The 53,411-nt window shown below is 69.1% G+C and carries 63 protein-coding genes and 1 tRNA gene (1 of these 64 only partly in view); 23 read left to right on the top strand and 41 right to left on the bottom strand.

The window, feature by feature from the left end; translation table 11 throughout:
- Positions 1 to 14 precede the first annotated feature (14 nt).
- Positions 15 to 389 (top strand): VOC family protein, encoded by a 375-nt coding sequence (locus tag ACIBGM_RS12800; protein ID WP_360519173.1) that lies wholly within the window; start codon positions 15 to 17, stop codon positions 387 to 389.
- Between the two features lie 87 nt (positions 390 to 476).
- Here the strand turns inward: ACIBGM_RS12800 and ACIBGM_RS12795 are convergent, their stop codons facing one another.
- Positions 477 to 878 carry a VOC family protein gene (locus ACIBGM_RS12795; protein WP_360519176.1) on the bottom strand — a complete coding sequence of 134 codons (402 nt, stop codon included), beginning with the start codon at positions 876 to 878 and terminating at the stop codon, positions 477 to 479.
- Between the two features lie 43 nt (positions 879 to 921).
- A complete protein-coding gene (locus tag ACIBGM_RS12790) occupies positions 922 to 1,362 on the bottom strand; it encodes a VOC family protein (protein WP_360519179.1) in 441 nt (146 codons plus the stop codon).
- 111 nt (positions 1,363 to 1,473) lie between these two features.
- On the opposite strand from ACIBGM_RS12790, the gene ACIBGM_RS12785 reads away from it, so the two are divergent.
- The gene (locus ACIBGM_RS12785; protein ID WP_360519182.1) at positions 1,474 to 2,124 is read left to right on the top strand and encodes a hypothetical protein; all 651 of its coding nucleotides are present in this window, start codon (positions 1,474 to 1,476) and stop codon (positions 2,122 to 2,124) included.
- Between the two features lie 7 nt (positions 2,125 to 2,131).
- On the opposite strand, the gene ACIBGM_RS12780 is transcribed toward ACIBGM_RS12785, so the two are convergent.
- The 4 genes from ACIBGM_RS12780 to ACIBGM_RS12765 are packed head-to-tail and all read right to left on the bottom strand — an operon-like array spanning position 2,132 to position 4,978.
- Positions 2,132 to 2,536: a hypothetical protein gene (locus ACIBGM_RS12780; RefSeq protein ID WP_360519185.1), complete on the bottom strand. Its 405-nt coding sequence runs from the start codon at positions 2,534 to 2,536 to the stop codon at positions 2,132 to 2,134.
- Positions 2,537 to 2,585: 49 nt separating this feature from the next.
- Positions 2,586 to 3,470 (bottom strand): class I SAM-dependent methyltransferase, encoded by an 885-nt coding sequence (locus tag ACIBGM_RS12775; protein ID WP_360519188.1) that lies wholly within the window; start codon positions 3,468 to 3,470, stop codon positions 2,586 to 2,588.
- 12 nt (positions 3,471 to 3,482) lie between these two features.
- Positions 3,483 to 4,157, bottom strand: a complete 675-nt coding sequence (locus ACIBGM_RS12770) for a response regulator transcription factor (protein WP_360519191.1) — start codon at positions 4,155 to 4,157, stop codon at positions 3,483 to 3,485.
- Positions 4,154 to 4,978, bottom strand: coding sequence for a histidine kinase (locus ACIBGM_RS12765; RefSeq protein ID WP_360519194.1), 825 nt, complete (start codon positions 4,976 to 4,978; stop codon positions 4,154 to 4,156). The genes ACIBGM_RS12770 and ACIBGM_RS12765 overlap by 4 nt, the downstream gene beginning before the upstream one ends.
- A gap of 136 nt (positions 4,979 to 5,114) precedes the next feature.
- On the opposite strand from ACIBGM_RS12765, the gene ACIBGM_RS12760 reads away from it, so the two are divergent.
- The 3 genes from ACIBGM_RS12760 to ACIBGM_RS12750 are packed head-to-tail and all read left to right on the top strand — an operon-like array spanning position 5,115 to position 8,950.
- The gene (locus ACIBGM_RS12760) at positions 5,115 to 5,822 is read left to right on the top strand and encodes an ABC transporter ATP-binding protein (RefSeq protein WP_360519197.1); all 708 of its coding nucleotides are present in this window, start codon (positions 5,115 to 5,117) and stop codon (positions 5,820 to 5,822) included.
- Entirely contained in the window at positions 5,819 to 8,155 is a 2,337-nt protein-coding gene (locus ACIBGM_RS12755) for an FtsX-like permease family protein (protein WP_360519199.1), read from the top strand. Before ACIBGM_RS12760 ends, ACIBGM_RS12755 begins: the two co-directional genes overlap by 4 nt.
- A gap of 42 nt (positions 8,156 to 8,197) precedes the next feature.
- Positions 8,198 to 8,950, top strand: coding sequence for a class I SAM-dependent methyltransferase (locus ACIBGM_RS12750; RefSeq protein WP_360519201.1), 753 nt, complete (start codon positions 8,198 to 8,200; stop codon positions 8,948 to 8,950).
- On the opposite strand, the gene ACIBGM_RS12745 is transcribed toward ACIBGM_RS12750, so the two are convergent.
- The 4 genes from ACIBGM_RS12745 to ACIBGM_RS12730 all read right to left on the bottom strand — a co-directional run bounded on the left by ACIBGM_RS12745 (position 8,923) and on the right by ACIBGM_RS12730 (position 12,659).
- A complete protein-coding gene (locus tag ACIBGM_RS12745; protein ID WP_360519204.1) occupies positions 8,923 to 9,717 on the bottom strand; it encodes a class I SAM-dependent methyltransferase in 795 nt (264 codons plus the stop codon). The genes ACIBGM_RS12750 and ACIBGM_RS12745 overlap by 28 nt on opposite strands.
- Positions 9,718 to 9,786: 69 nt before the next feature.
- The gene (locus tag ACIBGM_RS12740; RefSeq protein WP_396385499.1) at positions 9,787 to 11,292 is read right to left on the bottom strand and encodes a LuxR C-terminal-related transcriptional regulator; all 1,506 of its coding nucleotides are present in this window, start codon (positions 11,290 to 11,292) and stop codon (positions 9,787 to 9,789) included.
- 24 nt (positions 11,293 to 11,316) lie between these two features.
- Positions 11,317 to 12,102, bottom strand: a complete 786-nt coding sequence (locus tag ACIBGM_RS12735; protein ID WP_396385831.1) for a nitroreductase/quinone reductase family protein — start codon at positions 12,100 to 12,102, stop codon at positions 11,317 to 11,319.
- Positions 12,103 to 12,482: 380 nt separating this feature from the next.
- Complete coding sequence (locus ACIBGM_RS12730; RefSeq protein ID WP_396385498.1) at positions 12,483 to 12,659, bottom strand: hypothetical protein; 177 nt, start codon at positions 12,657 to 12,659, stop codon at positions 12,483 to 12,485.
- A 36-nt stretch (positions 12,660 to 12,695) separates the two neighbouring features.
- On the opposite strand from ACIBGM_RS12730, the gene ACIBGM_RS12725 reads away from it, so the two are divergent.
- The gene (locus ACIBGM_RS12725; RefSeq protein ID WP_360519210.1) at positions 12,696 to 12,827 is read left to right on the top strand and encodes a hypothetical protein; all 132 of its coding nucleotides are present in this window, start codon (positions 12,696 to 12,698) and stop codon (positions 12,825 to 12,827) included.
- Positions 12,828 to 13,165: 338 nt separating this feature from the next.
- On the opposite strand, the gene ACIBGM_RS12720 is transcribed toward ACIBGM_RS12725, so the two are convergent.
- The 6 genes from ACIBGM_RS12720 to ACIBGM_RS12695 form a co-directional block, all read right to left on the bottom strand.
- A complete protein-coding gene (locus tag ACIBGM_RS12720) occupies positions 13,166 to 13,744 on the bottom strand; it encodes a hypothetical protein (RefSeq protein ID WP_396385496.1) in 579 nt (192 codons plus the stop codon).
- Positions 13,745 to 13,764: 20 nt separating this feature from the next.
- Positions 13,765 to 14,574, bottom strand: coding sequence for an endonuclease/exonuclease/phosphatase family protein (locus ACIBGM_RS12715; RefSeq protein ID WP_360519216.1), 810 nt, complete (start codon positions 14,572 to 14,574; stop codon positions 13,765 to 13,767).
- Between the two features lie 364 nt (positions 14,575 to 14,938).
- Complete coding sequence (locus ACIBGM_RS12710) at positions 14,939 to 15,844, bottom strand: carbohydrate ABC transporter permease (RefSeq protein ID WP_360519219.1); 906 nt, start codon at positions 15,842 to 15,844, stop codon at positions 14,939 to 14,941.
- On the bottom strand, positions 15,837 to 16,775 hold the full coding sequence (locus ACIBGM_RS12705) for a sugar ABC transporter permease (RefSeq protein ID WP_360519222.1): 939 nt from the start codon (positions 16,773 to 16,775) through the stop codon (positions 15,837 to 15,839). Before ACIBGM_RS12705 ends, ACIBGM_RS12710 begins: the two co-directional genes overlap by 8 nt.
- The gene (locus tag ACIBGM_RS12700) at positions 16,772 to 18,046 is read right to left on the bottom strand and encodes an extracellular solute-binding protein (protein WP_396385494.1); all 1,275 of its coding nucleotides are present in this window, start codon (positions 18,044 to 18,046) and stop codon (positions 16,772 to 16,774) included. The genes ACIBGM_RS12705 and ACIBGM_RS12700 overlap by 4 nt, the downstream gene beginning before the upstream one ends.
- 106 nt (positions 18,047 to 18,152) lie before the next feature.
- A complete protein-coding gene (locus tag ACIBGM_RS12695; RefSeq protein ID WP_396385493.1) occupies positions 18,153 to 19,238 on the bottom strand; it encodes a substrate-binding domain-containing protein in 1,086 nt (361 codons plus the stop codon).
- A gap of 104 nt (positions 19,239 to 19,342) precedes the next feature.
- Here ACIBGM_RS12695 and ACIBGM_RS12690 point away from each other — a divergent pair, with 104 nt between their 5' ends.
- Positions 19,343 to 19,957: a DUF624 domain-containing protein gene (locus tag ACIBGM_RS12690; RefSeq protein WP_360519231.1), complete on the top strand. Its 615-nt coding sequence runs from the start codon at positions 19,343 to 19,345 to the stop codon at positions 19,955 to 19,957.
- A 59-nt stretch (positions 19,958 to 20,016) separates the two neighbouring features.
- Entirely contained in the window at positions 20,017 to 21,501 is a 1,485-nt protein-coding gene (locus ACIBGM_RS12685; RefSeq protein ID WP_396385491.1) for a DHA2 family efflux MFS transporter permease subunit, read from the top strand.
- A 78-nt stretch (positions 21,502 to 21,579) separates the two neighbouring features.
- Here the strand turns inward: ACIBGM_RS12685 and ACIBGM_RS12680 are convergent, their stop codons facing one another.
- Positions 21,580 to 22,143 carry a hypothetical protein gene (locus ACIBGM_RS12680; RefSeq protein ID WP_360519237.1) on the bottom strand — a complete coding sequence of 188 codons (564 nt, stop codon included), beginning with the start codon at positions 22,141 to 22,143 and terminating at the stop codon, positions 21,580 to 21,582.
- Positions 22,144 to 22,323: 180 nt separating this feature from the next.
- Here ACIBGM_RS12680 and ACIBGM_RS12675 point away from each other — a divergent pair, with 180 nt between their 5' ends.
- On the top strand, positions 22,324 to 24,768 hold the full coding sequence (locus ACIBGM_RS12675) for a Tex family protein (RefSeq protein WP_396385489.1): 2,445 nt from the start codon (positions 22,324 to 22,326) through the stop codon (positions 24,766 to 24,768).
- 63 nt (positions 24,769 to 24,831) lie between these two features.
- Positions 24,832 to 25,374: a dihydrofolate reductase family protein gene (locus ACIBGM_RS12670; RefSeq protein ID WP_396385488.1), complete on the top strand. Its 543-nt coding sequence runs from the start codon at positions 24,832 to 24,834 to the stop codon at positions 25,372 to 25,374.
- Here ACIBGM_RS12670 and ACIBGM_RS12665 read toward each other — a convergent pair.
- Together ACIBGM_RS12665 and ACIBGM_RS12660 are read right to left on the bottom strand one after the other, a co-directional pair.
- On the bottom strand, positions 25,353 to 25,562 hold the full coding sequence (locus ACIBGM_RS12665; protein WP_396385487.1) for a heavy-metal-associated domain-containing protein: 210 nt from the start codon (positions 25,560 to 25,562) through the stop codon (positions 25,353 to 25,355). The genes ACIBGM_RS12670 and ACIBGM_RS12665 overlap by 22 nt on opposite strands.
- The gene (locus tag ACIBGM_RS12660; RefSeq protein ID WP_396385486.1) at positions 25,559 to 25,939 is read right to left on the bottom strand and encodes a nuclear transport factor 2 family protein; all 381 of its coding nucleotides are present in this window, start codon (positions 25,937 to 25,939) and stop codon (positions 25,559 to 25,561) included. The genes ACIBGM_RS12665 and ACIBGM_RS12660 overlap by 4 nt, the downstream gene beginning before the upstream one ends.
- Before the next feature lie 37 nt (positions 25,940 to 25,976).
- On the opposite strand from ACIBGM_RS12660, the gene ACIBGM_RS12655 reads away from it, so the two are divergent.
- Positions 25,977 to 26,552, top strand: coding sequence for a TetR/AcrR family transcriptional regulator (locus tag ACIBGM_RS12655; RefSeq protein WP_396385484.1), 576 nt, complete (start codon positions 25,977 to 25,979; stop codon positions 26,550 to 26,552).
- A gap of 13 nt (positions 26,553 to 26,565) precedes the next feature.
- Here ACIBGM_RS12655 and ACIBGM_RS12650 read toward each other — a convergent pair whose 3' ends face one another.
- Positions 26,566 to 27,342, bottom strand: coding sequence for a GNAT family N-acetyltransferase (locus ACIBGM_RS12650; protein WP_396385483.1), 777 nt, complete (start codon positions 27,340 to 27,342; stop codon positions 26,566 to 26,568).
- A gap of 41 nt (positions 27,343 to 27,383) precedes the next feature.
- Positions 27,384 to 27,803 (bottom strand): helix-turn-helix transcriptional regulator, encoded by a 420-nt coding sequence (locus tag ACIBGM_RS12645; protein ID WP_360519258.1) that lies wholly within the window; start codon positions 27,801 to 27,803, stop codon positions 27,384 to 27,386.
- A 66-nt stretch (positions 27,804 to 27,869) separates the two neighbouring features.
- On the opposite strand from ACIBGM_RS12645, the gene ACIBGM_RS12640 reads away from it, so the two are divergent.
- Positions 27,870 to 29,066, top strand: coding sequence for an MFS transporter (locus ACIBGM_RS12640; protein WP_396385482.1), 1,197 nt, complete (start codon positions 27,870 to 27,872; stop codon positions 29,064 to 29,066).
- Here ACIBGM_RS12640 and ACIBGM_RS12635 read toward each other — a convergent pair.
- Entirely contained in the window at positions 29,035 to 29,451 is a 417-nt protein-coding gene (locus ACIBGM_RS12635) for a helix-turn-helix domain-containing protein (protein WP_360519264.1), read from the bottom strand. The two genes, ACIBGM_RS12640 and ACIBGM_RS12635, sit on opposite strands and share 32 nt — an antisense overlap.
- Positions 29,452 to 29,518: 67 nt before the next feature.
- Between ACIBGM_RS12635 and ACIBGM_RS12630 the strand changes: the two genes are divergently transcribed.
- The 3 genes from ACIBGM_RS12630 to ACIBGM_RS12620 all read left to right on the top strand — a co-directional run bounded on the left by ACIBGM_RS12630 (position 29,519) and on the right by ACIBGM_RS12620 (position 31,681).
- Positions 29,519 to 30,895 (top strand): MFS transporter, encoded by a 1,377-nt coding sequence (locus ACIBGM_RS12630; RefSeq protein ID WP_396385481.1) that lies wholly within the window; start codon positions 29,519 to 29,521, stop codon positions 30,893 to 30,895.
- Between the two features lie 280 nt (positions 30,896 to 31,175).
- Positions 31,176 to 31,370 (top strand): hypothetical protein, encoded by a 195-nt coding sequence (locus ACIBGM_RS12625; RefSeq protein ID WP_360519270.1) that lies wholly within the window; start codon positions 31,176 to 31,178, stop codon positions 31,368 to 31,370.
- On the top strand, positions 31,367 to 31,681 hold the full coding sequence (locus ACIBGM_RS12620) for a hypothetical protein (protein WP_360519273.1): 315 nt from the start codon (positions 31,367 to 31,369) through the stop codon (positions 31,679 to 31,681). The genes ACIBGM_RS12625 and ACIBGM_RS12620 overlap by 4 nt, the downstream gene beginning before the upstream one ends.
- A 156-nt stretch (positions 31,682 to 31,837) precedes the next feature.
- Here ACIBGM_RS12620 and ACIBGM_RS12615 read toward each other — a convergent pair whose 3' ends face one another.
- From ACIBGM_RS12615 to ACIBGM_RS12605, 3 genes are all read right to left on the bottom strand, one after another.
- The gene (locus ACIBGM_RS12615) at positions 31,838 to 32,590 is read right to left on the bottom strand and encodes a hypothetical protein (RefSeq protein ID WP_396385480.1); all 753 of its coding nucleotides are present in this window, start codon (positions 32,588 to 32,590) and stop codon (positions 31,838 to 31,840) included.
- On the bottom strand, positions 32,583 to 32,708 hold the full coding sequence (locus tag ACIBGM_RS12610; protein ID WP_396385479.1) for a hypothetical protein: 126 nt from the start codon (positions 32,706 to 32,708) through the stop codon (positions 32,583 to 32,585). The genes ACIBGM_RS12615 and ACIBGM_RS12610 overlap by 8 nt, the downstream gene beginning before the upstream one ends.
- Positions 32,709 to 33,028: 320 nt before the next feature.
- On the bottom strand, positions 33,029 to 33,817 hold the full coding sequence (locus ACIBGM_RS12605) for a methyltransferase domain-containing protein (protein WP_396385478.1): 789 nt from the start codon (positions 33,815 to 33,817) through the stop codon (positions 33,029 to 33,031).
- A gap of 201 nt (positions 33,818 to 34,018) precedes the next feature.
- Here ACIBGM_RS12605 and ACIBGM_RS12600 point away from each other — a divergent pair, with 201 nt between their 5' ends.
- Positions 34,019 to 34,750, top strand: coding sequence for an aminoglycoside phosphotransferase family protein (locus ACIBGM_RS12600; protein WP_396385477.1), 732 nt, complete (start codon positions 34,019 to 34,021; stop codon positions 34,748 to 34,750).
- 2 nt (positions 34,751 to 34,752) lie between these two features.
- Here the strand turns inward: ACIBGM_RS12600 and ACIBGM_RS12595 are convergent, their stop codons facing one another.
- Positions 34,753 to 35,109, bottom strand: coding sequence for a nuclear transport factor 2 family protein (locus ACIBGM_RS12595; protein WP_360519287.1), 357 nt, complete (start codon positions 35,107 to 35,109; stop codon positions 34,753 to 34,755).
- 117 nt (positions 35,110 to 35,226) lie between these two features.
- On the opposite strand from ACIBGM_RS12595, the gene ACIBGM_RS12590 reads away from it, so the two are divergent.
- Positions 35,227 to 36,021 (top strand): helix-turn-helix domain-containing protein, encoded by a 795-nt coding sequence (locus tag ACIBGM_RS12590; protein WP_396385475.1) that lies wholly within the window; start codon positions 35,227 to 35,229, stop codon positions 36,019 to 36,021.
- A complete protein-coding gene (locus ACIBGM_RS12585) occupies positions 36,018 to 36,524 on the top strand; it encodes a DinB family protein (protein ID WP_396385474.1) in 507 nt (168 codons plus the stop codon). Before ACIBGM_RS12590 ends, ACIBGM_RS12585 begins: the two co-directional genes overlap by 4 nt.
- A gap of 42 nt (positions 36,525 to 36,566) precedes the next feature.
- On the opposite strand, the gene ACIBGM_RS12580 is transcribed toward ACIBGM_RS12585, so the two are convergent.
- On the bottom strand, positions 36,567 to 37,568 hold the full coding sequence (locus ACIBGM_RS12580) for a hypothetical protein (protein WP_396385472.1): 1,002 nt from the start codon (positions 37,566 to 37,568) through the stop codon (positions 36,567 to 36,569).
- Entirely contained in the window at positions 37,568 to 38,083 is a 516-nt protein-coding gene (locus ACIBGM_RS12575) for a SigE family RNA polymerase sigma factor (protein WP_396385470.1), read from the bottom strand. The genes ACIBGM_RS12580 and ACIBGM_RS12575 overlap by 1 nt, the downstream gene beginning before the upstream one ends.
- 176 nt (positions 38,084 to 38,259) lie before the next feature.
- On the opposite strand from ACIBGM_RS12575, the gene ACIBGM_RS12570 reads away from it, so the two are divergent.
- The gene (locus ACIBGM_RS12570; RefSeq protein ID WP_396385469.1) at positions 38,260 to 39,459 is read left to right on the top strand and encodes a hypothetical protein; all 1,200 of its coding nucleotides are present in this window, start codon (positions 38,260 to 38,262) and stop codon (positions 39,457 to 39,459) included.
- Between the two features lie 93 nt (positions 39,460 to 39,552).
- Here the strand turns inward: ACIBGM_RS12570 and ACIBGM_RS12565 are convergent, their stop codons facing one another.
- The 6 genes from ACIBGM_RS12565 to ACIBGM_RS12540 form a co-directional block, all read right to left on the bottom strand.
- Positions 39,553 to 40,437 carry a hypothetical protein gene (locus ACIBGM_RS12565; RefSeq protein ID WP_396385467.1) on the bottom strand — a complete coding sequence of 295 codons (885 nt, stop codon included), beginning with the start codon at positions 40,435 to 40,437 and terminating at the stop codon, positions 39,553 to 39,555.
- A 64-nt stretch (positions 40,438 to 40,501) separates the two neighbouring features.
- Complete coding sequence (locus ACIBGM_RS12560) at positions 40,502 to 41,422, bottom strand: hypothetical protein (RefSeq protein ID WP_396385466.1); 921 nt, start codon at positions 41,420 to 41,422, stop codon at positions 40,502 to 40,504.
- Positions 41,419 to 41,952, bottom strand: a complete 534-nt coding sequence (locus tag ACIBGM_RS12555; protein ID WP_360519311.1) for a SigE family RNA polymerase sigma factor — start codon at positions 41,950 to 41,952, stop codon at positions 41,419 to 41,421. The genes ACIBGM_RS12560 and ACIBGM_RS12555 overlap by 4 nt, the downstream gene beginning before the upstream one ends.
- A 63-nt stretch (positions 41,953 to 42,015) precedes the next feature.
- A complete protein-coding gene (locus ACIBGM_RS12550; RefSeq protein ID WP_396385464.1) occupies positions 42,016 to 43,398 on the bottom strand; it encodes a diguanylate cyclase in 1,383 nt (460 codons plus the stop codon).
- Positions 43,399 to 43,561: 163 nt separating this feature from the next.
- Positions 43,562 to 45,109, bottom strand: a complete 1,548-nt coding sequence (locus tag ACIBGM_RS12545) for a helicase HerA-like domain-containing protein (RefSeq protein ID WP_396385462.1) — start codon at positions 45,107 to 45,109, stop codon at positions 43,562 to 43,564.
- A 170-nt stretch (positions 45,110 to 45,279) separates the two neighbouring features.
- Positions 45,280 to 45,984: a peptidoglycan-binding protein gene (locus tag ACIBGM_RS12540; protein ID WP_396385460.1), complete on the bottom strand. Its 705-nt coding sequence runs from the start codon at positions 45,982 to 45,984 to the stop codon at positions 45,280 to 45,282.
- Positions 45,985 to 46,143: 159 nt separating this feature from the next.
- Here ACIBGM_RS12540 and ACIBGM_RS12535 point away from each other — a divergent pair, with 159 nt between their 5' ends.
- Together ACIBGM_RS12535 and ACIBGM_RS12530 are read left to right on the top strand one after the other, a co-directional pair.
- A complete protein-coding gene (locus tag ACIBGM_RS12535) occupies positions 46,144 to 46,437 on the top strand; it encodes a type II toxin-antitoxin system VapB family antitoxin (protein ID WP_132149481.1) in 294 nt (97 codons plus the stop codon).
- Positions 46,438 to 46,466: 29 nt separating this feature from the next.
- Positions 46,467 to 47,030: a LytR C-terminal domain-containing protein gene (locus tag ACIBGM_RS12530; RefSeq protein WP_360519323.1), complete on the top strand. Its 564-nt coding sequence runs from the start codon at positions 46,467 to 46,469 to the stop codon at positions 47,028 to 47,030.
- Here ACIBGM_RS12530 and ACIBGM_RS12525 read toward each other — a convergent pair whose 3' ends face one another.
- From ACIBGM_RS12525 to ACIBGM_RS12505, 5 genes are all read right to left on the bottom strand, one after another.
- Entirely contained in the window at positions 47,031 to 48,542 is a 1,512-nt protein-coding gene (locus ACIBGM_RS12525) for a potassium/proton antiporter (RefSeq protein ID WP_360519326.1), read from the bottom strand. It lies immediately after the preceding gene.
- 197 nt (positions 48,543 to 48,739) lie between these two features.
- Positions 48,740 to 48,830 (bottom strand) — tRNA-Ser (locus tag ACIBGM_RS12520).
- Between the two features lie 13 nt (positions 48,831 to 48,843).
- A complete protein-coding gene (locus ACIBGM_RS12515; protein WP_360519329.1) occupies positions 48,844 to 49,272 on the bottom strand; it encodes a nucleoside deaminase in 429 nt (142 codons plus the stop codon).
- Between the two features lie 31 nt (positions 49,273 to 49,303).
- Positions 49,304 to 49,801, bottom strand: coding sequence for a tRNA adenosine deaminase-associated protein (locus tag ACIBGM_RS12510; protein ID WP_360519332.1), 498 nt, complete (start codon positions 49,799 to 49,801; stop codon positions 49,304 to 49,306).
- A gap of 108 nt (positions 49,802 to 49,909) precedes the next feature.
- A complete protein-coding gene (locus ACIBGM_RS12505; RefSeq protein ID WP_360519335.1) occupies positions 49,910 to 50,080 on the bottom strand; it encodes a hypothetical protein in 171 nt (56 codons plus the stop codon).
- 103 nt (positions 50,081 to 50,183) lie between these two features.
- On the opposite strand from ACIBGM_RS12505, the gene upp reads away from it, so the two are divergent.
- Complete coding sequence (upp, locus tag ACIBGM_RS12500) at positions 50,184 to 50,825, top strand: uracil phosphoribosyltransferase (protein ID WP_360519338.1); 642 nt, start codon at positions 50,184 to 50,186, stop codon at positions 50,823 to 50,825.
- A gap of 135 nt (positions 50,826 to 50,960) precedes the next feature.
- Here upp and ACIBGM_RS12495 read toward each other — a convergent pair whose 3' ends face one another.
- The gene (locus tag ACIBGM_RS12495) at positions 50,961 to 51,938 is read right to left on the bottom strand and encodes a hypothetical protein (RefSeq protein ID WP_396385458.1); all 978 of its coding nucleotides are present in this window, start codon (positions 51,936 to 51,938) and stop codon (positions 50,961 to 50,963) included.
- A 196-nt stretch (positions 51,939 to 52,134) separates the two neighbouring features.
- Here ACIBGM_RS12495 and ACIBGM_RS12490 point away from each other — a divergent pair, with 196 nt between their 5' ends.
- The gene (locus tag ACIBGM_RS12490; protein ID WP_360519344.1) at positions 52,135 to 52,563 is read left to right on the top strand and encodes a nuclear transport factor 2 family protein; all 429 of its coding nucleotides are present in this window, start codon (positions 52,135 to 52,137) and stop codon (positions 52,561 to 52,563) included.
- A 7-nt stretch (positions 52,564 to 52,570) separates the two neighbouring features.
- On the opposite strand, the gene ACIBGM_RS12485 is transcribed toward ACIBGM_RS12490, so the two are convergent.
- Positions 52,571 to 53,411 carry the 3' portion of a 1,4-dihydroxy-2-naphthoyl-CoA synthase gene (locus ACIBGM_RS12485; protein WP_396385457.1) on the bottom strand. Its footprint extends 62 nt past the window's final position, so only the last 841 of its 903 coding nucleotides appear in the window; its start codon lies off the right edge, out of view; its stop codon occupies positions 52,571 to 52,573.

Below are 53,411 nucleotides of genomic sequence, written 5' to 3'. Positions count from 1 at the left end.
CGAGACTGTTCACCATGGCCGCTGACCAACTGTTCACCCGCCTGGCACCCGTCCTGAACGTCTCCGATCTCTCCGCCGAGCGCGCCTTCTACGAGAAGCTCGGTTTGCCGGTGATCTATGAGGGCGAGGAGTATCCCGACTTCATAGCCTTCGGGACGGACACGATCCACTTCGGCATCCAGCAGGCAACCGCCGAGAACGACCCACCGAGCGTCCTCACCTGGCAAATCGCCGTTTCCGACGTCGACGCGGCGGCTGAGCGGTGCCAGGCGGCAGGCCTGGAGTTCGAACTCGAACACAACAATCCAGCCCCCGGCTGGACCTACCGCCGTCTCCTCCTCCATACCCCCAGCGGCTACCGCCTCGCCCTCGAAGGCGAATCCGAGTAGGTGTCCGGGACCAGAGCGCAGGCCACGCCGTCATCTGGCGACTCATCGCCGAACCTGTAGGTCATTTCCCAGCGGTTCGGTGATGGGTCAGCGGCACAGGCAGAAGGGGTTGCCGTGTGGGTCGAGCATGACCCGGACGTGCTCCTGCGGCTGGTCCTCGGCGAGACTCGCGCCTGCCTGGAGGGCCCACGCGACCGCCTCATCGAGGTCGTCCACGCCTATGTCGAGGTGCATCGTCGCGTTCTGACCACCGGGCTTGCTCGGCCAGGTCGGCCGCTCGTGCTCCTGATCAGACTCGATGTTGATGCCGAGCAGCGTCCTGTCTGTCTCGCCCTCGGGCGGGTGAAGCTGGACCCAACCGCCCTTCGGCCCTTCGTCGACGATCCGCCAGCCAAGCAGCTGCTCATAAAACCTGGCCAGCTCCCGGGCGTGTGGAGCCGGTGCTGCCGTGATCGTGACGGCCCCAATCCGCATTCGCGGTCGTGTCATGCGGAGACCGTACCCCCGTTGTCTGTGCAGTGCCCGCTAGGCGTCAGGTGAGCTGTTCAGCGAGGCCGAGGATGATGCCGGCGGGGCCGCGAAGGTAGCAGAGGCGGTAGGTCTCGCTGAACTTGACGATCTCGCCGAGAAGTTCGGCGCCGTGAGTGCGGAGCCGGGCGACGGCATCCTCGATGTTGTCGACGGCGAACATGACGCGGTGCATGCCGAGGGTGTTGTGCGGCGGGTTGGGCGGGTTCGGGACGATCGCGGCAGGGATCAGGTACTGCGACAGCTCCAGGCGGCTGTGGCCGTCCGGAGTTCGCAGCATTGCGATCTCGCAGCGGACTTCGTCGATGCCGACTGTGCGGTCCGCCGCGGGGCCCTCGACCTGCGCACGGCCCTCCAGCTCCATGCCGAGCTCCACGAAGAACGCAACCGCAGCATCCATGTCGTCGACGACGATGCCGACGTTGTCCATCCGGTGCAGCGCCATGGTGATTCCCCTTCGTCACGCGACCCGTCGTGGCCGCTGGTGCACAGGGGACGGAGCCAAACCCACATTCTCGACACGCGGCGCGAGACTATTCGGGGTGAGGGGGTCGCGATGGGTGATGTGCTGAGTGTGCTGGCGGGGCAGGAGTTCGAGTGGGGGAAGCACGAGGCGTTGCGGCTGGATGCGCGGTATCGGAGGCGGCATCTTCCGTTGTTGAGGGATGGGGTGCGAGGGCCGCTTGGCCCGGATGTCGGGCCGGGAGAGTTCTGGCCGCCGGTGCGTTCGGTGGTCGTGCCGTTGCCTGATCCGCGGCCGGAGGCATTCTTGGCGGCGCTGGCTGATTCTCGCCTGTCCAACCTCGTCTGGTGGCGCGGGCTCGAGCTGAGGGCGGATCGGGTGCATGCGACCTTGGTGCATGGAAGCGACGAGCCGCGGGTGCTCGACGGACCGATCGATCTCGTTGTGCGCGGGCCGTGGATCGGGCAGTTCAACACCGGGCGGATCTACCTTCCGGTCGAGCCGGCGGATGAGCGGGCCGTACGAGCGCTTGACGTGGAGCGTCCGCTGCTGGCGGGCTATCTGCAGCTGACGTCGGACGTGACCGGCGCCGAGTACGCCGAGCTTCGCGACCTGGTAGCGGTGTTCCAGCCGGCACGGACAAAGGTGCGGGTCGATCGATTCCTGGTGCTGGAGACGATGGACGACCTCGCGCTGAGGTCCCGGGTCGTGAACCTGCAGCTGGAGCAGGGCCGCGAGGAGTAAGGATCCCTCAATGCAGGGTTCGGACTGTGGTTCGGCCGTGGATCATGAGGAGGTGGCCGTCGGGACGGAGTTGGAGGACGGTGCCGGGACGGCGGGAGTCGATGAGGTAGGTCTCGTGGCCGTCCTGGTTTCGGGTGGTGAATCGGCCGTTGGCGTCGATCGCGGCCGACGAGTTCGGCCAGCCGGTGATGTTCGTGCTCCACAGGACGGTCTTGCTGTTCTGGAGCAGGACGAGGTTGCCGTCCGGGCGCATCTCCACGGTGTACACCCGGTTCGTGGCGTACAGGGTCACGTCGGCGCTGAGCTCACTGCCCCGCATCAGGGTGCCGATCGCCCGGGTGGCCGGTCCGGCCGCCGCGGTCCGGCTACGAGGGCCATCGGCAACAACGATCACGGCTCCCGCAACCGCCACCACGGCGAGCGCAGGCGCCAGCCACCTCCAAGTCGACGTCCCATGCCCTCTAGACGCGCGGGCTACCCCCGGTTGCTGCGTCAGTGGCCAGGACCCGCATCGAACCGCTCGTCACGCGGACCTGCCGCCCGCGGAGGAAGCCCAGGTTCTCGACACGCGGGATCAACCGGGACACAGGATCGAGGAGCTCACGCAGACGGCCGGCGACGAACGGAACAGCGTAGTACTGGTAGGCGGGGTCGACCGCGAGGGTAGAGAAGCCGGTGCGACGCAGCAGTTCGGTGATCGTGACCGGGTCGTAGTAGCTGACGTGCTCGGGGATCTTGAACGAGACCCACCGCGGCCCGGAGACCCGGGCCAGCAGGCTCTTGATGTTCGGCGTGACGAGCACGATCACGCCGCCCGGATTCAACAGCCGTGCCGCTGACGACAGGAAGGCGCCCGGATCCGTGACGTGCTCGATCAGGTGCGAGCCGAAGATGACGTCATACTTCTGCTCCTGGATCTCCGCGACCTCGTCGAGCATCCCGCAGAACACCCGGCCGGGAAATCGCTCGGCCGCCCACTTGATCGCGGTCGGCGAGAGGTCGACGCCGTAGACGTCGTACCCGGCGTCGGCAGCGCACTGGAGGAAGTAGCCGTACCCGCAGCCCACTTCGAGCACCCGGCCCGACGGCACGAACTCCGCGATCCGCCGGACGTCCGCACGGAACGTCGCCAGGTACTCGCGCTCCTGGCTCTCGTACTCCGAGTACCCCGAGCCGCCGTCCCCGTCGAAGTACGACGATCCCTCGTAGAGCGCACGCAGTGTCTCGGGCGTGGGAGTCGGCACGAGCTGCACGAGCCCGCAGGCCGCGCACTCCTTGATCTCGTAGCCCTCCTTGGCTCCACGAGGTCGGAACGGCCCTGTCGCAGAGCAGAGGATGCATGTCATGGACACACCCTGCTAGCGATCGCCCGGAGATACCAGCCCTGTCTCGTAAGCAAGTACGACTGCCTGCGCGCGATCACGCAGCGACAGCTTCGCGAAGATGCGGGCGACATGGGTCTTCACCGTCGCTTCGCTGAGCGTCAGCTCGGTCGCGAGCTCCGCGTTGGACAGGCCGTGCCCCATCAGTGTGAGCACCTCGAGCTCGCGCGGCGTGAGGACTGCAAGATCCCTGTGTACGGCGGGCTGCTGCACCGGCCCCTGGTCGCCGGTCGCGAACCGCTCCACCAGCCGCCGTGTGATCGACGGCGCGAGCAACGCGTCCCCGGTGTTGACCAGGCGGACCGCTGCCGCCAGGTGCTCCGGCGTCACGTCCTTCAGAAGGAACCCGCTGGCGCCTGCGGCCAAGGCGGCGTACACGTAGCGATCCAGGTCGAACGTCGTGAGCATCAGCACCCGGCAGTCCGGCGACTCGGCCAGGATGCGCCGGGTGGCTTCCAGACCGTCCATCGTCGGCATCCGGATGTCCATGAGTACGACGTCGGGCCGCAGCCGCCGTACCGACTCGACGGCCTCGTGTCCGTCGGCGGCCTCACCGACCACCTCGATCCCGCGCGCAGTCAGGATCATCCGGAACCCGATCCGCACCAAAGCTTGATCGTCTGCGATCACCACGCGCGGCTCGACCGTCACGGCCGCTCCAACGGAATCTTCGCGCGCACCCGGAACCCGCCGCCGAGTCTCCTCCGTGCGTCGAGGTCCCCGCCGTACACGGCCACTCGCTGCCGCAGGCCCAACAGTCCGCGACCCTCCCCTTCCGACCGCGGTGCACGACCGCCGGACAGCACGCTGGGCCCGGTGTTGAGTACCTCGACCCGCAGCGCGTGGTCGGTGTACCGCACCGTCACCTCCGCCTTCACCCCGTCACCGTGCTTGAGCGCGTTGGTCAGCGCCTCCTGGATGATCCGGTACGCCGTGACGTCGACGCCGGCGGGCAGCGGCCGGGGCTCACCCGAGATGCGCACCTCGACCGGCAGCCCGGCAAATGCGATCCGATCTATCAACGGACTCAGCCGACTCAGGCTCGGCTGCGGCGACAACTCGTCTGCCGAGGCCGACGCTGCCGACGAGCCCGACGAGCCCGAGGCCGTGCCGTCCGCCGACGGCGCGAGCAGGCCGAGCAGATGCCGGAGCTCGGTCATCGTGTCCCGGCCGGCCGCCTCCACCGCGAGGAGTGCCGCCTCGGCCTCGGCCGGTTCGCCCAGCACGTGCCGGGCGGCGCCGGCCTGGATCACCATCACGCTCACGTTGTGGCTGACGATGTCGTGCAGGTCCTGGGCGATCCTGGCCCGCTCTGCGTCGACCGCGCTCTGGGCCGCGCTCTCGCGTTCGCGTTCGAGTAGCCAGCCGCGTTCCTCGAGCGCCCGGGCGTGCGCCCGCCGGGCCCGGACGAGCGCGACCGCGAGCGCGACCGCCGCCAGGCAGGCGATGACGAGCAACCAGGTCGTGATCACAGGACCACTGTCCCAAGGGCCCGGTGAATCCGCATCATCCGCAGGTGGCACGCCGTACATCCCCAGGATGACGGGGCCCGCACGTTACGCCCGCAGGCTGACGTACGGCGCCCGCCGGCAGCCCTAGCGTGAAGGCATGACGGATGCAGAAGGCAACGAACAGGCGGTCGTGCGGCTCACCGAGGTCCGCAAGGAGTACGGCGAGTCCGTCGCACTGGACGGGGTGTCGCTGGAGATTCGCGCCGGTGAGGCGGTCGCGGTGATGGGACCGTCCGGCAGCGGCAAGTCCACGCTGCTCAGCATGGTGGCCGGGCTGGACCGGCCGACCTCCGGATCCGTCGTGGTACACGGCGAGGACCTGGGCGCGCTGGACGAGAAGGGCCTGGCGCTGTACCGGCGCCGGCGGATCGGGATGATCTTCCAGTTCTTCAACCTGCTCGACGACCTGTCGGCGCTGGACAACGTCGCACTGGCCGCGCAGCTCACCGGCACCTCCGCGACGCACGCCCGCAAACGCGCACTCGAGCTCTTCGAGGAGCTCGGCATCGCCGCACGACGCAACACCTACCCGGCCCAGCTCAGCGGCGGCGAGCGCCAGCGGGTCGCGGTCGCCAGGGCGCTGATGAACCGCCCTGCCGTGCTGCTCGCCGACGAACCCACCGGCGCGCTGGACACCAGGGCCGGCGAACAGGTGATGGACCTCCTGCTCGACCTCAACCAGATCGGCCAGACCCTGCTGCTCGTCACCCACGACCAGCAACTCGCCACCCGCTGCGCGAGCCGGCTGATCGAGGTCGTCGACGGACAGGTCGCCCGCGAACGCAGTCTGGAGCCGACGCTGTGAGCGCCGTGTGGCCGGTCTCCCGGGCCGCGGTACGGCGCCGCCGGCTGCAGACGGTCGTGATCGGAGTGGTTGTCGGATTGTCGACAACCATGATCGTGGTCGCCTTGGGGCTGCTCGCCGCCTCCACTGGACCCTTCGAACAGGCATACGCGCGGCAAAGCGGCGCGCACCTGGTGGCGTCGTACGACCGGAGCAAGGTCTCCGACACGCAGCTGACCGAGGCCGCGGGCAAGGCCGAGGCGACAGCGGGACCGTTCGGCCTCGCCGACCTGGAGCTGAACATGGGTGGACCCCCGATGCCGCTCGTGGTCGTCGGTCGCGCGGACCCCGGTGGCGCGGTCGACCGGCTCAACGTGTGGGAGGGGCGCTGGCCGGACAAGCCCGGTGAGATCGTGCTCAACCGGAACCCGATCGAGACCAGCAACCAACGCGGTGCGGCGAAGGTCGGGACCGAGCTCACGACCGGCAGCACCAAGCTGACCGTTGTCGGGTTCGCCTACAGTGTCAGCAAGTCGGGCGACGCCTGGGTCACGCCCGAGCAGATGACTGCGCTGAAGCCGACCATCACGCAGATGCTCTACCGCTTCTCCCCGGCTTCGACCAACGCGGACGTCACCGCCGGTCAGGCCGCGGTGACCGCGGGCCTTCCGTCCGCCGCGCTGCTCGGCACGCAGTCCTATCTCGCGCTCAAGGCCACCGCTGCCGGTGAGCCGAACACGTTCGTCCCGTTCCTGCTGGTGTTCGGGTGGATCGGCCTGATCGTCGCCGTACTGATCGTCGCGAACGTGGTCAGTGGCGCGGTGGTGGCCGGCTTCCGGCACATCGGCGTACTCAAGGCGCTGGGATTCACGCCGACGCAGGTGATGACGGTCTATCTCGCGATGATCTCCATCCCGGCGATCGTCGGCTGCGCGCTGGGCACTTTGCTCGGCAATGTGCTCGCGACCTCCTTGCTGACCAGGGCTTTCGAGAACTACGGCGCCGAGGGGCTTGGCGTCCCGCTCTGGGTCGACGTGGCGGCGTTGCTCGGCGTACCGCTGCTGGTCGCTCTGTCTGCGCTCGTGCCCTCGCTGCGGGCTCGTGGGTTGTCGGCCGCTGAGGCGATCAGCGCGGGAAGTGCGCCGCGGGCCGGGCGAGGTCTGCGGGCCCAGCGCTGGCTGAGCGGGACTCGGTTGCCGCGAGCAATCAGTCTGGGACTCGGCCTGCCGTTCGCCCGTCCTGCGCGTACGGCGTTGACGCTGGCGGCCGTCGTACTCGGCGTCACGAGCGTGACGTTGGCGGTCGGCCTCGGTACGTCGTTGACGAACTACCAGACCGCGGCGAGCCGCGCCGGCGCCGTCGACGTGACGATGTTCGCCGGAATCGAGGAGGGCAACGGTGCTGGGCCTGCTCCGGGGAGCACCGCGCCGCAGCGGCAGCTGGCCAAGCTGAGTGACCCGGCGGACGAGGCGTTGCTGCGATCGACGTCCGGCGCTGCGTACGTGACGGCCAGTCGGGACCTGCCGATGCGGCTCGCCGGGACGAACCAGGAGCTCCGGGTCGCCTTCTACCGTGGCGATTTCACGCAGATCGGCTTCCGGCTGCTGGAGGGAAAGTGGTTCGACGGGCCGGGCCAGGTGGTCGTGTCCGAGCGGTTCCTCAAGCAGCGCGGGCTGTCGGTCGGTGACACGATCACGCTGGAGTCGAAAGGGAAGCGCGCCCAGGTTCAGATCGTCGGCAAGGCGCTGTACAACTCGGGCGACGAGGTGCTGTCCAACTGGCAGACGCTTGCGCTGATCGCACCGGACCTGCGGGCGAACATCTACGAGATCCAACTCGATCCCGGCACCGACATCGACGCCTACGTGAAGGCCGTCCAGGCGGGCGACCCCGGGCTGGAAGAGGTCCCCGGTCAGGATCCGGGCACGTTCGTCGCGGTGGTCCTTGCCACCGTCATCCTGCTCACGCTGATGCTCGGCACCGTGGCCGCGCTCGGCGTCTTCAATACCGTCGTACTCAACACCCGCGAACGCCGCCGCGACCTCGGCATGCTCAAGTCCATCGGCATGACTCCCGGCCAGGTCACCGTCATGGTGGTCACCTCGATGGCCGCATTGGGCGCCCTCGGCGGAGTCCTGGGCATCCCCCTCGGCATCCTCGCCCACCGCCTGGTCGTCCCCGCCATGGCCAACGGCGCCCAGGTCGCCATCCCCGACTTCATGCTCGACGTCTACCCCCTCCCCCTCCTCGCCCTCTTCGTCCTCTCCGGCATCCTCCTGGCAGCCCTAGGCGCCTACCTCCCAGCCCGAACCGCCGCCCACACCACCATCGCCAAGGTCCTCCACAACGAGTAGATCCAGCTGACCGGCGGCCTCGTTGTGGGGGAGACTCGGCGGGTGGATGAGGCTGTGCGGGGTAATCGGGTGGCTTGGGAGACGGCGTCTCAGAAGCACATTCGGGAGTACGACGAACTGCTCGAGGAGGCGCTGAGTGGGCCGCGGCTGTTCGAGCGGGAAGCTGAGCTGCTGCAGCCGTTGCTCGATCGCCGGCCGACGGTTGTGCACTTTCAGAGTGGGCATGGGCTCGACGACGTGGCCTTGGTGAACGCGGGGGCCGATCGGGTCGTCGGAGTGGATTACAGCTCGGTGGCTGCAGGGGCGGCTCAGCGGCGGGCGGTCGAACTGGGGGTGAGTTGCCGGTACGTCGTCGCCGAAGTCCCCGGCGTACCGGTGCAGGACGGTTGCGCGGATCTCGTCTACACCGGCAAGGGTGCGCTGATCTGGATGCGCGACATCGACGCGTGGGCACAGGACGTGGCGCGAGTACTGCGACCAGGCGGCCACCTGTTCGTCTACGAGGCGCACCCGGCCGTGCCGTTGTGGACGTGGGACGAGGACGAGCCGCGGATCCGCCCGGACCGCAGCTACTTCGCCGAGTCGCACATCAACGACACGTTCCCCGCCAACGGCGCACGCGAATGGCAGTGGAACCTCGGCCACATCGTCACGGCCGTCACTGCTGCCGGCCTCCGCCTCGAAACCCTCGAGGAGTACGCCGAACCCTTCTGGCGACCCGCGGACGGACATGCCGCCGCTGCCTGGGCCGGCCGCCTCCCGAACGCCTACGCGCTGCTGGCCAGCCGCCCCTGAATCACCAGGTACTCCGCGGGCAGCACGGAGTCATAAGAGGCGAACAGCTCCACGAGATCGTCTCGAAGCTCCGGCCACCGATCACCCAACGCCGCCCGTGCCATCACGACCGGCCCGAACTTCGTCGCGTAGAACTCAGCCGCCGCTGCAGGCGAGGAATGCCGGATCACAGCCACCTCGCGGGCGAACCGTAGCGAGATTCCGGTGCCCTCGAACAGCTCGCGCACGTGGTCCTCATCGCCCCAGCCGAGCGGCGGATCGACGTACGACGGATCCGGCGGGAAGTATCCGCCGACGACCCGGAAGAAGTCACCGATCGCGCCGGACGCGGTCCACGTGCACACCCCCATCCGCCCGTCCGGCCGTAGTACCCGGGCGATCTCGTCGGCGACCACCTCGTGCCTTGGCGCCAACATGCAGCCGAAGGTGGACAGCACCACATCGAAGCTCCGAGCCGGGTAAGGCAGCTCCTCCGCATCGCCCTCGACCCACGAGATGTCCAGACCAGATGCCCGTTCCCGAGCCGTCGCGAGCATCGCCGGAGTCAGGTCGAGCCCGGTCACCCGCGCCCCGGCACGAGCCGCCGGGATCGTCGCATTCCCTGTCCCACAAGCGACATCGAGCACATCCTCGCCGGACTGCACGTCCACGGCCTGCACCAGCCGCTCACCGACGACGTACAGACCCTCCTGACGCATCATCGCGTCGTAGTCCCCGGTCGCCCAGGTCGTCCGCACCGATTCCTTGTACTCCGCCAACTGCTGCATGGCACCCAGGATCGGCGCACCACGACCCCACCGCGTCGCCCGGAGCAGCCAACTCCGGACATGGCCTGCTCAGGCCATCAACCCCAGCTGGGTAGCGCGAGAGACGGCCGCCGCCCGGGTCGAGCAGCCCAACCGCGCATAGATGTTGGCCACATGCCGATGCACCGTGTGCTCGCTGATCACCAGCCGAGCCGCGATCTCCCGGTCGCCCAGCCCGGCCGCCACCAGACGCAGTACCGCTACCTGCCGCGTGGTGAGCGTCCCACCGCGGGGCACTCGAGCCAGCTCCGCCCGAGCGCGATCGACGTCGTACGGCGCCAGGTACAACTCGCACGCGTCCTCGAAGCAAACATTCGCCGCCTCGTGCTCGCCAAGAGCGGCCGCATACAGGCCTTCCAGAAAGCGCGCCGCCGCCCGCAGCGGCCGCGTCCCCACCGTCAGCGCGATCCTGCGGAACTCCTCGAGATGCACGCCGGCCGCCTCGACCTCCCCCAGCGCAGTCTCCGCCCGGACGAGCAACTCGAGCGGCCACGCGCGATCCACAGACCCCTCAGCCGGCAGTTGCCGCAGTACTCGCTCCAGCACGACCCGCGCGGCCTCCGGATCGCCGCGGTCCAGACTCAGCTCGGCCAGTCCGCGCTTCGCCAACGGATGCCACGGCACGTCGTTGAACAGAGACTCGGCCTCCATCAGCCGCCCCTGCCGCCTGCGCAGCTCACCGAGTCGTACGACCGCCTCAGCCCGCCAGTACGGTCGGTTCGCCGTCAGATCCTGCTGCGCTCCGGCCAGCTCCTCCTCTGCCTCGCTCTCGCGCCCGTACCAACCGAGGATCGCGGCGTAGTGCGCCCGGCAGACCCCGTGGACGAACCGCGCCTCCATCCGCCGGCTGAACTCCTCCACCTGCCGGCACCACTGCGCGCCGCGCTCGTAGTCGCGAACCTCCTCACACACCTGCATCAACCGGCAGCACGTCCAGGCAGCCGGCGCGAGGTTCTCGTACTCGCCACCAAGGGCAGCAGCCGTCGCCTCGTCGAGGCACCGCATCCCCTGCTCGACGGCACCCTCGGTCACCAGCGCAACGCCTTCGGTCGCGAGGCTGAACATCTCCAGATCCACAGCCCGATGCCGTCGCCCGATCTCCTCAGCCTGCACGGCGAGCTGCCGCGCCCGACCGGTCTCCTGCCGGCCGAGCGCGGCGTTTGCATCGAACACCGTGAGCCAGCCGCGCTCCGGACAGTCCAAGTCGCCGAGCAACCGCGCGGCCCGGTTGAACCAGCCCTCAGCCACCGCCCCGGCACCGTGGAACTCGTTCTGGTCGTCACCGAGCCACAAGGCCATCCGAGCCGCGCCCCGTACGTCATCGGCCTTCCGGTACAGCCGATACGCCTGCTCACGCGCCTGCAGACAAGCAGCCACGTCCTCCAACCACCAGTTGGCCCAGCTCAGCCCTTCGTACGCCTCAGCAGTAGCCGCAGCCTCGATCGCGCGCCCGAACTGCAGCCGAGCGTCCGGCCAGGCGCCCCGCGACAGGGCGGCCCGGCCGGCCTCGACGGCGTCGTCGTACACGCGTCCCACGCTGCCATGGAACCAATCGGCGCACTACAGGTAAGCCAGCAGCGTGGCCTCCTCATGGTCCAGGTGGGCGTTCAGAGCATCGATCAGCCGATCCACTTGCGAGACGAGGTCAGGCGATGGATCGGACAGCTGCTTCTCCAGCTCCTCCAGGAGTACGGCGATCCGGTCGTGCTCGGACTGCAGTACGGCGATGGTGTCGGCCAGCTCGGGATGCTGGTCGGCCAGAGCCGGGAACAGGCCAAGGGACTCGCCGGTGTGATGGTTGTGCAGCCCCTGGCAGACGGTCAGGCAGTTGATCCGGAGCTGGGCGCCGAGGCCGGCTGTGCCCGAGGTGGCGACCTCCTTGCGGATCAACTCGAGCTCGCGGCGGAACACCGTGTGGATGCTCTTCAAGAAGTCGGCCACGGAGCCCGTGAAGCTGGGCGGTCCGGGCGGCTGGACCAGTGCTACGACCGGGATGGTCCGGGTCGTTCGCTCCTGGTACTCACCCCACCCGGCGTCGGCCTCGACGAGCCGGGCGAACACCTCGTCGCGCTCGGCGTCGCGCAGTACGACGGCCGTCGCCGGGTAGGTGAACAGGCCGGTCTCGACGGTGACCTCGGGGTTGGCGACCACGTTGTGGTACCAGTCCGGATGCCTGGGTCCGCCGCCGGCCGAGCCGACGACGAGGACGCGGTCCCCGTCCGGGTAGTACCCGAGGATCGCGGTGTGTTGCTTGCCCGAGCGAGCGCCAGTGGTCGTCAGCAGCAGGTACCTGCCGTCGCCGATCTGGCCGGCGTTCGCGCGGAAGCTCTCGATGATTTCGTTCAGGATTCGCTTCTCTCTCGATGGTTTCGGGCATGCGGAAATGACCTTGTCAGCAAGGAGAAACGAGGGCGGGCCGCGAGCGGCCGCACCGGCGCTCAGAAGGCAGCCGGGAACCCGACTCGTGAATGGCCCCGAAGGACCGACCCGGCAGTCACGCCCTGAATCCTAACCGCAGACCGGGCTCTTCACGAGGCGCGGCGGGCATAGGCGTCGACGTACTCCTGCTGCGAGTGGCCTCCGCCACGGCCTGGCCACCTTCCGCACCCACTCGAGCCCTCGACCTCCTCGGAACAGAAGACGTCCCCTCGTGCAGGAGATCATCCGCGCCCACCTTCGCCAGATCACGCTATGTAACGAACACCCGTCCCAGGACGATGGAACGGTCAGCAGCCCAGTTCTGAGGGGGGCAGGGGGCCGCGATTCGCCGCGTCGACGCCGTGGTGGAAGTCCGGGCTGACCATCGGTGGCGCCGCGTTCGTCGTCGGCGCCGCGGTCGGTGCGGTCACCGTCAACGGTGGCACCACCTCGTCGTCGGTTGCCAGTTCGACCCCGACCGTCACGGTCAGCGTTCCGACGGAGACTGCTACTGGGCTCGATTGAAGAACACCAGTGGAGACTTCGAGGCGATTCTTGCCAACGGCAACGGAGCCAACCAGGTCGTCACGATCAAGAAGTCGGACAAGGCGTTCGAGAGCGCACGATGTGCGCCGTGGACCAAAGTGCGCTGACCGTCAGCTAGTTCCGCGTCAAGCAATGTTGTGGTCGTAACTGTACGAGGCGAGATCGAGCTGTCCTGCCGCCTGTACGGGTTGGCCGGGCTGGTGGGGAGTCCTACGCCCCTGAAGCGACCAGCAGGACTCCCCGGTCGTGTGGAGGGGCCCATCGGACAGGTAGTGCACCTGCGGGACGCCGTACACTCCGATGCGCTCACGCTCAACCGCACTGCCCGCGCAGTGACACCACCTGTCCGTCTGTCCACCAACCCATCGCGGCGCCACCCGAGGCCGCTGCCCCCTCACCGGCTGACCCCGCCAGCGCTTGGCAACGCCGCGGCGACAGCCTCGACCTATCTGGATGCGGCACTAGCGCGCAGAGCGTCGTACACGTCTCGGACGTAGTAGGTATCTGCGAGGGCGTCGTGGATGGTGTAGTCGGCTTGGTCGACTCCGACGGCGGCGGACATGGCGGCGACGTCGGCGGTTGGTTCGGCGTTGGTGCGGGCGATGAGTTGGCTGATGATGCAGACGAGGCGGAAGTCCCAGGGGACGTCGGCGGCCTCGGCAGCGACCAGGCCGTTGCGGTGCATGAGGTGGAGGACGTCGGTCGCGTCCATCCAGGGTGCTGCGCCGACCCAGAGCGGCTGGTCGGCAGTGAGGTCGACCATGAGCTCGGCGGCCTCGCGGCCGGAGCAGACGTTCTCGGCGGAGTCGTTCAGGGAAGGATGGCGGCGGAAGCGGCTGACCTCCAGGGCCTGCTCGGTCGAGGTCGACAGGTCGAGCTCGTCGAGGCGGATGAACCGGTTGTACGCCGTCTCGCGCCCGTCGTCCTCGCGGCGGATGACGGCCAACTGCCAGATCTGTCGCCCGCCGGGCAGCCAGGGCTCGCGCACACTCGTGGTTTCCAGGTCGACGAAGACGATCGGCATGCCGACGAGTATTCCGGCGATCAGATCAGTTCGTAGTTCAGATCGGTGAGTACGCCGAAGTGGTCGCTGAGCCAGGTGTTGTCGACGGGGGCGTCACCGACGAGTTCGGTGTGCTGGATGTGGGCGCGGGCGTCTGGGTGGGCGTGAGTGGAGCCGACGAAGATGTAGTCGATGCGGCGGCGGTGGCGGGGCTGGCCGATCAGGTGGTCGATCTCCTCGGCGGCCAGCGGGTTCGCGACGGTCCAGGTGAAGCCGAGGCCTTGGCCGGCGACGGCCCAGGCGTCGTGGTAGTGCGTGCTGCGCCCGCGGAGGGCCTGCAGGCCGGCCAGGAAGCGGATGCCGGCCGACTTCGGTGTCGCGTTCAGGTCGCCGGCGATGATCGAGGGCAACCGGAACCGATGCAGCTCGTCGACCTCGACCGCCGCGATCAACTGCTGCTCCCGGGCCGCTGCCTGATCGAGCCGCCACGGCGTCGACGGGTGGATGAACAGCAACTCACCCAACTCGGGTACGTCGACCGCCGCCGCCAGCGTCCACCAATGGTCGTCCGATCCCGCTTCCGGGCGGTGCTCCGCCACGTCGACGACGCGATGCGGCCACCGGGACGCGAACACCGAACCGTGCCGCCAACGGGACACCAGCACCTCGGACTGGTGCGTCGTGTGGGTCAGCCCGGTGCCCTCGATCAACTGACCGAGTTGGGGATCGCAGACCTCCTGCAGCGCCACCAGGTCCGGCTCGAGCCGCCGGAGCTCGGCGTTGATCAGCTCGGTACGGCGGGGGTCGCCGGCGTCGTGCTGGACGTTCAGGGTAAGCACGCGGATCCGCATGCTCTCTTTAGTTCCCCAGCGAGGGTCCGCCTACCCACCGTCGCCCGACGGCCGCGAAACGTAGTACGAAAGCGGCATTTCGCAGGAACGCGCAGAAATCCTCCGGAAAGTCAGCCAGAAATCCGGACGAATGATGTAACGACGGCCACACTGTGCCGATAAAAGGGTGAGCGACCCGGCGGGGGGAACCGAGTGGGAAGCTCCGGTGTTTCTTCGGGACCACCGCGTGTTGTGGGGGGCCTCGCAGGTGCTCACCCGGGGCGGGGTGAGCACCTGTACGAGGTTTCTGCCCTCCACCGCCCCGAGCGGGGGCGGTTGCTACCTCTCTCTCCCCGCCCCGAGCGAAGCGAGGGGCGGTTGCTTTTCAGCCCTTGATGCCGACGTTGGCCATTCCTTCGATGAACCGCTTCTGCGCGAACACGAACAGCACGATCATCGGCAGCGCGGCCAGCGCCGTACCCGCCATCAGGTAGGGCCACTGGATGTCGTCCGGGTTCTGCGCGAAGATCGCCAGCCCGAGCTGCAGCGGCCGCATCGAGTCCGATGTGGTGATCATCAACGGCCACAGGAACCCGTTCCAGGCCGCCTCGATCTGGAACACGCAGATGGTGATCAGGGCCGGCTTGATCAGCGGCGTCATGATCCGCCAGAAGATGCCGAACTCACCGAGCCCGTCGACCCGGGCCGCCTGCGCCAGCTCGTCCGGCAGCGAGACGAAGAACTGCCGGGCCAGGAAGGTGAACAGCGGCGCGGCGCCGAGCGGGATGATCAGGCCCCACCAGGAGTTCAGCCAGCCGATCCCGCCCTGGCCGAGGATGTTGTTGCCGCCGAACAGCGGGATCGACTTCACGATCAGGAACAGCGGCACCAGGATGATCTGGAACGGCACCAGCAGCAGCACGATGAAGTAGTTCAGCAACGCCTTCGAGCCGCGCAGCGGCAACTTGGCCAGCGCGTACCCGGCCGTCGTGCAGACCGCCAGCGTGAACAGCGTCTCACCGACCGCGATGAACAGGCTGTTGCGGAAGTATCGCAGGAACGGCGCGGTCTCCATCGCCTCGGTGAAGTTGCGCCAGCGCAGCTCGTTCGGCAGCCAGGAGAAGTCCATGATCTCCTGGTTGCTCTTCAGCGCGGTCAGCACCATCCAGACGAACGGCGTGATCATCAGGATCGAGCCGACCGTCAGTACGACGTACAACAGGATCCGGCCGACCCGGATCGACGACGGCTTCGGCGCGGCCGCGGGGCCGGCCACAGTCACGCTAGTCATTGGAATCCGCCTTCTGGAGCAGGCGCCCGACGCCGATGAACGCGGCGATCACGATCATCATGATCACCGTCTCGGCGGACGCGTAGCCGAGTTTCAGGTCCGTGAACGCGTTCTGGTAGATGTCCAGCACCAGCACCCGGGTCTCGGTGCCGGGGCCGCCCTGGGTCATCACGTAGACCAGGTCGAACACCTGGAAGGTGCCGACGATCGACGTGATCAGGACGAAGAACTGCACCGGGCCGAGCGCCGGCCAGGTCACGTTGGCGAACTTCTGCCAGCGGCCGGCGCCGTCGATCTCGGCCGACTCCAGCAGGTCCCGGGAGACGCCCTGCAACGCGGCCAGGTAGATGATGATCTTCGTGCCCAGGCCCTGCCAGACACCGATCACCATCAGCGACGGCAGCGCGGTCGCCGGGTCGGACAGCCACTGGGTGGGCGCGAAGCCGAACAGGCTGAGGAAGCCGTTCGCCAGGCCGGAGCCCGGGTTGTAGATCCACAACCAGACTGTGGCGATCGCGACCGTCGCGGTCACCGTCGGGATGTAGAACGCGGTCCGGAAGAAGCCGAGCGCCTTGATCTTCTGGTTCAGCCCGACCGCGACCGCGAGCGCGATCGCCATCGAGACCGGGATCACCACCAGCGCGTACAGCACGGTGTTCCACAGCGACGCCTGGAAGTCGACGTCGCGGAACAGGTCGGCGTAGTTGCCGAACCCGACCCAGGCCCAGGAGTCACCGAAGCTGTAGTCGGTGAGGCTGAGCACCAGGACGGCGATCACCGGGATCACGATGAAGACCCCGGAGTGCAGCAGCGCCGGGGACAGCAGGATCCAGCCGGCCCGGGCCTGGCCGCGGATCAGCGTCCGGCTGTCCTTGGCGGGTGCCACCTTCCGCGGAGTGCTGACCGCGGGACGTTCCAGAGTTGTACTCATCTGCTCTGCCCTGCCAGGTTGGCCAGCACCTTGGCGGGATCCTTCTGACCGAGGACCGCCTGGGTGAGCTGGATGTCGAAGTTGCCACGCATCTCGAGCCAGTTGGACGGCACCTCGTTCTCGTTGACCGCGTAGACGAGGCCGTCGGCGACGAACTGGCTCAACGGGTTCGACCTCGCCTGCGGCGAGTTGCTGGCGTCCTTGTAGGCCGGGATCTTGCGGTTCAGCTTGGCCAGCGCGTCCAGCGTGGTCGGCTTGGTCAGCGACTGGATGAAGGTCCAGGCCGCGTCCTTGTGCCGGCTGCGGGACCCGATCGACGCCAGGTCGCCACCGACGTACTCGATCTCCTTGCCGCTGTTGAAGCGGAAGAACTTGAGGTCGTCGCAGTTCTTCTTGCCGATGCCCTTCTCGGAGCAGTCGACCGCGCCGGTGACGATGCCCATCGCGGCCTTGCCGCTGAACACGAGCGCCGTCTGCGACGCGCTGCGCTCGCCGTACGGCTGGACGTTGTTGATCATCGACTTGATCCACAGCAGCGTGTCCAGGCCCTGCTGGTTGTCGAAGTTCGGCTCGCCGCCGACGTAGAGCGGTGTGCCGGTCGAGGCCAGGAAGGTGGTGAACGACTGCCGGAAACCGGTCGGCGAGGCGAGGTCGAACCCGCTGCGGGTGATCGCCCCGTTCGCGTCCCGCTTGGTCAGCTTCTCGGCCGCCACCTTGATGTCGGCCAGCGAGGTCGGCGGCTTGTCCGGGTCGAGGCCGGCCTCCCGGAACGCGCTCTTGCGCAGCGCGACCGCGCGGGCGTCGGCGAGCAGCGGGTAGGCGTACAGCTTGTTGTCGTACGTCGCCGCCGGGATCAGCGCGGCGACACTCTTCTCCCGGATCACGTCCGGCGTGACGCCGTACTTCCCCAGGTCGGCGAAGATCCGCTTCGAGGCGAACGGCTGGACCCAGCCGACACCGGTGACGATCACGTCGTACGGGATACCGGCCGCGATCGAGGTGGACAGCTTCTCGTTCAGGTTCGTGTACGTCGCGAAGTCCGGCTCGACCTTCATGTTCGGATAGGTCTTGCGGAAGTCGTCGACGACCTTCTGGAACTCCTCCCGGCCCTGCGTACTGGGCGGGAAGGACGGGATCAGTACCCGTAACGTCCCGGTGGCCTCGGCCGGCGGGACGCCGTCCGTGCTCTTGTCGATCACCCCGTTGCCACAACTGCTGACCAGCACGCTGAGCGCGGCCGCCAGCACGGTCAGTCCCACACCACGTCTCACAGGGGAGCTCCTTCGCTGCCGAACCCTGGGTTTTGCCCAAGTGCAGCGAAAGTATGGGAAAGGGCTTTCCTCGTCAATACCTGGACGCTCGAATGATCACTATCGATCAGTTCCGGAACAAAGCGATGCCCGGTTCCACGCTGCGCGCCGCCCCGCAGGAGGTCCGGATGTTGAGGTCGGGCAGCAGGCTGAGATGCTGCACCGGGCCTGGACCGGCCTGGAGCTTGCGCAACAGCAGCTCGCAGGCCATCTCACCGAGGGCGAACTTCGGCGGGCAGACAGCAGTCAGCGGTACGACGGCCAGCGCAGCCGTCACGTCGTTGTACGCGATGACGGCCAGGTCCTCGGGCACCCGCAGACCACGCTCCATCGCCCGCTCGACCAGCCGCGCACCGTGCTCGTCGGAGTGCACCAGCACCGCCCGGCTGCCGAACGACTCGCACTCGGCGAGGAACGCGTCGAGCTGAGCCACCGCGGCCGGATCCTCCCCATGCGCCGGCAGGTCCACCGGGGACAGGAACAGCTCGACGTCCAGCGTGGACGCGGCTGCCTCGATTCCACGCCGGAGCCAGTGCGCCGTCACCGTCGCCTGCAAGTTGATCGCGACCCGCCGGTGCCCGAGTCCGACGAAGTGCCGCAGGGCGAGCATGGCGCCGTACGCGTGGTCGGTGCGGACGTGGTCGTACTCGCGCGCCACCTGCGGGAACCCGAACGCCCGCTCCATCAGCACCACCGGCACGTCGATCTCGTCCAGCCGGGAGCCGAGCCGGTCCGCGTCGCCGTCGCCGAGCGCGGTGCTGATCAGCAACCCGGCCACCCCGACCCCGAGCACCCGGTCGATCCGTTCGCGCTCCTTGTCGGCGTCGTACCCGGAGACTCCGAGCACCAGGCGGGCGCCGTACCGGTCGGCCATCGCCTCGGCGCCACGGATCACGTCGGAGTAGTACGACGCCGCGCTCGGTACGACGATGCCGATCGTCAACTGGCTGCCGTGCCCGGCCCGGCCCTCCGGGCTGGCGCCGATCGCGCCACCGTGCACGCGGCGGAGCAGGCCGGCGGAGTCCAGCTCCGCGAGGTCCCGGCGTACTGTGATCGCGGAGACGCCGAGCTCGGCGGCCAGCTCGGCCACCCGGAGCCGGCCGTGCCGCCGCAGGCTCCGCAGGATCAGCTCGTGGCGCTCCGGTGCAAGCATGCAGTCCCCTTGCTGTGTCCCAGTGATCCCGCGCAGTGATCTGGCGCGTGATTGAACGTGATCATACGATCAACGCAGCCCGCGCGGAACGAGGAGGCAAATCAGTGGAAGGTGCCGGCCGGACCAACGCCGTCCTGGCGAAGCTGACGATGATCGGCGACCTGCTCCTGCTGCAGCTGGTCTTCCTGGTCCTGAGCGTCGGCATCGTCACGCTGTTCCCGGCGGCGTTCGCGATGCAGCGGGTGGTCCCGGACGCGATCAGCCAGGACCGCCCGGCGCTGATGAGGCGGTTCTTCCAGCAGTTCCGCTGGGCGTTCAGGCGGTTCTGGCTGCTCGGGCTGGGGCTGTACTTCGGCGGGATCGCGCTCGCCTTCGGCCTGGCGTTCTGGGCCTACAGCGACGGCGCGATGCGGATCTTCGCGCTGGCCGTGCTGATCCCGCTGACCGGGATGATCGCCGGCCTGTACCTGAGCGCGCTCGCCGTCCTGCCCGAAGCCGGTGACGAGACGACCACGAAGAGCCTGTTCCGGTCCGCGAACCTGTTCCTGCTCCGCCGGTCGCTGCCGGTCGCCGGCGGGGTGGTCGCGCTGTTCACCTGGTTCGCGCTGGTGTCGCAGGTCGTGACCCTGTTCGTGGTCGGATCCGGCCTGGTCCCGGCGCTGATCGCGTACTGGATGTCGAGGCCGTCCAGAAAAACTTCGGAGGACGTGTCAATCTGAGCGGTCCTGGTCCGACGTAAGGGTGTAAGGCCCCCTTCGGACCAAGGAGAGAAACCGGAATGTACGCGACGACCGAAACCCTGGCGACGACGCCGGCCGCGCAGGGCGGCCGCTCGCGCTGGCTGGCCCTCTACACGCTGTGCGCGGGCATGTTGATGATCGTGCTCGACGTCACCGTGGTGAACGTGGCCCTGCCGGCCATCCAGGACGACCTCGGCTTCACCAGCTCCTCCCTCGCGTGGGTGGTGAACGCCTACCTGATCGCCTTCGGCGGCCTGCTGCTGCTGGCCGGCCGGCTCGGCGACCTCCTCGGCCGCCGGAACGTCTTCGTCGGCGGACTGATCGTCTTCACCGCCGCCTCGGTGCTGTGCGGGCTCGCGCAGAGCCAGGAGGTGCTGGTGATCGCCCGCTTCGTCCAGGGTGTCGGCGGCGCGCTGACCTCCGCGGTGATCCTGGGCATGATCGTGACCCTGTTCCCCGAGCCGCGCGAGCAGGCCAAGGCGATCGGCGTCTACGCCTTCGTCGCGTCGGCCGGCGGTTCGATCGGCCTGCTTGCGGGCGGTGTCCTGACCCAGGCGATCAACTGGCACTGGATCTTCTTCGTCAACCTGCCGATCGGCGCGCTGACCGCCGTCCTGGCCGTCCGCCTGATCGACAAGGACAGGGGGCTGGGGCTCGGCCGCGGCACCGACGTGCCGGGCGCCGTACTGATCACCGCGGCGCTGATGGTCGGCGTCTTCACCATCGTCAAGCCGGCCGCCGAAGAGGGCTGGACCGCACCGCGGACGCTGGTGCTCGGCCTGGTCACCGTCGTCCTGCTGGCTGCCTTCATCGTCCGTGAGGCCACCGCCGCCAACCCGCTGGTGCCGCTGCGGATCTTCCGCTCCCGCAACCTGACCGGCGCGAACCTGGTCCAGGCGCTGACCGGCTCCGGGATGTTCGGCATCTTCTTCCTCGGCTCGCTCTACCTGCAGCGAGTGCTCGGGTACGACGCTCTGGAGATCGGACTGGCGTTCCTGCCGACGACCGTGGTGATGGGCCTGCTGTCGGTGCGGTACTCGGACAAGCTGGTGATGCGGTTCGGTCCGCGCCGCCCGCTGATCGCCGGACTGGTGCTGATCGTGGCCGGGCTGGTCCTGTTCACCCAGGCGCCGGTCGGTGGCAACTACTTCGTCCACGTGCTGCCCGTCCTGGTTCTGCTGGGCCTCGGCGCCGGCGTCTGCTTCCCGGCGCTGATGGGGCTGTCGATGGCAGACGTGAAGCCCCAGGACGCGGGGCTGGCCTCCGGGCTGATCGGCACCACCGCCCAGGTCGGCGCTGCCCTGGGCCTGGCGGTCCTGGCCACGCTGTCCGCCACCCGCACCGCCGGACTGGAGGCCGCGGGCAAGGCTTCGCTGGACGCGCTGACCTCCGGCTACCACCTGTCCTTCGCGATCGCAGCGGTCATCGTGGCCGCGGCAGTGGTGATCGCCTGCACCCTGATGCGCCCGGCAAAGCAGCCGGTTGAGGTCGCTCCCGAGGAAGTTGCTCTGGAAGCAGCCTGACGAAGTACGGCGACCTCCCCACACCGCGGGTGTGGGGAGGTCGTCACCAACTCCCCCGCACCGAATTGTCTTTGTCTTTTATTTGCGGTGTCTTGCGTGCGTCTCCGCGTACCACTGCCACCAGGCCAGGCCGCGGCGGCGGGCGCCGATGGTCAGCAACAGCATGGCGAGCAGGAGAAGGGCCAACCCGCCACCGGCCAGGCCGAGACCCAGCCGGTAGGTGTTCTTGTCGGCGACCCACTTCTCCGCGTCGACGAGGGCCAGCGCCTTCGCAGGTTCGGACTGGCGGTAGACGATGTGCAGCGGCGAGGCGTAGCGAGTACCGGCCGCAGGAGTCTGCACACCTTCCGCCATCCCCTGGCGATCGTCCTCGATGTGGTCGAGCGTAGTCCGGATCCGGTCCACGCCACCGGCCGTGAAGTCGACGCGCACCTCGCTGATCGCCGGCCGGCCCGCGCCACCGGTGACCTCGACCTGGACCGAGTCGGCCACCGTCTCGATCCCGTTGTCGAGCAGCTCACGGCTGAGCCGCTGCCGGGACGAGACGTCGACCAGCACCAGGACGCCGAGCACGATCAGGACGACCGCGGGCAGCGCGATCCACGTCGGCCACCGACCCCGGGACTCGTTCTCCCGGCTCATCGGCGTACCGCCGCATCGAACTGCGCCATGTGTTCCTCCCAGGCCGTGGCGTGATCATTGCACGGAAGATGTCCACAGGCTGGGGTATCGGGTTTCGGAGTGGGGGGTGGGATGGGGAAGGATATGGGCCACGCGGGTGCGGGTCGCCCGGGCAGGTTGTCGGTAGAGGGGAATCGGACAGTGGTGGTGCAGTCGGTCGAGCAGCGGATCGCCAGCGAGCTGGAGGTCGGCGAGAACCAGGTGCGGGCAGCGGTGGCGCTGCTCGACGAGGGGTCGACGGTTCCGTTCATCGCGCGGTACCGCAAAGAGGTCACCGGGATGCTCGACGACGCGCAACTGCGCACGCTCGAGGAACGCCTGCGGTACCTTCGCGAGCTGGAGGAACGCCGGCAGACGGTGCTCGAGTCGATCGAGAGCCAGGGCAAGCTGGACGACGCGCTGAAGGAGCAGATCCTTGCCGCCGACACCAAGTCGCGGCTCGAGGACATCTACCTTCCGTTCAAGCCCAAACGCCGTACCAAGGCGATGATCGCCCGCGAGGCCGGGCTCGAGCCGCTCGCCGACGGGCTGCTCGCCGACCCGGACGTCGAGCCGTTCGCGGCCGCCGCGGTGTTCGTCAACACCGAGGCCGGCGTGGCCGACCCGCAGGCGGCGCTGGACGGCGCGCGGGCGATCCTGGTCGAGCGCTTCGCGGAGAACGCCGACCTGATCGGCGAGCTGCGCGAGCGGCTGTGGACGCAGGGCCGGCTCGCCTCGGCGGTCCGGGAGGGCAAGGAGACCGACGGCGCGAAGTTCTCGGACTACTTCGACTTCGACGAGCCGTTCACCAAGATGCCGTCGCACCGGATCCTGGCCATGTTCCGCGGCGAGAAGGAGGACGTGCTCACGCTGACCGTCGAGCCGCTCCCGGCCGGCGTCGAGCCCGACGGCCCGACCGAGTACGAGACGACCATCGCCCGCACCCACGGCATCGAGAACCAGGGCCGCGCCGCGGACAAGTGGCTGGTCGAGACGGTCCGCTGGGCCTGGCGGACGAAGATCCTGGTGCACCTGGGCATCGACCTGCGGATGCGGCTGCGGCAGGTCGCCGAGGACGAGGCGATCCGGGTGTTCGCGGCCAACCTGCGCGACCTGCTGCTGGCCGCCCCGGCCGGCACCCGGGCGACGATGGGCCTGGACCCGGGCTTCCGGACCGGCGTGAAGGTCGCCGTGGTCGACGCCACCGGCAAGGTGGTCAACACCGGCGTCATCTACCCGCACGTCCCGCAGAACCAGTGGGACAAGTCGATCGCCACCCTGGCCGCGCTGGCCGCCGCGCACAACGTCGAGCTGATTGCCATCGGCAACGGGACGGCATCGCGCGAGACCGACAAGCTGGCCGCCGAGCTGATCGCCAAGCACCCTGAGCTCAAGCTGACCAAGGCAGTCGTCTCCGAGGCCGGCGCCTCGGTGTACTCGGCGTCCGCGTTCGCCTCCCAGGAGCTGCCCGGGATGGACGTGTCGCTGCGCGGCGCGGTCTCGATCGCCCGCCGGTTGCAGGACCCGCTGGCCGAGCTGGTGAAGATCGACCCGAAGTCGATCGGTGTCGGCCAGTACCAGCACGACCTCGCCGAGAACGCCTTGTCCCGCTCGCTCGACGCCGTCGTCGAGGACTGTGTGAACGCGGTCGGCGTCGACCTGAACACGGCGTCCGCGCCGCTGCTGACCCGGGTCTCCGGGATCACCCAGGGGCTGGCCGACAACATCGTCCAGCACCGCGACGTCAACGGCCCGTTCAAGTCCCGCACGGCGCTGAAGGAGGTGGCGCGGCTCGGACCGAAGGCGTTCGAGCAGGCGGCCGGCTTCCTCCGGATCCCCGACGGCGACGACCCGCTGGACGCCTCCAGCGTGCACCCGGAGGCCTACCCGGTGGTCCGCCGGATCCTGGACGCGACCGGCTCCGACGTGAAGGCGCTGATCGGGTCCGCGGAGCTGAAGCGGCTCAAGGCGGCGGACTTCGTCGACGACATGTTCGGCCTGCCGACGGTGACCGACATCCTGGCCGAACTGGAGAAGCCGGGCCGGGACCCGCGGCCCGCGTTCAAGACCGCGGTGTTCGCCGAGGGTGTGGACAAGATCGCCGACCTGAAGCCGGGGATGCGGCTGGAGGGCCAGGTCACCAACGTCGCCGCGTTCGGGGCGTTCATCGACATCGGTGTGCACCAGGACGGGCTGGCGCACGTGTCGGCGCTGTCGAAGAACTTCGTCAAGGATCCGCGCGAGGTCGTCAAGCCCGGTGACATCGTCAAGGTGAAGGTGCTCGAGGTCGACATCCCGCGGAAACGGATCTCGCTGACCCTGCGGCTCGACGACGAGCCCGGCGCCGGCGGGGGTCGCCCGGGTGACCGTGGCGCGCGCGGCGGCAACCAAGGCGGCCAGGGCAACCAGGGCGGTCGAGGCCAGGGCGGTCGCGGGCCTGGCGGTCAAGGCGGTCGCGGTCAGGGTGGCCGGGGTTCCGGTGGTCAGGGCCGCGGCGGGCGTGGGCAGGGCGGTCAAGGTGGCCGCGGCGGCTCGCAGCAGGAGACGCCGATGGACGAGACCTCGCTCGCCGACGCCTTCCGGAAGGCGGGCTTCACCGTCCGTTGACGTCGACGGGTGGCGGTCGGTTCCGACGTACCAGCTGAAACTCGCTGTCAAGGAGGAGTGCTGATGCGGGATCTGGTCGTCACTCAGAACATCACCGTGGACGGTGTCGTCGAGGCGGGTGACTGGTTCGACCCAGGCGGCGGCGGGCAGGACCTGCTCGACGTGTTGAACGAGCAGGCCTCACGGGCGGACGGGTTCCTGACCGGGCGGCTGACGTTCGAGTCGATGCGCGAGTTCTGGCCGCAGCAGACCGACGACACGACCGGGGTCACGGCGTACCTGAACCAGGTGCACAAGTACGTCGTCTCGACCACGCTGCAGGATCCCGGCTGGGAGCCGACCACGATCCTGCGCGACCTGGACCACGTACGGCGGATCAAGGCCGAGCCGGGGCGGGACATCGTCTGCACCGGCAGCATCAGCCTCGCGCACGCACTCATCGCCGCCGACCTCGTCGACGAGTACCGACTGTTCGTCTACCCGACCGTGCTCGCCACCGGCCGGCGCCTCTTCCCCGACGGCACGCCACAGTCCCTGCAGCTGACAGACATGCAGTCCTTCGATTCGGGCATCGTCCTGCTGATCTACCGGCTCGCCAACTCGTAGCCGGCTGCCTCGACCGCCGCCCGGACGGCAGCCGGCTCCAGCACGTGTTCGCTGACCACCGTGACCAGTTCGGTGGGCAGGTCGACGCTCACCGACTCGACCCCGGGCAGCGTCTCGAGCTCCTCGGTCACGAAGCGAACGCAGTGCCCGCAGCTCATGCCGAGCACACGGAACTGCTGGGTGCTCATCGCTCGCTCACGTCCCGCGTCGCCTGCGTCGTACGGCGGATCCGCCCGTCCGGCGCCACCTCGCCGAAGAGGTACACCTCGGTCGAGATCGTCCGTCCCCGCCGCAGCTCCGCGTGCACCGTGAAGCGCGCGGCCAACTGGTCACCCGATCGCAGCGCCTCATGCACGTCGTACTTCCAGGCCACGAGGTTCTTCTGCACCGGTCGCAGGTGATCGATCAGCCGCTGCCGATCCAACGTCACGCCGTCGGCGACCTGCTCGACCTCCGGTGTGTAGTACCGATCCACGATCGCCCCGGCGTCGCCGCCCGCGACGATCTCCCGGGTGAACGAGTCGAAGAAGTCGGCGACGTAGTCCCGTGCACTTAAATCTGACATGCTGTCAAAGCTAACTCCGTCCACTAACCTTGACAAGGTGTCAAAGGAAGAGCCGGTACGGCGACGACGGCGCAGAGCGGACGCGGATCGGAGCCGGGACGCAGTGCTGGCCGCCGCGATCACGCTGCTGGACGAGCGGATCGACGCCAGCATGGAGAGCGTCGCAGCGGCAGCGGGGGTCACGCGGCAGACGGTGTACGCGCACTTCCCGTCCCGCGACGTACTGCTGAGCGCAGTCGTCGACGAGCTCACCCGCGAGACCATCGCGGCGATCGACGCGCTCGACCTCGACCACGGACCGGCGCTGGACGGCGTGCTGGCGTTGCTAGACGTGGGCTGGCGTGGATTCGAGCAGCACCCGCTGCTCCTGCATCTGCCGCTGTCACTCGAACAGGACGAACGCCACGAACCAGTGTCCGACCGACTCGAACAACTGATCCGCCGCGGTCAACGCACCAACGAAATCACCCGCGACCTACCGGTCACCTGGCTGATCCCAGCCCTAATAGCCCTCGGCCACACAGCAGGCGATGCAGCAGGCGCCAACCGCCTGCCGCCGAGGAAGGCCGCAGCGGCCCTCCGCACCAGCGTCACCCGCTTGCTGGCTCCGTAAGACCGCGCGGCGATCAGCGGAGGTCGGTGAGGTGGCCTCCGGGGTCGCCTAGGTGGACGGCGGTGGCCTTGGGGGCGTAGCCGAGGCGGCGGTAGATGCGGTCGGCGCCGTCGTCGCCGGGGGTCAGCCAGGCGAGGGTGGCGCCGGCGAGGGTGAAGGCGTGGTGGGTGGCGTAGGCCGTGGCGATTGCGCCGAGACCGCGGCGGCGGTGGGTGTGGATGGTGCCGACGCCGGCGACCTCGGTGACGGCGTCCGCGACTGCGGTCCAGGAGGCACTCGCGGCGGCCACACCGTCGACGCGGACGAGAACCGTACCGCCGTCGGCCGGATCGCCATGCCGACCAAACTCGGCGCCGGGCATGTCGTACGCGTCGGCGGACACTGCGTTCGCCTCGGCATGAGCCTCGTCGGTCGTGGTCACCTCGACTGTGACGCCGTCCGCGAGCTCCGGAAGCTGCAGGTCGGCCGGCTCGACCACGAGCAGCGGCGGACGGGAGACGACTGTCATCCCTTGCGCCTCGAGGGCCTCGGCCAGGCCCGGGTTGGCCTCGTCGACGAGCTCGGCACTGAGCCAGCGCCCTTCGGCCGCGAACGCCTGGCGGACGGTCGCAATCGCCCACGGAACCTCGTCCGGGTCGAACGGTTTGCCGGGTTCGGCCGCGAGCATCGAGGACAGGTACCAGGCGTCACTCTCGTGCAACAGCCCCACCAAAGGCCCGGCCACCACCTGACGCTTCGACCTCGACAATCCGGCCAGCTGAGCCGCGGCGATCCGCGCACCGATCTCCATACTCCGGACCATACGGTGCGCGCACCGCACGACTCGACTGGTTATCCCCGATCGGCGAGCAGCAGCAGGTCCAGCAGACGGTCGAGATCGGCGCCTGAGGGCGAGCGACCGAGTACGACGGCCAGCGAGTCGAGCGTCCCGATCAGACCGGCCCGGACCGCGGCACGCGGGCGGGACTGAGCTGCCGCGACGGCGGCGATCACCCGAGCAGCTCGGGGGGACGCGCCCACGAGGTCCAGGCCGATCGAGGACGGCGGCGCCGGTTCGTCAGGACCGATGCGCACCTCCAGGTGGGCGCCGAGGGCAGTGGCGAGCCGGTCGAGAGCAGAGACGGTCGGGTTGCCGCGCCCGTTCTCGAGGTTGGCGATGTAGGGCACGGACAGACCGGCGTCGACGGCGACCGACGCGATCGTGCGGCCGGCGGCCTTGCGGCGCTCACGCAGTACTTCACCCAGTTCCACGCCGACACTCTATTTCCACAGAACACTCTTGCCAAGATCTATCTCGTCAGGATAGCTTCCCGAATCGTGAGGAACCGCGACTTCCGCCGGCTGTGGATCGGCAACGGCATCTCCGGGATCGGCTCCTGGCTGCTGATCGTCGCGATCCCGTTCCACGTCTACGACCTGACCGGATCGCCGGTGGCGACCGGGCTGGCGCTCGGCTTGGAGGCGCTCCCGGCCCTGCTCATCGGGCCGTGGGCCGGCGTCCTGCTCGACCGGTGCGACCTGGTCCGGGCGATGTGGATCGCCGACCTGGTCAGCGCGGCCGCCGTCGGGCTGATCCTGCTCGCCGACACCGACCGGATCTGGCCGATCTACCTCGCCATCCTGATCGAGAGTACGGCGACCACCGTCTTCCGGCCGGCCTCCCGGGCCCTGCTCCCCGCAGTCGTTGGCACCGGCAACGAACTGGCGGCGGCGAACTCCCTGAACGCCTTCACCGGCAGCGCGATCCGGCTCGCCGCACCACCGCTCGGCGCCCTCCTGCTCGCCGGTCCGGGGATCGAGTTCGTCCTCGCCGTCGACATCGTCAGCTACTTGTTGTCCGCGGCAATCATCGCGACCGTCCGCACCCGCCGGCACGCGACCACCGAGCGTTTCGACAGCCCGCTCGCCGGCTTCCGGTATGTCGCCGGACACCGCGCACTGCGTGGGGTCCTACTCGGCCAAACGGTCTTCCTGACCGCGAACGCCGGCCTGACCGCCCTGCTCGTTCCCTTCACCGTCGACCGCCTGCACGCCCCCGGCTACGTGCTCGGCTACCTGATCTCCGGCCTCGGCGCGGGTTACCTGATCGGCGCCGCACTCAGCACGAAAGCCCTTACCTGGTTGAAGATTCGCGACCTGCTCGTCGTCACCCAGCTCGCCAACGCAGTCGGCTACTTCGCCCTCTTCAACTCGCCCAGCGTCCCGTGGGCGATCGCAGCCGCGGCCCTCATCGGACTCCCCGGCAGCATCTTGCTGATCACGGCCGAGACCGCCATCCAGCGCACCGCGCCGGCCGGCATGTTGGGCCGCGTCGGAGCGCTCTTCTTCGCCGCCGACTCCCTCGCCCTCCTCGTCGGCGCGCTCGCCGCCCCCGCGTTGACGTTGGCCCTCGGGCTACCCCTGACGCTCAACGTGCTCGCTGGGTTCGCCGTCCTCGCGGGGGCTCTGACGTTGGTCGCCGTACCTGGTCATCCGGCGAACTTCACACGGACGCCGCTGCCGCGTCGTACCTAGCCCGGGCGGCGGCGATCTCGGACTGGTGCGTCTCGGTCCAGGTGACCAGGGACTGGATGGTGGCGTGCAGGGTGACGCCGAGCGGGGTGAGCTCGTAGTCGACCCGCGGCGGCACGACCGGGTGCACGGTCCGGCTGACCAGTCCGTCGCGCTCGAGTTGGCGAAGCGTCACCGTGAGCATCCGCTGGCTGATCCCGTCGATCGTCTTCTTCAGCTCGGTGAACCGCATCGACTCGTTGTCCAGCAGCGCGATCACCAGCAGGGACCACTTGTCGCCGATCCGGTCCAGGATCTGCCGGACGTCGCAGTCCTCCCGGGTGTCCCACTGGAACGCCTCTTCGTTGCAGCAGGAGTAACTCGGTTCCTTTGAAGTGCCTTCTTCCACAACTCCAGATGGTTCCTGATGATGGGGTCAGTTACAAGAGGTAACCGTCATCTCGAAGGAGTCTTTCGTGTCGTCAACCGTCACCCAGGAGCGGCTCACCGGCCGCGCCTGGGCCGTTCTCTTCGTGCTCTGCGGCGCGATCTTCCTGGAAGGCATCGACGTCTCGATGATGGGCGTCGCACTGCCGTCCATCCGGGCCGAGCTCGGCCTGGCCACCGGTGAGCTGCAGTGGATCGTCAGCGCCTACGCGCTCAGCTACGGCGGCTTCGTGCTGCTCGGCGGCCGGGCCGCGGACCTGCTCGGCCGGCGCCGGATGTTCGTCGGCTGGCTGGTCGTGTTCCTGCTGTTCAGCGGCCTCGGCGGGTTCGCCACCGAGGGCTGGGTGCTGATCCTGGCCCGCTTCGCCACCGGCGTCGCCGCCGCCTTCATGACCCCGGCCGGCCTGTCCATCATCACCACGACCTACCCCGAGGGACCGCAGCGCACCAAGGCCCTGCTCGTGTACGCCGGTACCGCTGCCGGCGGATTCTCGTTGGGCATGGTCACCGGCGGACTGCTCACCGCGATCGACTGGCGCTGGGTGTTCTTCGCGCCGGTGATCGTCTCGGCGGCGATCCTGGCCGGCGCGATCGCGCTGCTCCCGCGGGACGCCCCGAACACCCAGCCCCGCCAGAGCTTCGACATCCCGGGGGCCCTCACGCTGACCGGCGCCATGCTGCTGGTGGTGGCGACCGTCGTACGGGCGCCGGACGTGTCGTCGGCGCAGACCCTGGCGACCGGCATCAGCGGCGTGGCCCTGCTGGCCGCCTTCGTGGCGATCGAGAAGCGGTGCGCCTCACCGCTGATCCGGCTCGGGCTGCTGCGGAACACGTCGCTGATCCGGGCCAACCTCGGCGCGATCATGCTGGTCGGATCGTTCGTCGGGTTCCAGTTCGTGGCTGTGTTGTACCTGCAGGAGCTGCTGCACTGGTCCGAGCTGGAGACCGGGCTGGCGATGATGGTGATCGGCATCGACTCGGTGCTCGCGCCGACGCTGACGCCCTGGCTGGTGAATCGCTTCGGCAACGGGCGGGTGGTGTTCGGCGGGTTCATCCTCGCCGCGATCGCCTACACGGCGTTCCTGCCCATGGGGTCGAGCTTTGCGGCCATGCTGCCGGCGTTCCTGCTGCTCGGGCTCGCGTTCGCGCTCGCCTATGGCCCGTTGACGATCGCGGCGACCGAGCGGGTGTCGGAGGACGAGCAGGGGCTGGCGAGCGGCGTGCTGACGACGTCGTTCCAGTTCGGGTCGGCGCTCGGGCTGGCCGTCGTGGCCGCCGTACTGACCGCTGCGGACGAGCTCACGGTCGACGGCTTCCGCAACGGGCTGATCGTTCCACTGGCGGCCGCCGTGCTCGGAATCGCGATTTCGATACCGGCGCGTAAGCAGGTGAGCGCAAACAGTTAGCAGGACGTCATATATTTCGGTCCCGGTCGAAAAAGCAGCGCTGCCGAATCGTTATTGGCAAATTCCTGCAAACATTCTTGACAGGACATTTTCAGTGGTCCAGTCCAGTCCGCTGCACCCGCTCTGACCAGCAGGTTCGTAGGGTTTCCCTACTCTGCGTTAGGTGTCTGTAAAGGTCCCTTCGGAACTGTTCCGGAGGGACCTGCGGGTGTTGTGTTCTTTTCTCAGCGCCGGACAAAGCCGTCCGGGGCGCCGACCGAGACTGCCAAAGGGACCGCTGATGACCGAGACGCTCGAGACCCCCGCCTCGCACCGCCGCGTGCGGGTCTGGTTCGGCGCTCACCCGATCGCGGACCACACCGCCACAGCGGACCAGGCAGCGCAGTACGAGGAAGCCATGCGGCGGCGGTTCGCCTCCCTCCGGGTGACGAGCGAGCCCGTGCTGGTGGACAGCACCGCGGAGCCGGGACGATGACCACCCGGCCGACGGTGCTCGGGTACGTCAGGGCCGACGCGCTCAGTTGCGCGGAGGAGCTGGCCGCGGCGACGGACTCACTCGCCGCCTTCGCCAGCGCCGAGGGCTTCACCCTCGGCACCGTGTACACCGAGCGCGACGCGGCCGAGTCCGCAGCCTTCCACGCACTGCTCGAGGAGGTGAAGCGGACCGAGGTCCGCGCCGTCGTCGTACCGACGATGAACCACCTCGGCTCGGTCGGCACCCCGGCGGCGATGCGGCAGCACCTCGAGTTCCACCAGGCACATGTCTGGGCGGTCGACACGAGATAACTCCACACAGGCAAGCGGAGCTGACGTCTTGACCCCTGCATCGGCGTCGGTTCCGCTCTCCACCTCCACAGCTGCACCGGGGATGCCCGGGCGGTAGTGGACCAAACAAGGCCCCACCGGCTGCTACCGGTGGGGCCTTGCCGTTGGATGCGGAGGTCAGGCGACGATCTTGTAGCCGTAGCGCGTCATCACCGCGGCGACGGCGGAGTTGAAGACCCCGGTGACCTCGAGCTCGAAGTGCAGCTGCACCTTGCGGATCACCCGCTGGAAGTGCAGGTGCCACGGCACGCCCTTCGGCGGCACCGTCTCCGCCTTCGTGATCGCGCCCACCTTCGGGTGCGCGGCCCAGGCGATCACCCGGGCCCGGTCCGCGCCCCACTCGCCGGTCATCACGTCGTGGGTCCGCGCATGCGCCATCGCGCCGAGCGAGATGGTCGAGTCGGGCACCGGCTGGGCCGGCGGGTGCGCCTTCAGGTACAGCTCCCAGGTCATCCCGTAGTACCCGGCCGGGCCGTCGTCCTTGCCCCGGTCGGCCAGCCCGTTGCGCTTGCGCCGGTACTCCGCGACCTGGTGCGCCGCGCCCCGGGACAGGTCCTTGTCGCCGACCGCGATCGCGTGCACGTGGTACGGCCAGTTGCCCTGCGCCGGCGTCCGCAGCCAGGCCGCGAACCCGACCTGCCGCAGCGCCTTCACGACCGCCTGCCGCTGCGCCGTGCTCTTCGAGGCGACGTCGATGTCGACCGCGCCGCCGCCGTGATGGGTGCCGGCCGACGCGGTCACGCCGCCGGCGTTGTACGACCCCTGCAGGATCGCGAACTTCGACCTGTACAGCTTCTCCGCGGCCTCGACCATCGCCGCGGTCCGCTTGTTCAGCTGCTTGCCACGCCAGACGATCCTTGCTTCAGGCATCCGCCGACTCCTCGGCCGGGAACGCTGCGAGAATCAGCTCCGCGTCCTCCGCGGCGCCGAGCGCCTCCAAGTCGTCCAGGTCGTCGTCGGTCAACTCGTCGTCGAACAGGTTCGACATGCCTCATCCTTCCCCCGGTCACGTCCCGTGGCCTCCCCCGGTCACGGAATCGCCGTACAGCGTAGGGCGGCACGGGGTCGGGGGAAACGTTCTGCCGGGCAGCGAAGGTTCGATGAATGTGAAGATCTCGGGCGGATCTGCGCGCCGGTATGTATGATTCGCCCCCATTGGGGTACCTGTAGGTGGTCCCGCGGTTCGGTCAGTGCCATTCGGGCATGGGTGGTGTTCACCGAGCCGCGAGTTCTCCCTCTGAGGGGCGGGAGAACGACCGGCCCCGGCGGGCGTATCCCCAGGGTGCGCCCGCCGAGTTCGGACCTCTTTCAGAGTGCGGACGCGACGAACAGGTAGCGGTTCAGGCTGAAGAAGTAGCCGGGGCCGAGCGTCCGGAGGTCATCGGCCCACGCGCGTGCCTCGTCCGCGCCGACCCCGGCCCGTCCGGACACGAACTCGGCGATGATGTCGATCAGGCCCGCGCTCAGCGAGTGCGCGTCGTACCCGACGTTCAGCATCGGCACCACCTGCAGGTGGGTGAGCGTGAAACCGCTCTTCTCGAGTACGTCGCCCAGCGTGCGGGGCAGATGCGGATCGACCAGGTGCTCCTCGAACGCGGTCAGCACGCGCTGCATCCGGGCGTCGTCACTCGACCGCCACACCACCGAGTCCCAGTCGGTGTCCAGCAGTACGACGCGACCGGCCGGCCGGAGCACCCGTCGTACCTCCTCCAGCGCGCCGGCGACGTCGTCGACGTACTCGAAGACCTGGGTGGAGACGACCACGTCGAAGCTCTCCGCCGGGTGCGGGATGCTCGTCGCCGACCCCGGCTCGAGCTCGATCCGCGGCCCACCCGGAACCTCGGCGCGCGTCTGCGCGATCGCCAGCATGCTGTCGCTGATGTCGATCCCGCAGATCCGCCCGTCCGGCCCGACCTCCGGCGCCATCTCGGCCGCGAGCAACCCCGGCCCGACCCCCACGTCCAGCACCCGATCCCCCGGCCGCAACGCCAACGCCGCCCGAACCACCCGCCGCTGCTCCACCACGTCCGGCGCGGTGTACACCACCTCCATCTGCCGCGAAATCCCCGTGTCGAACTGCAACCCATCTCCGCCCATGCCCCACATCATCGTCCGCCGACCGCCGGGCGGACAGGGCTGATTGAGGGGCAGACCGATCTGCCCCGGGCTAGCTTGGGGCAGATGATCGAGCTGCCTGAGGGGTTTTTGGGGATGCCGCGGTGGTGGCGGGAGGGGGCGGAGTGGCTGGGTGGGTTGCCGGGGGCGGTGGAGCGGCAGTGTGCGGCTTGGGGAGTGGCGGTGAGTGGGGAGGTTGCGTACGGGTCCAACGCGATCGTGGTGCCGGTCGGGGCAGATCGGGTACTGCGGATGTCGCCGCCGGGGCGTGAGGTCGAGGAGCTGGCGCAGGCGCTGGCATGGTGGGACGGGCGGGGCATGGTCCTGATGTACGACGTCGACGTCGAGGCCGGCGCGATGCTGCTGGAGCGGTTGTCGACGCCGTTGGCGACCAGGCCGGTGGACGAGGCGGTCGCCGTACTCGGGCAACTGATGCGACGGCTGGCGGTGCCGGCGCCCGAGCACGCGCTTCACACCACCGACGTGGTGACCAGGCGGGCGGCGGAGTTGGAGGCCGAGTGGGAACGGCACGACCGGCCGTTCGACGCCGGCATCCTGCGCGAGGCGCTCGCCGTTGCGCCGCAGCTCGCCGAGACCGCATCGGACCTCGCGGTCAACGGCGACCTGCACTCCGACCAGGTGCTCGCCGGGACGCGCGAGGACTGGCTGACGGTCGACCCGGTCCTGATGCGCGGCGACCTCGCGTACGACCTCGCGCGGGTGCTATGGACCCGCCTCGACGAGATGACCGACATCGTCGCGCACTTCGACATCGCCGTACGCGAGGCCGCCCTGGACCCGGACCGCGCTCGCAACTGGGTCGTCTTCCGCGCCGTCGACTACTGGCTTTGGGGCCTCTCGAACGGCCTCACCGAGGACCCCGTCCGCTGCGCCCGCCTGATCTCGGCGTTCTGACGTCAGTGCGCCGGGGCGAAGTCGTGGAACCCGATGACCTGCTGGATACGGCCGTCGGCGGTCAGCAGCACGATGTCGGTCCCGCCGGCGACCGGCTCCTGGCCTTCGGCCTTCAGGTGCCAGGTCCAGCGCAGGTAGCTGTGGTGCTCGTCGATCTCGCCGATGCGGACGAAGGCCAGGCCGGGGAACATCTGCTGGGCGCCGCCGACCAGCTTGTTCAGCTCGTCGTGGCCGGTGGCCTCGAAGCTCGGGTCGACGAAGGTCCCGTCGGTGGCCCAGTTCGCCTCGATCAGCGCGGCCCGGCGGTCGGCGTCGGCCTCGTTCCACATCGCGAAGTACTGGTCGGCAAGGGTGCTCATGGTGTGTCCTCCTGAGTCGGAATCTCCTGATGACCAGAACCCTGCCGCCGGACGTCGTACCCGGTCGATGACGCCGGAGGTAATGGCGGCGACCACCCCACCGGCTACGGTCGGAGCATGGCAGTGACGATCGAGGAGACGTTCCAGCGCCCGGTGGGCGAGCTGCTGCGCAGCTGGCGGGAGCGCCGCCGGCTGAGTCAGCTCGAGCTCGCGAACCGGGTCGAGGTGTCCACCCGGCACGTGAGTTTCGTCGAGACCGGGCGGTCGAAGCCGAGCCGCGAGATGGTGCTCCGGCTGGCCGAGCACCTCGACGTACCGCTGCGGGACCGCAACCAGTTGCTGCTCGCCGGTGGCTTCGCGCCGATCTACAGCGAGGCGTCCCTGCACTCGCCGTCGATGCTGGCGATCCGTACGACGCTTCGTCGCCTGCTGAAGGCACACGAGCCGTACCCGGCGCTCGTGGTCGACCGCTGGTGGAACATCGTCGAGCACAACGCCGGCATCCGGATCTTCACCGCCGACGTCGACGAACAGTTGCTCAAGGCCCCGATCAACGCACTCCGGCTCACCCTGCACCCGGACGGCCTGGCCCGCCGGCTCACCAACCTGGCCGAGGTCCGCGCCGCGGCTCTCGCCAGCCTGCAACGCCAGGTCTCCAGTACGGCGGATCCCGAGCTCCAGGACCTGTACGACGAGTTGCGCGGGTACGCCGCCGCTGACAAACCGGTGCAGCCCGGGCCGGCCGAGGTCGTCGTACCGATGAATCTCCGGCTCGAGGGACACGAGTTGTCGCTGCTCACGACGATCGCGACCTTCGGCACGCCGCTCGACGTCACCGTGTCGGAGTTGATGATCGAGTCGTTCTATCCGGCCGACGAGCCGACCGCGGAGTTCCTGCGAGGGCTCTCGTGACGCAGCCACCGCCGCAGGAGGTCGGCGACACGATCGAGCTGCACCTCGGGTTCCTGGACTTCTACCGCGGGGTGATCGAGGCCAAGTTGACCGGGATGAGCGACGCCGAGCTGACGTCCAGCCGGCTGCCGTCGGGCTGGTCGCCGCTGGAGCTGCTGAAACATCTGGTGTTCATGGAACGGCGCTGGCTGCGCTGGGGATTCGACGCCGAGCAGGTCGACGAGCCGTGGGGTGACTCCGGCGGCGACCCGGACGGCCGTTGGTCGGTCCGGCCCGACGAGACCTTGGCCGGGCTGATCGCTCGGCTGCACGAGGGTGGCGAGACCACCCGGCGCCTGGTGACCGGGGTGGATCCCGCCACCCGTGCTGCGACCGGCGGCCGATTCGGCGAGGAACGGCCGACGGTGAACTGGATCCTCTTCCACGTGCTCCAGGAGTACGCGCGGCACGCCGGCCATCTCGACGTGGTCCGCGAACTCGCGGATGGGGTCACCGGCGAGTAGGGACTCGCATTCGCCTACCCGCCGGTGACCACCCGGGGTGCCCTACCGGTTTGAGGAGGGGAGACCGGTGGGGAAGCTCGGGGTTTCCGTGTGGATGCTCGGCTTCGTGGTAGGGAACGACGGCTTGGTCGTCGGGTACGACGGCTGCTTGCCCGGGTCGACGGTGATTTTCACACCGCCGGAGACCGTGACGGTCGGCACGGCCGGCTTCGGCGCGGACGGCTTGGCGCTCGGCGTCGGCAGCGACGGCTTGCCCGGCAGGGTCGGCTTCGGCGCCGGCGCGGACGGCTTCTCGGACGGCACGCCGTGCACGCAGTCCGGCAGGGTCGGCGTCGCGACCGGCTTGCCCGGCACCGAGGGCTTGGCCGACGGAAGCTCACTCGGGACCGCCACCGACGGCAGCGACGGCTTGGTCGTCGGCACAGACGGCAGCGTCGGCTTGGCCGGCAGGCTCGGCTTCCCGGTCGGGACCGACGGCGTGCCCGGCAACGTCGGCGTCTTGGCCGGGATGCTCGGCTGACCGGCCTGGATCGACGGCTTGCCCGTCGGGAGGCTCGGCTTCGGCGGCACGGACGGCGTACGTTGCGGCAGCGTCGGCATCTTGGTCGGGATGCTCGGCGTCCCGGGCAGCGAAGGCTTCGTCCCCGGCAGCGAAGGCTTCACCGACGGCACGGTCGGCTTGGCCGGGACCGAGGGCTGCTGGTTGGGGTCGATCGTCTTGTGCACCGAGATGGTGGCCTTCGGCAACGCCGGCTTGCCCGGCAGGCAGGTCGGGTCGACCGACGGCGTCGGGGTCTCGGCCGGAACGACGGCCGGCACCGACGGCTTGCCGTCGCCGGCCAGCAGGTTCTTGGCGGCGGTGGGCCCGCCGACCGCGGCGGACACCGTCGCAACGGTTCCGGCCAAGGCGGTGACGCCCGCCGCGGCCAGTCCACGGCGGAGCCAGGCCAGCCGCTTGCCGCGCCGCATCAGCTCGGACGCGTTCGGCTGCCAGGGCTCCAGGTCGTACTCGAGAGCGCTGCGTACCCGCTGCTCGTCACTCATCAGTGTCCTCCAACTCCTGTTTCGATCAGGTCGGGTGCCAGCCGCAACTTGGCCAGGGCGCGGGACGCCGTGCTCTTCACGGTCCCGGCCGCCAGGCCCAGCAGCTCGGCAGTCTCGGCCTCGGAGAGATCCTGCGAGTAGCGCAGCGCGACCACGGCTCTCTCCCGCACGGTCAGACCGGCGAGCGCCGAGAGCACGGCCTCCCTGGTCTGGACCTCACCGGCGAAGTCCGCCACCGCTCGCTGGTCCCAGTCGTTGACCACCGGGTCGCTGGGAACCTCGTTGTTCCAGCGCCGCCGGGACTGGGAGAGGAACCGGTTGACCAGGACCCGGCGTACGTAGCGCAACGGGTCACCGTCCAGCCGGTGCCATTTCGGATAGGACCGCATCAACGCCTGCTGCACCAGGTCCTCGGCGGTGTGCCGATCGCCGCACAGCATCTCCGCGAAGCGGAGCAAGGGGGTCGACTGCGCCAACACGAAGCGCTCGAAGTCGGCGTCCGCGGTCCGGGTCATCGAATCTCCTCTGCCTTTGTCACACCGGTCCAAACCCGCTGGGTGATCGATCAGGTTCTGTCCGTACACCAACTCCAGCGAAGAAATTTATTGACGGGCTGTACAGAAGCCAGGTTGATTTGTCACATTGGGTCGAGAAGCGCAGCACACCTTCACCGCCCCGGAGGTAACCGCCCATGCGTATCACCCGATGTGCGCAGCTCACGGCCGCTCTGGCCGCGACGCTCGCGATCTTCACCGCCACCTTGCAAAGCACCGCTGCCCCGACCGATCCGGTCGCCGTCACGGCCCAGCCCGTGGCCGGATCCAGCAACGTGAAGGTCGAAGGCAGCCGGATCATCCTCGGCGACGCCCCGGCCGCCATCGGCTCCAGCGAGATCAAGCAACGCTCGGGTCTCGCCGAGCTCACGCCGGTCCGCTTCGACGCCGCCACCTCGGCCGTCGTCGTCGGCTACACGTCCGGTACGCCGGACGGTTCGTCGGCGGAGGTCGACGTACGGGCCTGGGTCAAGGACAAGTGGACCGAGTGGACCCCGGCAAAGTCCGGTACGCCGACCGCACTGCCCGGTGCCAGTGACCAGGTCCAACTGCGGATCGTCGTCAGCGCCCCACCGGCCGGCGGCAGCCCGTGGGTCGGCGACGTGACGGTTCAGCCGACCGACAAGGTCGACCCGAGCCGGATGAGCATCCAGGCCGCACCGCTGAAGTCCCGCGTCTTCGCCACCCGCGAAGGCCTGGTCGGAGGTACGACGGCCAACGGCCACGTGATCGTGAACCGCGACCACTTCGTCGCACTGCCGTCCCGCCGCGGACTGTCCGCGAACGGCTCCGGCACCTACTCGGTCAAGGTCTGCACGGCGTCGCGGTGCGCCTTCGAGCCGGTGTGGGACGTCGGCCCGTGGAACACCAAGGACGACTACTGGAACCCGAGCGCCACCCGGGAGATGTGGAAGGACCTGCCCCAGGGCAAGCCCGAAGCGCAGGCGGCGTACCAGGACGGGTACAACGGCGGCAAGGACCAGTTCGGCCGGACGGTCGCGAACCCGGCCGGTATCGACCTTGCGGACGGGACGTTCTGGGACGGGCTCGCGCTGACGAACAACGCCTGGGTCGACGTGACCTACCTGTGGACCGGAGACGGCGGCCGCGGCACGGTGTCGATCTCGTCCGGCTACCTCAACGTGCGGAACGCGGCCAGCTCCTCCGGCGCGATCGTCGGGATGGCGGGCAAGTCCGCGCAGGTGACCGTCGAGTGCCAGACGACCGGTCAGAGCGTCACCGGCTCGCAGGGCACCAGCAACATCTGGCTCCGCGTGCACCCCGGGATGTATGTCGCGAAGGCGTGGGTCTCGGCAGGGACCTTCGGCGCCTGCTGAACGCCCAGGCCATCACAATCGCGCCTCCGGCGTGATCTGCCGCGTGCGGATCGCCCGAGGCGGCGATTGTGATGGCCTGGCGGTTCGCAACTCTCAGCAGCCGTGGCTGATCTGGGCGCAGGTGTCCTCGCCCCAGGTGAGGATGAAGTTCCGCAGCGGCTGGCCGTTCGGCGCCCACAGAATGACCTGGATCTGCGGTCCTTCGGCGGACCCTTCCTTCCAGGGCGTCGCGGTCTGGTGCTGCATCACCCAGTAGTTGCCTTTGACGACGGCCTGGGTGGTCTTGCCGTCGGGGAAGGTGTAGGAGATCTTCGCGACGTTCGACGGCAGCTGGCCGGCGGCCCAGTAGTACTCGTACTGCTTGCCCTTGATCGAGATCAGGTTGTTCGCGACCGCGAATGCCTCGGCGTCACCGGGCGCGGGCTTGGCGATCTTTGCGGGCTGCCGGATCGAGCCTTCGCCGCCGCCGTTGCGGGCGAAGGCGGTGTCGCAGCCGGCCCAGTACTTGCTGTCGGCAAGGATCAGCACGGTGCCGGGAGCGCCGTTGAGCTGGGCGACGACCTTGGCGTTGGAGCCAGGCACGGGTTCGCCTCGTTCCGCGGCGACCTGCTTCAGCCAGCTCTTGCAGGCGGCGACCGGGTCGGCCGGCGGCGCTTGCTCGGCCTGTTTTGTCGGCATCGGCTTGTGCACCCCGACGGAGCTCGGGATCTGGCTCGGCGTCGGCGCAGCACGAGTCGGTGTCGGCCTCGGCACCGGGGTTGCGAGGCTGCTCGGGGTCGGGGCCGGAGTCTCCAGTCCGGCCGGGCTCGGCGTGGCGACGGCCGGAGTGTCCGACCCGCCCGCGGCCGCGGTGTCGGCTGACGAGTCCCGGTTGCGAGCCACCGCCGTACCGGCGATTGCGACACCGGCCACCGCGGCGACGGCGAGTCCGCTCACCAGCACTCTGACCATCCGCCGCTTCCGGTCCTGTTCGATCATCATTGCCCTTTCGTCCGGTCGGTTCGGGCTGAAGGACGCCCGCGACGGCCGGAAAGGTTCTGTCTCAGCAGCCGTGCGTGATCTGGGCGCAGGTCTGCGTCCCCCAGTTCAACCGGACGTCGTTCAGTACGGCGCCGGTCGGCGAGAGCAACTGCACTCGGACGCGATCGCCCAGGTCGTGGGCGCCGGGCGGCCGGCTGGAGACGTGCCGCATCATCCAGAAACCGTTGCTGACCTTGGCATCCACGACCGCGCCGTCGACGAAGCTGTACCGCACGGTCGCGACCCCGGCGGGCAGCATCCCTGCTGCCCAGAAGTAGTCCCGGTGACCGGCTGCGGTCTCGATGACGTTGTTCGCGACCGCGAAAGCGTCGTTGTCCTGCACGGCCGGCCGTTGCAGCTCGGCCGGCCGTCGCGCCGACGGCATCGTCCGGAAGGTGGTGTCGCAGGCCATCCAGTAGTTGCTGTCAGCAACGACGATGAGGCTGCTGTCCAGGATGCCGCGCTGCTTGGCGGCCGGCCCGGGGGCAGGCTCGCCGGCCGAGGCCAGCAGGCAACTCGTCACCGTCGGCGTACTGGCGCTTCCCTGGGTCGGCGGGTCGGACGCGGTGGGCCCGGGTGTGGTCACGCTTGATCCGGACGTGATGGTCGACCCGGGCGTCAGACTCGACGGCGTCGGCACCAAAGGTGTCGGAAGCGGTGTCGGCCGCACAGTCGGCGTCGGCGTCGGCTCGGTCGACACGACCAGGGGTGGGTCCGCGGGCTCGGGCGAGGTGCCGAGGGTCCAGTCGCTGGCCAGGAGTCCGCCGGCCGCAACCGCGAGCACCGCGGCCGACGCGACTCCCGCGGTGGCGAGGCCGCGGACCTTCCGGCGGCGGCGTGCGCCCGCGATCACCCGGGCCGGGTCGAGCGGCGTGATCGTGTCGTCCGGCGCGAGGGCGGCCCGCAGGTCGTCCTCGGGGGTGACTCTCCGCTCGTCGTTCATGCTCGTTCTCCTACGTACCGGCCGCTCAACTCCGGAGCCGTGCGCAACTTCTCCAGCGCGCGGGCGTTCGCACTCTTCACCGTGCCGACCGCGACCCCGAGGACGGCGGCGGTCTCCTTCTCCGTCAGATCCTCGACGTACCGCAGTACGACGACCGTCCGCTCGCGCCGGGTCAGGGTCGCCAGCGCGGCGCCGATCGCCACCCGGCGGGCCACCGCGCCGGCCGGGTCGGCCACCGACGCATCGAGGTACTGGTCGAGTTCCACCGCGTCGCCACTCGGCCGCTCGCGCCAGGGACGACGCCGTACCCAGGACAGGTGCTGGTTGACGACGGCCTGCCGGACGTAGCCGAACGGGTCGGCCATCTCGATCCGCTCCCAGCGCAGGTAGGCCTTCTCCAGCGCCGTCTGGACCAGATCCTCCGCGAGTTCGGCGTCGCCGCAGAGCATCCGCGCGAAGTGCACCAACCGCGCGGACCTGGCCAGCACAAAGGCGGTGAAGTCGTCGTCACGACTCCCCGGACTCGCCATGCCCTCTCCGTCCTGCAGCCCTCACACACAGGACGCCGTACCCGGCCGAAAGGTTCTGCCGGATCAGCTGCGATCGGTGGGAGCCGCGGCCCCGGTGGCCACCGCGTGGTCGGCCGGGGCGGCATCGCGGTCCGTCGGGCGGTCCATGGGAGCGGGCACCGGCGTCGGCAGGGGACGCGGCGGAGGTACGACGTCCGCGGCCAGGCGGACGCGGTTGCGACCGGCGGCCTTGGCGGCGTACATCGCGCGGTCGGCCCGCAGCAGCAGGTCGTCGACGGTGATGCCGTCGGCGGGGTAGACGGCGACGCCGATCGAGACGGTGAGCTGGAAGGTGTCCGGGTCGAGCTCCGGGTCGTCCAGGACGCCCGCGCACATCGCGGCCAGCGGGCTCGCGGCGACCGCGTTGCGGAGCCGGTCCGCGGTCACGGTCGCGTCGTCGAGGCCGGTCTCCGGCAGCGCGATCACGAACTCCTCGCCACCGAACCGGCCGATCACGTCCTTGGCCCGGATCGCGCTGCGCAGGATGGTCGCGACCGCGCGCAGCGCCTCGTCGCCGACCAGGTGGCCGTGCCGGTCGTTGACCTGCTTGAAGTGGTCGATGTCGATCAGCAGGACCGCCATCGGCTCGTTCTGGTTCCGCGCGGCGCGCAGCATCTCCTCGGTCCGCCGGCGCCACCAGTCGACCCGGGTCAGGCTCGTCTTCGGGTCGGTCTGCACCTCGGACTCGAGCTGCGTGAGCAGCAGCGCCCGCTGCGCGGTCAGCGTGATCGGGATCGCCACGAACGCGAACCAGGGGCTGACCAGGCAGGATGCAGCAAGCAGGCAGCCGAGCGTCGCGGCCGTCGCGTCGGTGCACAGGTCGTCCATGCCGCCGAACGCCTCCCGCCAACTGCTGCCCGGGAGGATCAGCGAGATCGCCAGACCACAGAGCACGGTGTCGGTGACGACGTACGCCATCCCGGCCGCGACCATCGACACGACCAGGCCCAGCCCGCCGCCTCCGGTCAGGCCGCCCACCGCGGTGAAGGCGGCGTGCGCGGAGCCGACCGCGAGCACGTGCACCGCAGTGGAGAAGGCCCAGCGGTACGGAATGCACTTGCCGGCCCGGATCCGCCACCAGATCCGGAGCAGTACGGCGACCAGGATCGCCAGCGCGGGGTGAAGCACGATGGCGGCCGCGATCATCCAGGCCGGGGCGAGGTCCTTGTGCAGCGCACCACCGCGCCGGCGCCGATTCTCCACCCGGCGCGCGCCCTCGACCGCGATCAGCGCCGAGGCGATCAGCGCGAAGACCACGTCGAGGCCGTGCCAGCTCGGCAGGCCGGTGAAGGCCTGCACCGCGTACCCGACAGCGGCGAGGTCGACGAGCACGACAACAGCGAACGCCGGGACCGTCAGGGTCCACAGCGCCCATTGCCGCATCGCTCGCCTACTCTGCGCAACCATCGCGTAACACCGTACGACGAGTCGGCGTCTCGTCCCAATCGGCGGCGGCGCGCTGTGGATGACGATGTGGGAACGATGGACACTGGTTGATGATTCAGTCGTTTGATCAAGGATCAAACGCCGGAATCCCTTGCAGGACAGGTAAATCCCGAGCGCTGAATCCCTAGCGCCGCCGCCGCGCCGCCCCGAACAGGCCGCGGACGATCTCCCGCCCGGCCGAGCGCGCGAACTGCTTGAAGGCGGACGAGCCGATCACCTGCTCGACCATCGACTTCTCCTGCTTCTGCGCCCGCTGCCGAGGCTCCGGCGCGGGCTTGGCCTGCTCCTGCGCCTGCTTCTCGGCCTCGGCCGCCTCCGCCCCGGCCTGCACCTTGGCGGCGAGCTTCTCGTACGCCGACTCCCGGTCGATCATCTCGGTGTACTTGGCGTTGTTCGGCGACGCCTGCACGGCGGCGGTCAGCTGCTCGGCGGTGGCCGGCGCCATCAGCGACAGCGGCGCCCGCAACCGGGTCCACGCGACCGGCGTCGGCGCGCCCTTCTCGTTCATGACGGTGACGACCGCCTCGCCGATGCCGAGCTGGGTGAGCACCTCCTCCAGGTCGTACGACGAGCTCGGGAACGTCGACACCGTCGCCTTCAGCGCCTTGGCGTCGTTCGGCGTGTGCGCCCGGAGCTGGTGCTGCACCCGGGAGCCGAGCTGCGCGAGCACCTCGTCCGGCACGTCCTTCGGCGTCTGGGTGACGAAGAAGACGCCGACCCCCTTCGACCGGATCAGCCGGACGGTCTGCGCGATCGACTCCAGGAACGCCTTCGACGCGTCGTTGAACAGCAGGTGCGCCTCGTCGAAGAAGAACACCAGCTTCGGCTTGTCCACGTCGCCGACCTCGGGCAGGTCGTCGAACAGGTCGGCCAGCAGCCACATCAGGAAGGTGGAGAACAGCGCCGGCCGGTCCTGCAGGTTCGGCAGCTCGAGCAGCGAGATGACGCCCTTGCCGTCGCGCTCCTGCATCAGGTCCGCGGTGTCGAACTCGGGCTCGCCGAAGAACGCCTCGGCACCCTGGTCGGCGAACCCGATCAGCGCCCGCAGGATCACGCCGGCCGTCGCGGCGGACAGCCCGCCGAGCTCCTTCAGGTCCGCCTTGCCCTCGTCGCTGGTCAGGTGCGTGATGACCGAGCGCAGGTCCTTCAGGTCGAGCAGCGTCAGGCCCTGCTTGTCGGCGTAGTGGAAGATCAGGCCGAGCGAGGACTCCTGGACGTCGTTGAGCCCGAGCACCTTGGACAGCAGCACCGGCCCGAACGACGTGATGGTGGCCCGGATCGGGACGCCGGTGCCCCGGCCGCCGAGCGCGTAGAACTCGGTCGGGAACCCGGTCGCGGTCCACTCCTGGCCGATCGTCTTGGTCCGCGCCAGCAGCTTCTCGCTCTCCTGCCCCGGCTGCGAGATGCCGGACAGGTCACCCTTGATGTCGGCGGCGAACACCGAGACCCCGGCGGCGGACAACTGCTCGGCCATCAGCTGCAGCGTCTTGGTCTTGCCGGTGCCGGTCGCGCCTGCGACCAGGCCGTGCCGGTTCACCATCGACAGCGGGATCCGGACCGCCGCGTCGGGTTTGGGCTCGTCCCCGGCCAGCAGAGCGCCGAGCTCGATCGCAGCCCCCTCGAACGCGTACCCCTGCTTGACGGTCTCCACGACGTCGGCATTCTCGGCCATGTCAGCGTGCCTTTCCCCGATTGACGGAACTACCCGCTGCGCATGCTAGTGCTTCTTCGAGGTGGTGCGGCTCGACAGGAGGTGTCCGCCGGTCACGGCCGGTTCCCCGCTCGGCTCAGACCGGGAGTGGCCGGCAATGGAAGTACACGTCCTGTCGGCCTGCACCCCGATCAGCGCATCACGACGACGCGGACCGACTTGGCCGTGAACGACCAGATCGTCGCCGACATCGAGGCCGACACCCGGATGCAGCCGTGCGAGACCTTGTAGTTCGTCCCGAGCAGCCAGTCGGCGTGGATCTGCCGGCCGTTCGACTTGTAGGTCGGGATCTGGTGGAAACCGATCCCGCACGGGGCGAAGCGGACGAAGTTGTTCAGGTACAGCGATCCGCCGTCGGTGTTCCTCCGGATCCGGGCCGCCCGGCCGCACTTCGAGCCGCTGGTGTACGTCCCGGCCCGCAGGTACCGCGGGTTGTCGATGATCCCGCCCTGCCGGACGACCTTGCCGCGGGCATCGATCAGCCAGACCCAGTTCTGCGACTGGCTGATGACGATCCGGCGGCCGCTGCCGGACCGGGCCGGGACCGGGCGGACGTCACAGCGCTTCGCCGTACTCGCCATCAAACGGGTGTACGTCGTCCCGGTCGGCGAACCGTTCTGGCTGAGCCGGTTGGCGGACTGGAACCGGACCGTGGCGGCCTTGGTCATCGAGCCGATCCGGCCGTCCACCGGGCCGGCGGCGCAGCCGAGCTTGTTCAGCCGGGTCTGGGCGGCCTTGGCCTGGGTCACGGTGATCGCGTCGGCCGGCAGCGCCGTACCGGCCGCGACCAGCGTGACGGTGGCCGCGGCGACGCCGAGTTTGGAAAGAATTCGCATGCGGTTTACCCCCCAATCCGTGGGCCGCGCGGAGACGCCCCACCTCTCCTTGCCCCTAGTGACGCTGATCGTGCCCAAAAGGTTGTGCCGCCACTCCGGTCTGTTCCGGTGACATTCACGACCTCTCGCACGACCCGTTCCCCCGCTAGACTTCGAGGGGTGATCTTCAAGCGCGTCGGGGAGGAACGGCCGTACCCGGACCACGGGCTCAAGCCGAAGGACTGGTCGTCGCTGCCGCCACGGCAGGTGCGGCTGGACGAGCTCGTCACGACCAAGGGCACCCTCGATCTGAACGCGCTGCTCGACGAGGACTCCACCTTCTACGGCGACCTGTTCGCGCACGTCGTGGAGTGGAAGGGTGAGATGTTCCTCGAGGACGGGCTGCATCGGGCCCTCCGGGCCGCGCTGCAGCAGCGTTCGGTACTACACGCCAGGGTCCTGGTCGTGGACTGAAACATGGCTGCTCACGGGGGGTTGAGCCGATGACCGCGATCCATCCGCAACCGCGGCCGCACTCACGTATCCGCTGGCGGACGCCGATCACGATGGTGATCCTGCTCGGGATGCTGGTCGGCGGCGCCTGGTGGGGCTGGAACTCGCTGATCAACAGCAGCGCCGAACCGACCTGCGTCGAGCAGAAGCTGCCGAACAACCGGCTGGTGCCCAAGCAGGTCGTGGTGAACGTCTACAACGGCGGCGCCAAGGCGGGGACGGCGGCCGCGGTCGCCGAGGTGCTGAGGAAGCGCGGATTCCACGTCGCGAAGATCGCCAACGAGCCGAAGGGCGACAAGATCGACGTCGTCGCGATCCGCGGCTCGGCCGACAACTCCCCCGAGCTGCTGCTGTTGGCCGGCCAGCTCCGGCAGACGGCCCTGATCATCGGCGACGGCCGTACCGACCACACCGTCGACCTGGTCGTCGGCGGCGGCTACACCTCCCTCAAGCCGAAGGGGCCGGCCTCGGTCACCGTCCCGCCGGACTCCACCGTCTGCCTCCCGGTGATCCACACCCCGCAGCCGATCCCCTCGGGCCAGAACCCGAACTGATCAGCGGGGTTCCCGGCCGCGTTCCCCGAACCAGCCGGCCAGGCGGCCGGCCCGGGAGACGGCGCGGAGCCGCCGTACAGCCTGGTCCCGGAGCGGGCTGGGTGCGACCACGAGGAGTGAATCGCCGGCCCGGAGCACCGTCCGCAGGTCGGGGACGAAGGCGCGGTCGCCGCGGATGACCAGCGAGACCGAGACCCCGCCCGGCAGCCGCAACTCGCCGATCTCGACACCGGCCAGGCGGGACTCGCTGGGCACGTGCACCTGGAGCATGTCGGCACCGAGCGACTCCAGCGGCGCCACGTCGATGTCCACCTCGTACGCCGCGTTCTCGTCCAGGACCCTGAGGCGCTTCGCCACCCACGGCAGCGACGGGCCCTGGAGCAGCGTGAACAGCAGCACCAGCACGAAGACCACGTCGAACACCCGGTCCGAGTTCGGAACCCCCTCGGCCAGCGGAATCGTCGCCAGGACGATCGGGACTGCCCCGCGCAGCCCCGCCCAGGAGATGAACGCCTGGTCGTTCCACGGCATCCGGAACGGCGCCGCCGACACCGCCACCGAGGCGAACCGGCCGACCACCGTCACCGCGATCCCGATCACCAGCGCGACTCCGACGTCGTCCCACCCGATCCGGTCCGGCGAGGCCAGCAGCCCGAGCATCACGAACAGCCCGATCTGGGCCAGCCAGGCGATCCCGTCCACGAACGACCGGGTCGCCATCCGGTGCGGCAACTCGGCCCGCCCGAGGATCAGCGAGGTCACGTAGACGGCGGCGAACCCCGACACGTGCAGCAGTACGGCGCCACCGGCGTACGAGATGATCGCCACCGACAGGACGGCCAGCGGGTAGAGGCCGGCTGAGCCGAGCGCGACCCGGCGGATCACCCCGACGCTGACCCAGCCGATCAGGAACCCGAACAGGGCGCCGACCACGAGCTCGTAGATCACCAGGCCGGAGAAGTACAGCAGGCCCTTCTCGCCGACCTCGCCGGTGCTGACCAGGGTGACCAGGAGCACGGTCGGAGCGTCGTTCAGACCGGACTCGGCCTCCAGGGCCCCCCGCAACCGCGGTTTGATCGGCACCCTCCGCAGTACCGAGAACACGGCCGCCGCGTCGGTCGGTGACGTGACCGCTCCGATCAGTACGGCGGTCTGCCAGTCCAGCCCGAGGACGTAGTGCGCCACGCAGGCGACGACCCCCACGCTGACCGCGACCCCGACCGTGGCCAGTACGACGCCCAGCGGCATCACCGGCCGGACTTCGTTCCACCGGGTGGTCAGGCCACCCTCGGTCAGGATCACCACCAGCGCGGCGAACCCGAGGGCGTGCGCGAGCTCGGCGTTCTCGAACTGGATCCCACCTGGCCCGGCCTCGCCGAGCAGCAGGCCCATCAGCAGGTAGATGAGCAGCGACGGGAGCCCGAGCCGCCCGGTCAGCCGGATCGCGACGATCGCGACCAGCAGCACGGCCGCCCCGGCCAGCAGAATCCGGTCCAGCTCCGCAACGTCCACGTGGGGCCCTCTCCCGCATCAGGTCCCGAGAGACGAAAACCCTGACGCATCACACAGCATCAGGGTCTCCGGTCGTGCTCCACCCTAAAGGGTGGTTGGCGGTGGCGGAGGGAACCGTCGCAGGCTCCTCCCAAATCCCACAGCACTTGATATGCGACTGGATGGTCCCACACTCCGTGCGGAACCATCCAATCGCATGGCGGTGGCGGAGGGATTTGAACCCTCGGACGGGGGTTGCCCGTCACGCGCTTTCGAGGCGCGCTCCTTCGGCCGCTCGGACACGCCACCGCCGGTGACCTTATCAAGGTCTGTGCCCGATAAAGAAATCGCGCAGCCGCGCACCCGCCTCGTCGGCCATCACGCCGCCGATCACCTCGGGCCGGTGGTTCAGCCGGCGGTCCCGGACCACGTCCCACAGCGACCCCACCGCGCCGGCCTTCTCGTCGTACGCCGCGAAGATCAGCCGCTCCAGCCGGGACAGCACGATCGCGCCCGCGCACATCGTGCAGGGCTCCAGCGTGACCACCAGCGTGCAGCCGGTCAGCCGCCACTCGCCGACGTGCCGGGCGGCCTCCCGGATCGCGACCATCTCGGCGTGCGCGGTCGGGTCGCCGGTGGTCTCCCGCTCGTTGTGACCGCGGCCGATCACCGCGCCGTCGGCGTCCACCACGACCGCCCCGATCGGCACGTCCGGAAGCGCCTTCTCGCCTTCCGCCAGCGCGAGCGTCATCAGCCGCGCCCACTCGCGCTGCACCGCCGGGCTAACCAACGGCTTCGATCGCCTCGTGGAACTGGTTGCCGAACCCAAGCGTCTCGGCGATCTCCTCGAGCATCTCCTCGGGGTAGAGGTCGACGTCGTCGCACAGCGCGCCCAGGTCCATCGCGCTCATCCCGAGGTCGGCGATGATCGCCAGGTCACCGGCCGGCACCTGCTCGTCGTCGTCATCGGCCAGCGGGATGTCGAGCTCGTCGACCACCTGCCGGGCCAGCGGCCACTCGGTGGCCGCGGTGACGTCGGAGATCAGCAGCCGGGCCCGGCCGCCGATCACCCGGAGCAGGACGAAGAAGTCCTCGTCGACCGAGATCATCCCCAGCACGCCGGCCTCACCCGGGTAGCGCCGGAGCGCGGACACCAGGGTGGACAGGTCGGCTTCACCGCGCAGCACCAGCGGTGTGACGTTCCAGACTCCGTCCTCGGTGTAGGCGGCTACCGCGAAGTCGAGGTCGGTGGTCATCGGCCCTGCCGTGGCATCAGACACCGGTTCATCGTCGCAGAGAAGCGCCCCGCACGGGAGGTTTTCGGGTTTCGACGCGGTATCAGATGCTTACTCCCACCCCACCGCCCCGGTCATCAGTACCCCTAACCATCAGTGATGGTACGTCGCTCTGCGCATAGCCTCCCGGAGCTGCCGGACCCGGGCTCGGCGCGGCGCGATCCGGTCTCTGAGCGCCTTGGCCTCCTCCAACTCCCGCAGGAAGGCGGCACGCCGGCGGAGCCGGTCCAGCTGATCGGGCGACTTACCGGCGCTCTCGGTCATCGGCGTGCTCCTGTTGGGGCGAGCAGGGCATATCCGGTGCACTTTCAAGTCTGGCAGCGAGCGCGCTTTCCCGCCGCGAATCGCCGACGGTACCGTTCCGGCCATGCAGATCCTCGTCGTGGACCACCCGCTCGTCGCCCACAAGCTCACCGCGCTGCGGGACGAGCGCACGGACTCGCCCACCTTCCGGCGGCTGACCGAGGAGCTCGTCACGCTGCTCGCCTACGAGGCGACGCGGGACGTCCGCACCGGGCCGGTCACTGTCCAGACCCCGGTCGCTGAGGCGGAGGGCGTGAAGCTGACTGCGCCGAAGCCGCTCGTGGTGCCGATCCTGCGCGCCGGTCTCGGCATGCTGGAGGGGATGAGCCGGCTGCTGCCGACCGCGGAGGTCGGGTTCCTCGGGATGATCCGGAACGAGGAGACGCTGACCGCGTCGACGTACGCCGAGCGACTGCCGGAGGACCTGCACGGGCGCCAGTGCTACGTGCTCGACCCGATGCTGGCGACCGGCGGCACGCTGGCCGCGGCGATCCAGTTCCTGGTGGACCGCGGCGCCGACCACATCACCGCGATCTGCCTGCTGGCCGCCCCCGAAGGCGTCGAGCGGATCGAGCGCGAACTGGCCGAGCTCGCCGTACCGTGCAACCTCGTCATCGCCGGCATGGACTCCCACCTGAACGACAAGGGCTACATCGTCCCCGGCCTGGGCGACGCCGGCGACCGGCTGTACGGCGTTGCGCAATAAGAAAGAAAGAAAGAAGTTGTCAGAAGTAGTGGCCTGGGCGACGCCGGCGACCGCCTCTACGGCGTCGCCCAGTAAGAAAGGTAGCCGGGGCTATGACCGTTGCCGTTGCAGGAGGCAACGAACGGGATCGTGGTGTCAGATGAGTCGGCTGCGGTAGAAGAGGTTGGCTCGGCGGTCGCCGGCGACTCCGGAGGCGAAGCCGAAGCAGAGGCGGGAGCGGCCGTAGGGGTCGGTGTAGACGCCGACACCTTCGGCCTCGCGGTGGGTGAGGTCCGGGGCGTCCAGGACGCGAGCCGATTCGACGACCTGGCCGGAGTTCATGTCGTAGCACCAGAGTTTCGACGTCGCCAACGCTGGATCGGGCGCCCCGGCGTACGCCTCGCCCTCCCAGAGGTAGGCGTACGAGCCGTGGAGCGCCCAGCCCTGGAAGTCGATTCCGGCCGTCATCGCCGGCTGCTTGAAGGACACGAGCGGGTTCGAGAAGTTGCCCGCCCGCGCTGCGGCCAGCGAGTACACGTTGATGTGCATGCCGTCCGGCAACGAGTAGCGCACACCGAGCCGGTCGTAGCGCTGGTCCACCGACGGCGTGAACACGCTGCCCGCCTCCACCGGTTTCCACTTCCGCAGTCCTGGTGAGTCCTTGGTCAACGTCAGCCCGTTCTGCCACCGGAAGCGGGCGATCTGCCGCCCGCGCCCGTTGGCCGTATCCACGTCGGTCTCGGTCCAGAGGTACGTCGTACGCCCGACAGACTCGGCGCCGATCGACACAGAATGGCCGAACCCGAGCAGGTACATCCGCCCGAGGACCTCGCCGGTCAGGCTCAACTGGGTCAGCGTGAGGTCGCCACTCGTGCCCGGCCTGCCCGACCGTAGCTGGCCGGTGTAGAGCCGCTGGTTCAGCCCGTCGAACGCGAGCGACTGCATGACGGTGACGTCGGCCAGCGGCTTGCCGCGGAAGAGTTCACCACCCGGGCCGTCCAAGGAGAAGCGCTTCGTCGGCGGCAGGCCGAGACTACGGACCGGGCGGGCGGAGGCGGTGGATGTGCCCAGCGCACCGGCGGCGAGAACCGCGCCGGCACCACTGAGCAACCCACGCCGGGAGAGGTTGTCCATACCGCCCGACCGTAAGCCTCCTACCGCGAACTGTCACGACTTCGCACAGAAGTCTCTGAGAATTACTCAGCCATCACTGTTATGAACGACGGCAGGCAGAGGCGAGACCTTCAAATCACCGGCACCCGGGTCGACACTCGAAGGACGGCGCATTCACGCCGGGGTACCGCTGGGGTGGCGGTCAGGAGGGGGAGCCATGTCCGATCAGACTCACTTGGTGCGCACGATCTACGACGCATTCGCGCGCGGTGACCTGCCTGAGATGCTGGGGATGCTCGATCCGCAGGTGGAATGGAACGAGGCCGAGCACGTGACGCTGTGGCCGGGTGAACCGATCTACGGCCACGATCAGATCGTGGCTCGAGTGTTCGCCCGCTTCCCCGAACTGTTCGGGGACACGTTCCGGATCGAGGTCGAGCGCCTGCACGCCTGCGGTGACACGGTCGTCATGCAAGGGCGCTACACCGCCACTGTGCAGCCCACGGGCCGGGACTTGAACGTGCAGGTCGTCCATGTCTGGGACATCGAGCACGGCAAGGTCGTGCGGTGGCAGCAGTACACGGACACCTGGGCTTTCGCGGAAGCGACGAGCATCCGGCCGCTCGAGTCGTCCGCTGCCGGCTAAAGATAGATCAGAAGGCGTACGGGTACGGCGACCAGTCGGCCGGGCGCTTCTCCAGGAAGGAGTCGCGGCCCTCGGCGGCCTCGTCGGTGCCGTAGGCCAGCCGGGTCGCCTCGCCGGCGAACAGCTGCTGGCCGACCAGGCCGTCGTCGATCAGGTTGAACGCGTACTTGAGCATGCGCTGCGCGGTCGGCGACTTGGCACAGATCTTCTTGCCCCACTCCAGCGCCGTCGCCTCCAGCTCGGCGTGCGGCACGACCTTGTTCACCATGCCCATCCGGTAGGCGTCCTCGGCGCTGTACTCGTCACCGAGGAAGAAGATCTCCCGGGCGAACTTCTGCCCGACCTGCCGGGCCAGGTACGCCGACCCGAACCCGCCGTCGAACGACGCCACGTCCGCGTCGGTCTGCTTGAACCGCGCGTGCTCCGCCGACGCCAGTGTCAGGTCAGCGACCACGTGCAGGCTGTGCCCTCCACCGGCGGCCCAGCCCGGGACCACGCAGATGACCACCTTCGACATGAAGCGGATCAGCCGCTGCACCTCGAGGATGTGCAGGCGGCCCGCCTTGGCCGGGTCGATTGACTCGGCCGTCGTCCCCTCGGCGTACTTGTAACCGTCCTTGCCGCGGATCCGCTGGTCGCCGCCGGAGCAGAACGCCCAGCCGCCGTCGCGCGGCGACGGGCCGTTGCCGGTGAGCAGCACGCAGCCGACGTCGGTCGACATCCGCGCGTGGTCGAGCACCCGGTACAACTCGTCCACGGTGTGCGGCCGGAACGCGTTGCGCACCTCGGGCCGGTCGAACGCGATCCGCACCACCCCGGCGTCGACCGCACGGTGGTAGGTGATGTCG

Origin of the sequence: Kribbella sp. NPDC050470 (assembly GCF_044458365.1) — a bacterium.
Lineage (GTDB): Bacteria > Actinomycetota > Actinomycetes > Propionibacteriales > Kribbellaceae > Kribbella.
The sequence above is the reverse complement of the archived record's forward strand: the minus strand, read 5'-3'. Positions and strand labels throughout refer to the sequence as shown.

Coding starts and splice junctions, on each gene's coding strand:
- ACIBGM_RS12760 (WP_360519197.1), top strand. CDS start 5,115: ATGACGGATGCAGAAGGCAACGAACAGGCGGTCGTGCGGCTCACCGAG.
- ACIBGM_RS12795 (WP_360519176.1), bottom strand. CDS start 878: ATGACACGACCGCGAATGCGGATTGGGGCCGTCACGATCACGGCAGCA.
- ACIBGM_RS12505 (WP_360519335.1), bottom strand. CDS start 50,080: ATGACCGAGAGCGCCGGTAAGTCGCCCGATCAGCTGGACCGGCTCCGC.
- ACIBGM_RS12665 (WP_396385487.1), bottom strand. CDS start 25,562: ATGAGCACCCAGCAGTTCCGTGTGCTCGGCATGAGCTGCGGGCACTGC.
- ACIBGM_RS12625 (WP_360519270.1), top strand. CDS start 31,176: ATGACCGAGACGCTCGAGACCCCCGCCTCGCACCGCCGCGTGCGGGTC.
- ACIBGM_RS12745 (WP_360519204.1), bottom strand. CDS start 9,717: ATGCAGCAGTTGGCGGAGTACAAGGAATCGGTGCGGACGACCTGGGCG.
- ACIBGM_RS12560 (WP_396385466.1), bottom strand. CDS start 41,422: ATGAACGACGAGCGGAGAGTCACCCCCGAGGACGACCTGCGGGCCGCC.
- ACIBGM_RS12800 (WP_360519173.1), top strand. CDS start 15: ATGGCCGCTGACCAACTGTTCACCCGCCTGGCACCCGTCCTGAACGTC.
- ACIBGM_RS12565 (WP_396385467.1), bottom strand. CDS start 40,437: ATGATCGAACAGGACCGGAAGCGGCGGATGGTCAGAGTGCTGGTGAGC.
- ACIBGM_RS12580 (WP_396385472.1), bottom strand. CDS start 37,568: ATGAGTGACGAGCAGCGGGTACGCAGCGCTCTCGAGTACGACCTGGAG.
- ACIBGM_RS12610 (WP_396385479.1), bottom strand. CDS start 32,708: ATGTCGAACCTGTTCGACGACGAGTTGACCGACGACGACCTGGACGAC.
- ACIBGM_RS12705 (WP_360519222.1), bottom strand. CDS start 16,775: ATGAGTACAACTCTGGAACGTCCCGCGGTCAGCACTCCGCGGAAGGTG.
- ACIBGM_RS12710 (WP_360519219.1), bottom strand. CDS start 15,844: ATGACTAGCGTGACTGTGGCCGGCCCCGCGGCCGCGCCGAAGCCGTCG.
- ACIBGM_RS12495 (WP_396385458.1), bottom strand. CDS start 51,938: ATGGACAACCTCTCCCGGCGTGGGTTGCTCAGTGGTGCCGGCGCGGTT.
- ACIBGM_RS12550 (WP_396385464.1), bottom strand. CDS start 43,398: ATGGTTGCGCAGAGTAGGCGAGCGATGCGGCAATGGGCGCTGTGGACC.
- ACIBGM_RS12685 (WP_396385491.1), top strand. CDS start 20,017: ATGTACGCGACGACCGAAACCCTGGCGACGACGCCGGCCGCGCAGGGC.
- ACIBGM_RS12555 (WP_360519311.1), bottom strand. CDS start 41,952: ATGGCGAGTCCGGGGAGTCGTGACGACGACTTCACCGCCTTTGTGCTG.
- ACIBGM_RS12615 (WP_396385480.1), bottom strand. CDS start 32,590: ATGCCTGAAGCAAGGATCGTCTGGCGTGGCAAGCAGCTGAACAAGCGG.
- ACIBGM_RS12660 (WP_396385486.1), bottom strand. CDS start 25,939: ATGTCAGATTTAAGTGCACGGGACTACGTCGCCGACTTCTTCGACTCG.
- ACIBGM_RS12785 (WP_360519182.1), top strand. CDS start 1,474: ATGGGTGATGTGCTGAGTGTGCTGGCGGGGCAGGAGTTCGAGTGGGGG.
- ACIBGM_RS12650 (WP_396385483.1), bottom strand. CDS start 27,342: ATGGAGATCGGTGCGCGGATCGCCGCGGCTCAGCTGGCCGGATTGTCG.
- ACIBGM_RS12620 (WP_360519273.1), top strand. CDS start 31,367: ATGACCACCCGGCCGACGGTGCTCGGGTACGTCAGGGCCGACGCGCTC.
- ACIBGM_RS12715 (WP_360519216.1), bottom strand. CDS start 14,574: ATGCGGATCCGCGTGCTTACCCTGAACGTCCAGCACGACGCCGGCGAC.
- ACIBGM_RS12570 (WP_396385469.1), top strand. CDS start 38,260: ATGCGTATCACCCGATGTGCGCAGCTCACGGCCGCTCTGGCCGCGACG.
- ACIBGM_RS12540 (WP_396385460.1), bottom strand. CDS start 45,984: ATGCGAATTCTTTCCAAACTCGGCGTCGCCGCGGCCACCGTCACGCTG.
- ACIBGM_RS12680 (WP_360519237.1), bottom strand. CDS start 22,143: ATGAGCCGGGAGAACGAGTCCCGGGGTCGGTGGCCGACGTGGATCGCG.
- ACIBGM_RS12575 (WP_396385470.1), bottom strand. CDS start 38,083: ATGACCCGGACCGCGGACGCCGACTTCGAGCGCTTCGTGTTGGCGCAG.
- ACIBGM_RS12670 (WP_396385488.1), top strand. CDS start 24,832: ATGCGGGATCTGGTCGTCACTCAGAACATCACCGTGGACGGTGTCGTC.
- ACIBGM_RS12775 (WP_360519188.1), bottom strand. CDS start 3,470: ATGACATGCATCCTCTGCTCTGCGACAGGGCCGTTCCGACCTCGTGGA.
- ACIBGM_RS12515 (WP_360519329.1), bottom strand. CDS start 49,272: ATGACGCTCGCGCTGGCGGAAGGCGAGAAGGCGCTTCCGGACGTGCCG.
- ACIBGM_RS12790 (WP_360519179.1), bottom strand. CDS start 1,362: ATGGCGCTGCACCGGATGGACAACGTCGGCATCGTCGTCGACGACATG.
- ACIBGM_RS12545 (WP_396385462.1), bottom strand. CDS start 45,109: ATGGCCGAGAATGCCGACGTCGTGGAGACCGTCAAGCAGGGGTACGCG.
- ACIBGM_RS12530 (WP_360519323.1), top strand. CDS start 46,467: ATGACCGCGATCCATCCGCAACCGCGGCCGCACTCACGTATCCGCTGG.
- ACIBGM_RS12720 (WP_396385496.1), bottom strand. CDS start 13,744: ATGCCGATCGTCTTCGTCGACCTGGAAACCACGAGTGTGCGCGAGCCC.
- ACIBGM_RS12595 (WP_360519287.1), bottom strand. CDS start 35,109: ATGAGCACCCTTGCCGACCAGTACTTCGCGATGTGGAACGAGGCCGAC.
- ACIBGM_RS12590 (WP_396385475.1), top strand. CDS start 35,227: ATGGCAGTGACGATCGAGGAGACGTTCCAGCGCCCGGTGGGCGAGCTG.
- ACIBGM_RS12490 (WP_360519344.1), top strand. CDS start 52,135: ATGTCCGATCAGACTCACTTGGTGCGCACGATCTACGACGCATTCGCG.
- ACIBGM_RS12605 (WP_396385478.1), bottom strand. CDS start 33,817: ATGGGCGGAGATGGGTTGCAGTTCGACACGGGGATTTCGCGGCAGATG.
- upp (WP_360519338.1), top strand. CDS start 50,184: ATGCAGATCCTCGTCGTGGACCACCCGCTCGTCGCCCACAAGCTCACC.
- ACIBGM_RS12695 (WP_396385493.1), bottom strand. CDS start 19,238: ATGCTTGCACCGGAGCGCCACGAGCTGATCCTGCGGAGCCTGCGGCGG.